Raw genomic sequence first — 41,629 nt, forward strand, 5'->3', positions numbered from 1 at the left:
GCGCTGACCGCCAGATCGGCGAGTTCTTGACTGGGAATCGCCGCCTCGGCCCGTGCACCCAGCTTGATATTGGTGATCCAGTTCGCGCCGTGTCGGATCATGGAGGCGACGACGCGCTCGCCGCAGACGAATAAGCGCCAGTCTTTGTGGTGCTCTTGGGCGGGCGGCACGAACTCCTGCAGGTAATAGACACCATCGACCGCCTCCGGCGGCGACAGCTCGCTCGCCGCCTCGACAAGGCGGACGCCTTTGCCTTGGGCGCCGAAAAGCGGTTTCTCGACGACTTTGTGGCCTTCCGAAGCGAGGCGTGACACGACGGCCTCCGCGGTGCTGTGATCGACGCCGGCAAAGGTGCGCGGAGTCGGCAATCCGGCCTTCTGCAGGAAGAATGTGGTCGTGGATTTATCGACGCAGCGCTCGATGCCGCGGGCATCGTTCCAGACCGTAACGCCGAGTTCCCGCAACGCATGCAGAAGACCGAGATAGAGTGTCACCTGCTCGAAGCTACCGCCGGGAATGAAGCGCACGAACGCCCCGTGCGGGCAGTGGTCCCCAAGGCCCGGGATAGCAAGGCCGGTAGCCGTCTCCGTAGAGAAACCGCAACTGGCCAGAGGCGCGACCACGGGTTTTATGCCCCGCCGCTCGAAGGCCCGCCTGAGGCTTCTGCCGTGCCAGTCGCGTCCATCGCCAAACAGTATGATGGACGGTGCTATGGCCGTTTCGCTGGTCATCGACCTAAAAGCGCCCCCTAGGAGAACGAGCGATTGAGAACGGCGTCGTCGATGGCGCCGCCTTCGAAGCTCTTGCCCGTGGAAAGGGAAGTCACCGTGACCTTCGCCGGGCTGAACAGCATCGGGTCGATCTGATAGAAATCGCCATTGACCGCAGCGAAGATTTCGGCGAACGGCTTGCCGTAGTCCTTCGAGTTTGCGCTCGGGAGTTCCTCGGCGAGTTTCCTCGCCGTGGCTTCGTCACCCTGCACATAGAGGTGGGCGCGACCGCCATAGATGATGGCGTCGTTGGTGCGGCCCATGGCTTCCACGAAGCCGGGGATCGGCGGCGGAATCGGCACCGTGGCCAGGCCGTCGACGATTTGCTCCAGCGGGAAGTCCAACTCATGCGCCTTGTGCAGCGCGACCTCCAGGCTCCGGCCGGCAACCTGTACGGTGCCTGCGAGGCTCCATGTCGGCGCGTAAAGAAAGACGAGTCCTTTTGGCGACAGGCCGCATGCCTTGGCGACCTCCTTGACCAGCACGGCGGGCGGGGCCTTGTCGGATTCGATCACGAGCGTGGCGCTCTCGGCCTTGTCGCGATAGTCCAGCTCTTTGAACAGCGGCTCCGACGAGCCCATGGCCCGTGCCGGGCCCGATCCCAAGAAGTAGAAGTCGTTGCCATCGCCGTCCTTGCCAGAGAGGCTCCAGCCCGCATATTGGGATCCGAGGCAGGCCAGAACCGGCTGGCTCGTATGCACCGTCACAAGGAACGGCCACTGATCGGTTGTGCTGGCGGTCTCGAAGGTCACGACGCCGAGTCCGCCCAGGCAGATTTCCGCGAGGCGGCGTCCCGCTTCAAGGCCACCTATGGCGTCGACACCGCAGTCAATCAGTGTTTCCCCCAAAGACCCTTTGGACACGCCAACGCGCAAGGCGTCGGCATTGTCGATAAGATCGTGCACCAGGGGTGCAACCTGTGCATTCAAGCTTGGTTTTGTCATCTGTTCCTTCGCATTCGCGCGGTGTTTTTCTTGGGCAACTCACTCGTGGGCGTGTGACTTAGCGGCATGCGCGGAATGCTCGAACATTTTCAACGCTGTCAGCATGTCTCCGACGCGTGTTTGCACGAGGCGCCGCGCATCGGCCGCTGATCCCGCCCGCGCCAGTAAAGTACATATCGGACGCTCTTTGTCGATCCGTTGTCCGATCGTCGGTAGATCGGCGGCCCACGAGGGCCACACCATCTCGGTTGGTATTGTGAGCGTCTCCGGGGCGAAGACGATCGCCGATGCCGTCGCGTCGTCATAGACGGGCACATGGGACGGCACAGCCCCGTGCCGCACGGCATCGAGATGGATCGCGAGAAGCGGCGTGGAAGTGCTCGCGAAGATATCGAGCGTTGCACCTGGCCGCGGATTGATCTCCAGCAGCAATGGATCGTCGCCTTGCAGCACGAAGTCGGCGGCGTTCAAACCCATCAGTTGGAAGTCGGCGGCGACGCGCGAAACGATCCCGGTAATCCGCTCGGTGGCTGCCCGCGAGATGTCCGCCGGCTGAGACGCGCCACCATAGCGCCAAGGCTTACCGGGGGCCGGAGCCGTCCATTGTTCGCTGAAGCCGAGTACGATCGTTTCGCCGCCGCTTGCGGCAAAGAGCGCAGAGATCGAACGCCCGGAAACCAGCTCTTGGTAGTAGAGATCGGCCCGGTCCGTCCACGTGACCGCCGGCCTGATATGGCTTCCGCCGGCGCCGCCTAGCCGCTTCGCGACCCAGCCGTCCGGTTTGGGCGGCGGCTCTCGCCGCGTTTTGGGGTGCGCGATGGCCAGTTGTTCCAGCGCGCGGAAGAAATGCACCGGGTCGTTGATCCGCGCCACGGTCGCGGCGTCGTTACCGAGTAGCCGCCAGCGTTCTGCTATCTGACCGAGGAGCTGGGGCCGGTCCTCGAACCCCGACCCGTAAATTAGGCCGAGAAGCGGGGAGGGCGCATTGGCGGCGAGCGTTTCCAGCGCGGCTTCAAGCGCCGCACGCTGAAAGCCGCGTGCGATGCCGCCTGGCACTTTGCAGACTCTATGGGCAATGGGTTCGGTATCCCGGTCGGCGAAGAAGTCCGCGACGAGGGGCGTGCAGCCGGCATCCGTTGCGGCGCGAGCCAGCGCCCGGCCAGAGACCGCGGCGATCAGGACCGAACCGCGCGGATGTCCCGCCAACTTAGGACGTGAGGTCTTGGGCGAGTTTGTAGGCGGCGCGGAAGTCGAGATAGACCGGCTCCTCGGCGTTGATCATCTGTTTGAACATGCCGATCTCAGTCTTGTACTTGATGTCGCCGATGGCCAGCGCGCCGATGCCGACAGCGCCACCAGCCCCTTCTACTGGGACGCCGTTGTCCTGAATGCCGACGCCCTCGATCCCAAGGGGCGGCACGGCGTTCACGTCGGCGACCACATTGAGGTTCTTGGCCGGCTTGTATTGGGCAAGGCTCAGGATTTGGCGCCCCGCGGGACCTGCGGAAAAGATCACGTCGGCGCCTTGGGCCAGCTCGACCTTCTGCTCCTCGGTCGTGCCGTCCGCATAGTTGAGATCGACGCCGAAACGGTCGTTGGCTTCCATGGTAAGGCGGCGCACGCGTTCGGGGCCGTCATAGCCCACCAGGAACGCCTTGGCCCCATCCATTGAGGCGATCACGGCGGAGGCGAATGCCACGACGCCCGTGCCCCCATAAACGATGACCCGCTTGTCCTTGAAATCTGTGTTGAACTGGGTCTTCAAGGCGGTCTTGGCGCAAGCCACCATCGCCGCGGCCGTGGTGAAGGAACCGGCGGGATCGGCGAACACCGACATCTCGAACGGCGGCACCATCGCTTTCCTGGCCTTGTCCATCATGTCGAGAGCCTCGATGGCGCGGTTGCCGCCAATAAACATGGCCTGACGTTTGATGCCGTCGGGGCTGCGGGAGAAGATGGCGTCCTGCACGAGACCGTAAATGTCCTCGATCGTCGCGTTCGTGTAGGGAATGGCGTGATCGTAGCCGGCGTCGATCCCCATATTGATGTCGAACGGGCTCATATATTTTAGCGGCGTCACCATGTGCAGAATACGCGGCGGGGCCATCGTGTGCTTCTCCCCAGAATTTGCGGCCTCGGCGCGTCAGCGCGCGGCTGGCCGTGGGTTGCTCTTATGGGCTCCGCTTTAGCACATTGGGCGCGGCTGCAAAGGATCTCAAACGCTCAAAGACTGTCAAATGCCAGACGAATCCAAGTTTTTCGCGTCCCGGCCACGCAAGCGTGTGATCTCCGCCCCTTCGTTGCGGCCCCCGGCCAAGACCAGCCGCAGCGACGCGCTCGTGTCCGCCTCGGACGCGATCTCGAAGAGCCTCTTTGCTTCGCTCTCCGACTCGGCAAATGCGAACCCCGTCGGACCCCAGGAACTCTGCCCGAGCCCTGTCACGCCCGCTGCGCGCAAGACCTCCAGGACCACGCCGACGCGCGGGCTGGTGAAAATGCCCCCCTGGCGCGCCGCGAAATAGTCGCCCATGCGCGCCTGGAGGTGACCCACCTCTTCGCAGAAGACGCCGAAATCTTGATCCTTGAGCGCCGGTAGCGCGCGCTTGACGATGAGCGCCTCCAGCGCGGCCCGGGCGTCTTCGGAATAGGCCGGCGGTGACTCGAAGGCCGCAATTTCGTCCGCGCCGTCGAGGCCCTTGGTCTCGGGATCGAAGATCAGCAGCGTCCGCCAGCTTCTCGGGAAAGGGACGCGCGCCACGAGCTGAGGCAGCGTGCCATAGCGCGGCCCGCTGTCCAGCACGGCGCCCCCGGTTTCGAACGTGGCGATGCCGATGCCGGACCGGGCGCCGCGTCCGAGCAGGGCGGCGATATCGGGTGGCGACAGGTCGAGACCTTCGAGCGCGGCAAAGGCGGCGCCGACAGCGAGGGCGAGCTGCGTGCCCGAGCCGAGCCCGGCATGGGATGGGATCGCCTCGGAGATATCGAGCCAATACGCGTTGTCGACCCCGCGTGCCTCGGCGATCGCCCGGAGATAGCGCGCGGCACGTCTCGCCTCGGGACCGCTGAAAGCTTCCTCGCGTGCGTGCCGCAAGGTGAGCCGGGTCCATGGCCGGTCGAGCGAGAGTCCGAAACTGCCAAAGGGACATGACGTCCGGCCGCTGGGGTCTAGGAAGCCGAAATGCAGACGCGCCGTCGTGGCGACGGTCACGGCTGGTTCGAGATCATCTGTGTGGGACTGGGACAAGTCAGTGAACGTTGTTTCCGTTGGCATCAGAACATGCCGTTCGAGTTCGCCGAACTCTCCGGTGCAACTTGCAGGACGTCCCAGTGCTCGACAACCTTTCCCGCGTCGTCCAGGCGAAAAATGTCGATCCCGATCCAATCCTCATCGCCTGGCCACTCCTGGAAACAATGCAGAACCACGAAATTACCCTCGGCCAAGATGCGCTTGAAGATCACACGCTTGCCGGGATAGCGGCGGTGCATCTCTTCGAAATACGCGATAAAGCCCTCCTTCCCGTCGTTCACGTGCGGATTATGCTGAATATAGGTGTCACCAGAATAGCGTGCGATCGCCTCGCGCGGCCGCGATTCATTGAAGGCCAGGTCGTAGAAGGCCACCGCAGTCTCCTTATTGCGCTCAAGGTCCGGCATTGACATTCCCCTCGAACGGGCTCCATTGATCGGTCCGAAGCGCGCCGATATGCTTCACGAAGCGATAGCGGAAAATGCGGCGCATGGTTCGAAGATGTTGCGGCGCACTGTTTCAAAAGAAGAGAGCAATGGCAACGAAAGAGCGCACCTATAGCGACGCGGAAGTCGAGGAGCGTCTGCAAAAAGAGCTCCCGCACTGGTATCTCGAAGACGGCTGGATTCGCCGCAAATTCAAGACGAATAGCTGGAAGGGGACGCTGATGGTGATCAACACCGTCGGCCATCTCTCCGAGGCTGCCTGGCACCATCCCGATATCACCGCCTCCTATGCCTGGGTCGAGGTGCGGCTGATGAACCATGCGGCAAAAGGAATCAGCGACAAGGACTTCGAGCTAGCAAAGAAGATCGAGGACGTCGTGCACTGGCAACCGGGCGCCGAGACGGGCGCGTTGGAAGGGACGCCTGAGGACGACATGCGGTTCTCATACATCAAGTACGACAAGCCCAAGGGTTAGCCGCCACAATGGCTATCCGCGACAAGGGTTAGCTACATCGAGGGCAGCCGCTCGGGCGCACGTGCTCAGTTGGTGAGCACGTTTGTCTCGGTCCGCTGATCCATCTCCGTTCCATGACGCATGTATACAATTTTGTCCGTGAACGCAGCGGGCCGCGCTTGCGCCCGCCAAGCCACCTGTTTATCTGTGTAGCGAGTTCAAGAAGAAGACGCCGGGGAGGACGACGAGTTTGGACAGAACGCTCCAACGTGCAGCGGATTTACTTGCGCAAGCACGTCTCCCAGTCATTGGCGGTCTCTTTACCGATGTGAATGGTGCCGCTGCGGCCTTGGCCTTGGCGCAGAAACTCGGCGGTGTGGTGGACCATGCCGCAAGCCGGGGCATGTCCCGCGCGGCACGCGTGATGCGGGAAACGGGATCGACCCCGGCAAGCTTTGGTGAGGTCCGCAATCGCGCCGACACGGTCGTCGTGATCGGCGATGGTCCACGCGACCGCGACCCCGAACTCTTGGACAGACTATTTCCGGCCAAGGGCCTGCCCCGTCCTGGCGACAACAAGCGCGAGCTCATCGTTGTCGGAACCGGGAAGGGTAAGACGCCCTCCGGCATTCGGACCAAGGTGATCAAGGGCAAGCACGCTTTGCCGGAGCTTGTCGCGTTGTTGGGAGCCGCCGTCCGCGAGACGCCGTTTGAGATTCACGATGAGGCGCTGGCCAAGAAAATCCTTTCGGCTGGGAAGCGGCTGCGGGAGTCGGCCTTTGCTGTATTCGTCTGCGACCCCGCCGAACTCGAAGAACCCGTGCTGCACACTGTGCTCGAAACGGTACGCCTTCTCGTGAAGACGACACGCGCCGCGACGCTGGCGCTGTCGGCGCCAGGAAATGGCGATGGCGTCAATCTTTGTTCGACATGGACCTGCGGACTGCCGGTGCGGACCAGCTTCGCGGGGGAGGTGCCGGAGAACAATATGTGGGCCTACGAGGCGGAACGCTTGCTGAAGAGCGGCGAAGCCGACACCCTTGTTTGGATAGACGCTCTGGATGGCGCCGATGCCACACCGCCGACGCGGGCGTTCCGTGGCATTCCATCGGTCGTGCTGTCGTCTAAGCCCGTGAAGGCGGGCCGCGACGATGTTGTGATCGAAGTGGGGGCCGCCATCGCCGACCATGACGCCGCCGTCTATCTGCCGCCTATCGCGGGGATCGGCGAGGTCAAGGCGACATCTGCCGATTCGAGCAAGCCGACCGTGGCTGAAGTGTTGAATAAGATCGGCACGCTGATCGATGCGAAGGGAGCCGCTTGATGCTCATCCAGCTAAAGGGCGGCCGGGTGATCGATCCCGCGAACAATCGCGATTTCGTGGGCGACGTTTATCTGGAGAACCGCCGCATCGTCGATGCGCCGGACGGCCGCGAGCCCGACGAGGTTCATGATGTTTCGGGCAAGATCGTTATGGCAGGCGCGATCGACGTGCACTCCCATATCGCCGGCACCAATGTGACCCTTGGCCGGCAATTGATGCCGGAGCTGCCACTCATCGCCTCGGCCGAAGGACAGCCTATTCTGCCGTCGCCCGCTGCTTGGGGTGCCTATGCCACCGGTATTCGTTATGCCGAGATGGGCTACACTACTGTCATAGAGCCCGCGATGATCCCGACCCATGCGATCCAGTCGCACAAGGAGATGGCCTCGATCCCGATCATCGACGTGGCCGGCCTCGTGATTCTCGGCAACGACGACTACACGCTCAACCTGCTCCGGACGGGCAACGTCAAGAGCGACGAATTGAAGGATTATGTCGCCTGGACCTTGTCGCATTCGAAGGCGCTGGGTTTGAAGGTCATCAACGCAGGCGGCTCCGAGGCCTTCAAGTTCAATGCGCGGACATTCGATCTCGACGAGCAGGTGCCAGAATACGGCGTGACCTCGCGGGGCATTGTCGAGGCGATGCAGCAAGCGATCGCCGACCTCGGCGTCCCGCATCCGCCCCATGTCCATACCAACAATCTCGGCATTGCCGGGAATGTGGACACGGCGGTGGCGACGCTGGAAGCTACCCAAGGCAACCCGATCCATTTGGCTCATATCCAGTTCTATGGCTACGGCAAGGAAGGCGACAAAGGCTTCTCGTCCGGTGCGCCGCGCCTCATGGAAGCGATCAACAAGCACAAGAACGCGACTGTAGACGTTGGTCAGGTCATGTTCGGTCAGACCATCACCATTTCCGGCGATGTGTTGCGCCAGTTCGACGGGCGCCGCGCTGCCAATCCGAAAAAGTGGATCATCAATCAGGCGGACGGCAATGGCACGGGCGTCGTGCCGTACAATTACAAGAAGAAGAGCTTCGTCAACGCGCTGCAATGGGCCATCGGCCTAGAGATCTTTCTGCTGGCGGAGGACCCGTGGCGAGTCCTGTTCTCGACCGACCACCCCAATGGCGCGCTCTTCACACGCTACCCGGAGATTTTTCATCTCTTGATGGACAAGGACGAACGCTCGCGCTGGCTGGACCAGTTACCCGAAGCCTCGCGGCAGGTGTCCGGTCTTGCCGGTATTTCGCGGGAGCTGACATTCTCCGAATTGGCCGTCATAACGCGCGCGGCCCCTGCGAAGGTGCTGGGCCTGACGGACCGGGGCCATTTGGCGCCGGGCGCTGTCGCTGACGTCGCCGTCTACACCGATCAGAGGAACAAGACGAAGATGTTCTCCGCCGCCGACCTGGTGTTCAAGTCCGGCAAGCTGGTCGTGCGTAAGGGCAATATCGTCGATGTCAGCTGGGGCCGCTGCTATCACGTGGAGCCCGGGTTCGACGTCCAGATCGAGAAGCGCGTGCGTTCCTTCTACGAGACCTATTATGGCGCCGACCCATCATGGTTCGGCGTGACTGAAACCGTTTCCGATGGTCCCGATCGGTTCGCGACCATTCCTTGTGCGAGCTGACATGCCAGAGCTGAAAGTCAAAGGCGTCACTATTGTTGAGACGTTCGCGGAAGCCTTCCCGATGGTGGGGACGCGCGTTATCATCACCGCGCCGACCGCCGAATGGGCAAAGATTTCAGCCCGCACCATGACCGGTTTCGCGACCTCTGTGATCGCCTGCGGCGCGGAAGGCGGGATCGAACGTACGCTTCCGAAATCCGAGACGCCCGACGGGCGCCCCGGCGTTTCCGTGCTCTTGTTCACCATGGACGCGAACATGCTTCAGACCCAGCTGCGCAACCGGGTGGGCCAATGCGTGCTGACCAGTCCGGGGTCTGCCTGCTACGCGGGCCTTGAGGGCGAGAAAACGCTTAAGCTCGGCGCGTCTTTGCGGTTCTTCGGCGATGGCTGGCAGATGTCGAAGGTGATCGGCGGGCGCCGCTACTGGCGCATTCCCGTCATGGGCGGCGAATTCGTCTGCGAAGACAAGACGGGCATGACGACCAAGGCCGTGGGCGGCGGCAATCTTCTCGTCGTCGGCAAGTCTCATAGCGCCGTGCTGGCAGCGTGCACGCGAGCGGTCAAGGCCATGGCCGACGTGCCGGACGTCATCACGCCGTTCCCGGGCGGCATCGTGCGCTCTGGCTCGAAAGTGGGTTCCAAATATGCAGGCCAGATCGCGTCGACCAACCATGCCTATGCGCCTGGCCTCAAATGGCATGCGGATTCGGAGCTGCCGCCAAACGCGGAGGCCGTGCTGGAGATCGTCATCGACGGACTGACCGCGGATGCGATCCACGAGGCGATGCATGAGGGCCTTCACGCGATCGCCAAGGGCGGGTCGCGGGAAGGCATTACGCACATCACGGCGGGAAACTACGGCGGCAACCTCGGGCCCCATCACTTCCACCTTAAGGAGATTGTCGGGTGAGCGCGCTTTGTTTCGAGCTCAAGGGACGGCCTGAGCAGCGGCTTGACCTGTCGTCGTTGGTGCCGGCGCGCCTTGACGGTCTGAACCGCAAACAGATCGAGGCGTTGTCGATCGCGACGACGCGCGAGGCGCTGAGCGTCGGCGATGCCTTCAAGGTGAAGGGCAAGGACGTCCAGAACCTGCACTTCATTGACACCGACGATCGCTGCGACAAGATCGGCGCCAAACTGACAGGCGGCGAGATCGTGGTCGAGGGCGATGCGGGCATTTTGCTCGGCGCGCAGATGAAGCGGGGCAAGATCGCTGTTCAGGGCAGCGCGGGCGTGTCCGTCGGCGCGACCATGACCGGCGGTGAAATCAGTGTACGGCGTGATGTCGGCGACCAGGCAGGCGGGGTCGCCTTCGGCGAGACGTTCGGCATGAAGGGCGGCTTCATTTCCATCGGCGGCGACGCCGGCGCGCTTGTGGGTGAGCGCTTGCGCCGCGGGCTCATCGTGGTTGGCGGCAAGGCGGGCGAGTACGCAGGCGGCCGCATGGTTGCAGGTACGATTGTGCTCCGAGGCAGCGCGGGCCGTTACGCGGGCTATGGCAATCGGCGCGGGAGTCTGATTTTTGCCGACAAGCCGCGGCATCTCCTGCCGACCTATGTCGACAGCGGCGTGATGGAGTTCGACTATATTCGCCTGCTTGAGACCTGGCTGCGCGGGCAAGGCATGCGGATTCGCCTCGGGGGCCGTGCGCGCCGGCTCATGGGCGATATGGCCGTTCTGGGCAAAGGGGAAATGCTGATCCTCGACTGACACGATTCGGCAGGTGCCCGCGAGCGGCACTTGACGCCGGATCGGCGCTTCTCCTTTATGCTTGAGGTTTCAAGCTCTTTCGTCCCGCGCTTTAGAATATGACGTCTTCACCTTTTGTCCTTCTCGACGACAGCCTCACATCCCGTGAGCGTAGCCTGCTGTTTGAGTCAGCCGAGGAGATCGTCTGCGTCGACCGGCCGGAGGACGTGGAGGCCGGGCTTCGACGCGTTTCCGACGGGCTCGCCCGCGGTTTGCATGTGGCGGGTTACTTTAGCTATGAGCTTGGCTACTGCCTTGAGCCGAAAGTGCGCGCGCTGCTCCCGGCGAGGCGCGCTGTGCCGTTATTCTGGGTCGGGCTCTACAGCCAGGCGCGGCGGATGGACGACCAGCATGTGCGGCAATGGCTCGACGAGCGTGGTGGGGCAGGGCAGGCGAAGGTCTCGGACCTGGCGCTTTCCTGGAGCCGCGAGAACTATGGATGCGCGTTCCGGGCGGTCCAGGATTACATCGCGGAGGGCGATGTCTACCAAATCAATCTCACGCAGAAATATCTGTTCGACTTCGAGGGCGATCCCGTCGCGCTTTACGCGAGCCTGAGGCGCAGGCAGCGGGTGGCCTATGGCGCGCTGATCGAAACGCCGGACCTCGCCGTGCTGTCGCTCTCGCCCGAGCTGTTCTTCCGGCGCGAGGAGCAGCAACTCACCACACGGCCCATGAAGGGCACCGCGCCGAGGGGCCGGACGCCCCGTGAAGACGCACGGCTCAAGACCTGGCTCGCCATGGACGAAAAACAGCGCGCGGAAAATCTGATGATCGTGGATCTCCTGCGCAACGATCTCGCCCGCGTCTCGCGAATCGGCTCGGTGGAGGTGACGGACCTGTTTACGGTCGAAACCTACCGCACAGTGCATCAGATGACCTCGGGCATCACCTCGGAGCTGCGCTCGGATATGGAGATCGCCGATATGCTTCGGGCCCTGTTTCCGTGCGGGTCCATCACCGGGGCACCGAAGGTCCGGTCCATGGAGATCATCCGAGAATTGGAGAAGGAGCCTCGGGGTATCTACACTGGCGCCATCGGCACCATTGCCCCGTCCGGTGAATGCCAATTCAACGTAGCCATCCGCACGGCCGTGCTGTCAGGCGGGCGTGGCGAGATGGGCATCGGGGGCGGCATCGTCGCCGACTCGAAGGAAGACTCCGAATACGCCGAATGCCTCCTAAAGGCCCAGTTCCTTACTGAGTCCGGCGGAGCTTTCGAGCTCATCGAGACGCTGCGATGGCAGAGCGAGCACGGCTACCATCTCCTGGAGCGGCATCTCTCGCGCCTTCAGGCCTCCGCCGCCCATTTCGGTTATCCGTATTCGCGCGAAGCCGTCCTCGCGGCGCTGGATGCCGAAGCCGCCGGTATCCAATCGCCCGTGGCCATGGTCCGCCTACTTCTGTTCGAGGATGGGACCGTCACGACCAGTTCGCGGGAAATCGAGCTGCCGACAAAGGACACGGTCTGGCGCTTCGTCATCTCGGATCTGCGCCTCGACGAGAAGGATCTGTTTTTCTATCACAAGACCACGCGGCGGCAGTTCTACGACCGGGAGATGGAACGGCAGAAGGACCTCACGGGCTGCGACGAGGTCGTGTTCTTCAATATGCGTGGAGAATTGACCGAAGGCACCAGGACCACCCTTTTCGTGGAACGGGACGGGCGCTTGTTCACGCCTGCGCTGCGCTGTGGACTTCTGCCGGGCACGTTGCGGGAGGAGCTTCTCGATCTGCCCCGGGCTTCCGCCAGTGAAGCTGTCTTGACGGAGGCCGACTTGAGGGACGCCGATCGCATCTATCTCGGCAACTCGGTCCGCGGCCTAGTTCAGGACAAGTTGTTAGAAGCGGCCGGTACCCCCAAGCCTTCTCGCGCGGACCAAGCGCATTAGGACGCCATAAGAACGAGAACACCACGAGAAAATGCCCAGATCCGAAGACCTGGGCACTTTCTAGGTGTGCGCTCTGTGAAAAAAACCTCGATGCGGAGACTTATGACGGCTGATTTTCAGTCGTTTCGGAACTCTCGTTCTCTGCCGTCTCCTTGGCCTTATCCGACTGCACCTTCTCGGCTGCCTTGCCGAACGAGGCGGCAATCTCCGACCAGGCCCGCAAGAAGCCTTGGCCTAGTTCCTGTGCGCCGTCGCGGAGCGGCTCGGCCCTTTCCCAAAGCTCGCGCGCCTTGTCCTTGGCCATCTCGGCGGATTTCTTGCCCGTCTCCGTCAGCGTGGATTGCGTCTGGCTGGCCTGGTCGAGGGCGAGCTTCTGCAAGTCCTCCATCTGGGCGGTGGTTGTATTGCGGTAGGCGTGGGCCCGGCTGAGCACATCCTGAAAGCGCAAGTCCATATTGCCCAGAACGGTTTCGCCGAGGACGCCGGCATGCGTTCGAAGGGACTTGACCTGCTCTCCGAGCGTGTCCAGATCACGCTGCAGATCTTCCCATTCCTTGTCGGCCTGTTCGGCCTTGGTCGTGTTGTCGGTCTTGGCTGTCTGGTCTGTCATTTGGGTCTGCTCAGTCTCTTTGAGATCATCGGTCATGGCGGGTCTCTTGAGGCTTGGACGAAGAATCAGCGTTCAGTTTGGTCGTAGCGCATTCAAGTGACGGTAGGACAATCCCCCGCAATTGCTTGTGGCGGGGCGCCGACTCGGCCTTTACAGCAAAAGGTGCCGTCGCGAAGCGGCGGACCGGATGCTAACATCGGGGCGTCGTTCGGAGCCTACGGGGTGCTTCGAATAAGGCTTACACATTTGGTCTGTTGGGGCGGACATCAAGAGGGGCTGCTCTTTTTGATTTGAGGCCGGCCTATCGTAGCCTGCGGGGGAGCGAAGCCGGTCGCGCGCCGTTCACAACCTGCCGGCTAAAATGCGCCGCTTGCTCAAGGCGGTCCCTCGGGACCGTGTCACGACTGCTGCAGGAAACCAATGATCGGACAAATTTTAAGCGCGCTGCTTCCGGCGATCATCACCATCATGCTCGGTTATTTCGCGGCGTGGCATCACGATTTCTCCCAAAGCGAGGTGCCGACCCTCAACCGCATGGTGATGACCTATGCCTTGCCGCTGGCCCTGTTCGTGGGCGTCTTCAGCGCGGGCCGTGAGGAGCTGCTAGCGGATATTCCACTCCTGGTGTTCCTGTTTCTTGCGATCGTGGGCACCTTCGTAGTGGTGCTCTTGGTCGCCGTTTTTGTGTTTCATCACCCTCCCGGCTTGAGCGCGCTTCGCGCGTTGATGGCGTCCGGTCCAAGCACGGCCTTCGTCGGCGTTCCCGTCTTGGGCTCGCTCTACGGTGCGACAGCCAATATTCCGATCGCGGCCGGCGGCATCATCATCGTGATCTTTGTTCTCCCGACGACCCTTGTTTTGCTGGGGATCGATGCCGCGCGAAACGATCAGGCGGCCGCAGGGGCGGGGAGCGCGACAGCAAGCACTCCGCCCATCGATGTGCCGGGCACGGTTCTGAAGTCTCTGAAGCAGCCCATCGTGTGGCTGCCGATCGCGGGGTTTGTTTTGGTCCTCTTGGACCTTGAGCTGCCAACGGTTGTGGAACAGTCCATGTCGCTCTTGGGGCATTCTTCATCCGGCGTCGCCCTGTTTGCGTCAGGGATCATTCTGGCCGGCTACAAGGTAACGCTGAGCGCGCCGGTGCTGGTTCTCGTTTTTATCAAGAACGTCGTGCAGCCCGCCATCGTCTGTTTCGGAATGCTGGCGCTCGATTATGGCCAACCCATTCTCGGTCAAACTGTCGTCACCACGGCATTGCCGGCGGTCGCGCTCGTGGTGATGCTGGCGGTGCAGTACCGTACGGCCATTCCGGAAGCCGCATCGGCGCTTCTGATCAGCACGTTTGGCTCGCTGCTCACCATCAGCCTCTTCATATGGCTGGTGAGCTAGGGAGTCGGCCCGGCTGAGAGCGTGGATACGCTCAGGCGCTGCGCGATGCGGCGGAAGCCTGGCCGGCAAGTTCTGGTTTGGCCTCGTCTTCAGCGTTGAGATGCAGGGCCTCGGCGATCCGGCGGCGGGCGCGATTGACGCGGCTCTTGATGGTACCGACGGCACATCCGGAAATCTCGGCAGCTTCTTCGTAGGAGAAGCCCGCCGCGCCGACGAGAACCAGCGCTTCACGCTGATCGTCGGGGAGCTCCGAAAGGGCTTCCTGAAAGTCCCTCATGTCCATATGGCCGTATTGCTCGGGACTGGATGAGAGTTTGGCCGCGTAGGCGCCGTCGACGTCTTCCACCTCGCGCTTCTTCTTGCGGCGTTCGGAGAAGTAGGTGTTCCGAAGGATCGTGAAGAGCCAGGCCTTGAGGTTCGTTCCCTCCTGGAAGGAATCCAGATTGTTCCAGGCCTTGTACAGCGTCTCCTGCACAAGATCGTCGGCACGCTCGCGGTCGCCGCACAACGAAACACCAAAGGCTCGCAGGTTGCCGATTTGAGCCACGAGAGCATCCCGCAGGCCCGGTGATACGGTGTCGGGCAAGTCAATTCTCTCCGCTGTCGTCGAGATCCTTGAGAAGTCTCAGCAGGTGCTCGGGAACCGGTTCTTCGGCAACAGAATCGAACACGGCTCGAACCTGCCGGCCTATATGGGCTTGGAGGGCGGGTGACATACTTGCATCCGGCTTGGCCGCAGGCTCGAGAACCCCGTCGTCTTGCCGCTCGGCGCTGTTACTCGCGTCGACAGCCATGCGCCTTTGAGCCTTATCCTTGTCGTCTTCGGTCACAACGGTTCCTTATCCAGTACGATCAGCATGCCGATTGTAACCGAAAACCGCTGCATCTCTGCACCGTAAAAACCCACAATCCTTCAATAGGTTCCAGGGCCAAGCCCGTTTTGCGAAAGTTTCGGCGCAGCTTTCCGCGCGATCCGGAACGCACGCATTGTTTCTTTCGCCCCTCTATGTGAGACAATGGGGCTGCCGACTGACCACTATCTTTTGCTCTTGGGGGAGCACCGTTCCATGCAGCTGTCTCAGACCGTCGCGCCGCATCTGCCCTTGCTGAGGCGTTTTGCGCGTGCCCTTGCGGGCTCTCAGAGCGCGGGGGACGCCTATGTCGCGGCGACATTGCAGGTCCTGGCCGAGGATCCGTCCCTGTTCGACGCCAGTCTTGACCCCCGGGTCGCGCTGTACCGCACCTTTGTCAGCATGTGGAACTCCGTCGGGTTGAACCTGAGGACGGAGTTTTTCGACCGGGGGGACACGCCGGTCGACCGGCAGCTGGAGCAAATTACCCCGCTGGCCCGTCAAGCCTTTGTCCTGTGCTCGGTGGAAGGGTTTTCGCTCGAGGAGACGGCCGAGATCCTCAATACGACGCCCAGCAACGTCCAGGCTCTGCTCGACGACGCAGGGCGTGAGATTGCCGCGCAGGTGGCGACCGAGGTGCTGATCATCGAGGACGAGCCGATGATCGCCATGGATCTGGAAGCCATTGTCGAAGGGCTGGGGCACCAGGTAGCGGGTGTCGCCAGGACCCATTCCGAGGCGGTCGATGCCACCAAAAGCAAGACGCCGGGGCTGGTCCTTGCCGACATTCAGCTCGCGGACGGCAGTTCGGGGCTCGATGCGGTCAATGAGATGCTGGGCTCGTTCGAAGTGCCTGTGATCTTCATCACGGCCTACCCGGACCGGCTGCTGACGGGCGAGCGGCCCGAGCCGGCCTTCCTGATTACGAAGCCGTATCAGCCGGACACGGTCAAGGCCATCGTCTCCCAGGCTCTATTCTTCCAACAGCACGCTAGGCGCAAGAGCTGATCGCCGTGCGGCAAGTCCGCGAGCGGCGGCCCTAGATTTTGCCGAAGAACATCAGCAGAAGCAGCATGAGGATGATCACGGCGACTAGCCCGGACGGGAAGGCACCCCAGGCGCGGCTATAGGGCCAGGCCGGCAGGACCGCGAGAAAAACCGCGACCAGGATGATGAGGAGAATTGTTGGGCCCATTGTGCGTCTCTGAGCGTGGTTCTACGCGATGATTGTCCAGATCGGGCAGACCATAGACTATTCTCTGCTACGCGCTAGGCTTCCACACGCCACGGTTCGACACAGGGCTGGCGAAACTGGTTGCCAGTCTCCACGTTTTAGTTGCGAATGTGCCAGTCTCGGCGCGGGAGGGATTCGACGTGATCAACCCACATCCGATTCTTGTCGTGGAGGACGAGTTTCTCATTGCGCTCGACATCGTGGCTGCGCTCGAGAACGCCGGCCTGGCTGTAGTGGGTCCTGCGAGCACGGTCAGCGACGCGCTGACGGCGATCCAAACGGGTCCGATACGCGGCGCCTTGCTCGATGCGCATCTGGGGGGCGAGTCCGCAAGCCGGATCGCCGACGTCTTGACGTCGCGAGAGCTGCCCTTTGCTTTCGTCAGCGGCTATGGGCGCGAGAGCCTGCCACCCGCGCACAGTGCGGCCCCCTTGGTCCGAAAACCGTTCACGGACCAAGAAATTTTGGCTGCGGTCGCCGGGTTTTGACCGCAGGGCCGTGCAACAATTTGCGCGAGACGGCGTTTGCCGCATGCGCTCACGGCTTTCGGCGCGTTCGAAGGACAGGTGAGGTCGTAAATGTTGCTAACATGGGCGATTATCTTTGCGGTCGTGGCGCTCGTCGCCGGCGTGTTTGGCTTTGGCGGCGTCGCGTCGGCCGCGGCTGGGGTCGCGCGGGTCTTGTTTTTCATTTTCCTGCTCGTGTTCCTGGTCACGCTGATCGCAGCGCTCGTCTAGGCAACGCGCGCGCGGTGTGGGGCTCGTCATGAGCAGCGCACTCTCTATGGGGAATCTGCAGGCCTTTATGAGCCCCGCCGTCGGAACCCTCGCGACAGCGCTCGGGATTCTTTCCATCTGCGGGCTCTTGATCTATCTCTACCGGGCCAATCGGAAAGAGCAGGGTCGAGAGGCGGCACGCCAGCGCCTCGAAGCGCATCTCGACCAGCGTACGAAGGAGTTGGCGGACGCGGAGCGCCAGTTCGATGCCGAGCGGCAGGCAAGCGAACAGCAGCTGCGGCTCATGCTCCGCGAGCTCACGCACCGGTCCAAGAACCTTCTCGCTGTGGTCCAGGCGATTGCGCGCCAAACGGCGCGGCAGACGGCAAGCGTCGATGAGTTCCTCGACAGGTTTGGCGCGCGGCTCCACGCGATCGGTATGTCACATGATCTTCTCGTAGCGGACGATTGGCACGGCGCGTCCTTGCGTATGCTGGTGGAGCAGCAATTGGAGCGGCACATGAACGGACATAGGGACGGTTCAGGCGCCCGGGTCATGATCGAGGGCGAGGATGTCGTACTGAAACCTGAAGCGGTGCACAATCTCGGCATGGCGTTGCACGAGCTGACCGCGAATGCGGAGAAGTACGGCTCGCTGTCCAAGCCGGAAGGCGCGGTCCATGTGAGCTGGAAGGTGTGCGAGGACGAGAAGGCGCTCAAGCTTACTTGGGAAGAGCGCGGCGGCCCGGTGGTGCAGGAGCCCTCCAGATCCGGCTTCGGGCGTACGATGATCGAGGACATCGTGGGAAAGGCGCTCGCGGGCGAGGTTGCGCTGTCGTTTCCGGCGCAGGGCGTGCGCTGCGAGATCGTCATCCCAACGTCCCACATCACCTCGCGCGGCTAGGCGGCCTGCCTGGCGCGGTCCCTTGGCGCCTCCGCCGATAAAGCGCTCGTGATCGTCTGTGCGCGGAAGTTGAATTGAAGCTTCGCCGACAATCCATAGATTCAAGTCACGGTCGTTAACGCATCATGAGAGCCGCCGATGAGCACGAGAAGCCCCAATGGGGAAGGAGAGCCACAATGGTAACGCGACGACAGATTCTTCTCGGCACCGCAGGCGTTGCTGCCGCCACAGCCGGTGGCGTGGCCTTGCTGCGCGAGCAGAGCACCAAGGCAACCGCCGCTTCCGAGGGTACGTTCGAGATCACCAAAACGCCCGAGGAGTGGCGCAAACTTCTGACCCCGCAGGAATACGCTGTACTGCGCGATGCCGACACCGAGGCGCGCTGGACCAGCCCGCTTAACAAGGAAAAGCGCAAGGGAACATTTGCCTGCGCTGGGTGCGAGCTGCCGCTGTTCAAGTCCGAGACGAAGTTTGAGTCCGGCACGGGCTGGCCGAGCTTCTACGAGCCGATCGACGGCAACATCGGCAAGGCCAAGGATTTCAGCTGGGGCATGTTTCGCGACGAAGTGCATTGCCGCCGCTGCGGCGGACATCTCGGCCACGTCTTCAACGACGGGCCGAAGCCGACCGGCTTGCGCTACTGCATCAACGGCGTCGCGCTCAAGTTTATACCGGCCTAATTTTCCCCGGCCCTGACGTTTCGAGGTCCTCCCTGACGAACTCCGGCGTGGCTTCTACCGAAGCTACGCTGTTTTTTTTGTTGATTGAGTCGTCAGGGACCGGAACCAAGCGCGCGCCGGGAAGTTCAAATACCGTGGCGGGGTCAGTAATGCGTGTCCCGCTCGCCTTACGGGTATACGGGGGTGAGGGAGACGGTAACGGCTCCCCTCGCTCGTCCCGAATATCCTGGCGTGCCCGGTTGACGCTTACGCATCCCGCCACGCCCTATCGTGAAACAATCCTGGAAACACTGTCGGCTCTAGCCATGCCTGCTGGTATAAATCGATTCATCAACCTAGAATAGCATGGCGTCTTGAGACTCTAAAGCGATTGTGGCGGATTTCGTAGTTCCTTCATCGACGCCGACGGCAGGCAGGCAGTGCCGGCGCGCCCAAAGATGGCGGTCACTTTGGCGCGTCGGTAACTTGGCCGAACCACCACAAGCCGGTAGGATTGGTTCATCCACCTCATGGATCTGGAAGGCCGAAATGGTAAGTCGATTTGATGGGCTGGTGCCCATCCAGTTGCCAGTATGGGTCGCGCTCTGCATTCCACTGTTCATGGCCGGTTGCGAGGACAGCAAGACCGCTACCAAAGAAGCGTCGAAGCAGAAGGTGACAGTCGCCGAGGCGGTTGCCGCCGATATTCCGCTCACCCAAGAGTTCGTGGGGCAGACTGCGGCAGTGAAACTTGTCGATGTCCGCGCGAAGGTTCAAGGCTATCTAATGGAGCGACCGTTCACAGAAGGCTCCGATGTCAAAAAGGGCGACACCCTCTTCGTGATCGACCAGCGGCCCTTTCGAGCTGCAGTGGATCAGAACAAGGCGGATCTTAAACAGAATCGGGGTCGTTTGGACTTCGCGCAGGAGCAGCTCAAGCGATACGAGAAATTGAAGGACGAGGGAACGGCATCAGTCCAAAAGTATGAATCCACTCGTGCCGAAGCCATCGAGGCTGCCGGCGAGCTGGCCGCCAGTCAAGCGGCGCTGCAGAACGCCGAACTCAACCTGGATTATGCCACCATCACCGCGCCAATCGATGGCCGCGTGGGCAACACCCTGGTCAATGTCGGTAATCTGGTGAGTGTCGAAGATACCTTGCTCACCACGCTCGTTCAGCTTGACCCCATCTATGTCTATTTTAGCCCGAGCGAGGCGGCGTACCAGAAGATGGTGCCGTTCGAGGCCAAAGGTCCGTTGAAGGTTGCGATGGTATTGTCGTCGGGCGAGACCTTCCCCCACCAAGGCGTCGTAGACTTCGTTGACAATCGGGTCGATCCAAACACCGGGACGCTCAAGATGCGGGCGGTCATCCCGAACCCAGACCAGACCCAACGGCCCGGTCAATTCGTTACGGCGAAAGTCACGCTTGCGGATAAACACGCGGTCGTGTTGATCCCAGCGAAGGCCGTGGCCCAAGACGAAGGCGGGCACTACGTCTATGTGGTCGAAAAGGACAATACGGTGCACCAACAAGGCGTGACGGTCGGGTCCGAATACAAGGCGAGCTACGTTATCGAAAAGGGCGTCAAGCCGGGCGATCGGGTCGTCGTTACGGGGCTCCAAAAGGTCCATGGGGGCGCCCAAGTCGAGGTCGTGAAGTCGTGGGACAAGACCTCAGTGGGCAGCAAGTCCTCCGAAAAGACGGATACGGACAAAACGGATGCCTGGAAGTCGGATGCCGGCAACAAGGACGTGGCGCCAAAGGACAACAAGACTAAAGCTTCGCAAGGCTAGGAGCCTTCTGGACTGAACGGACGGTTCAGGCCTCGGACGGCTGAGCGTGTCGGCTCCGGAAGCGTTCAATCAGCACGTAGAACACCGGGACGACGAACAGGCTCAATATGGTTGCGGCAAACATGCCGCCAAACACTGCTGTTCCGAGCGACTGCCGGGCGCTTGCGCCAGCGCCAGAGCTGAACACCAGAGGTGTCACGCCAAGAATAAAGGCGAATGCGGTCATGAGGATCGGCCGCAACCGGATGCGGGCCGCTTCGGTCGCGGCCTTTTCGACGGACAAGCCTTCCTTGCGGCGGCGGCGAGCAAATTCCACGATGAGAATGGCGTTCTTGCTCGCCAACCCGATGAGCATGACGAGGCCGATCTGGCAGTACAGGTCGTTGCTCAAACCACGCAAAGCCTGCGCTCCGAGCGCGCCGAGCATGGCGAGCGGCACCGCCAGAATCACGATGAACGGCATGGACCAGCTTTCGTATTGCGCCGCGAGACATAAGAACACCATGGCAAGCGCGAGAGCGAAGATATAAGGCAAGACGTTGCCGGCCTTGATCTCCTGGTAGGCGCTGCCCGTCCATTCGTATCCCATCGTGTTGGGCAGGACCTCCGCCGCAACCTCCTCCATGGCCTGGATGGCTTGATGGGAGCTATAGCCCGGCGCATGCGAACCATTGATCGGAGCCGACCTGAAGAGGTTGTAATGGCTGATATTGCGGGCGCTCACCTCGGCATGCAGGCTCACGAGGCCGGTCAACGGGATCATCTCGCCACGTATGTTTCTGACAAAGATTTTTGAAATGTCCGTGGTCAATGAGCGGGCGTCTTTATCCGCTTGCAGATAGACGCGATAGACGCGGCCGAATTTGTTGAAGTCGTTCACGTAGTAGCCGCCGAGATAGACTTGGAGCGCGGTAAAGACTTGATTGAGAGATGCGCCTTCGCTGAGGACCTTGTTTCGATCGACATCGATCCGGTAGCCTGGCGTTTGTGCGGAGAACGTGGTGAACAAGCCTTGGAGTTCCGGGCGCTTGGACGCTTCGGCAATAAAGCTGTTGGTGATGCGTTCAAGATCTGTCAGAGACTGGCCCGTATAATCCTGCAACTCGAACTGGAATCCGCCGGTGGCGCTGAGGCCGGGGATCGCCGGCGGGTTGACGGCGTCCGCCTCTGCTTCCGCGAACTTGGCGAACTTGGCGTTCAGGGTCGGAAGGATATGGGTCAAGAGTTGTTCGTCGGCGGCCTTGCGTTCTGACCACGGCTTGAGAATAGCAAACATCGAGGCTGCGTTCGGTGCCGAATTGGAGTTGAGAAGGCTGAACCCGCCAAAGGCGATGACATGCGCCACCCCGGGGGTCTCCATCAGTGTTTTCTCGATCTGGTCTACGACCGTTTGAGTGCGCTGAAGAGATGTGCCTTCAGGCGTCTGAAGCAGAACGATGAAGTAGCCCTGATCTTCGGGTGGGACGAAGCCTGTTGGCACCGTCTTGAAGAGATAGCCCGTGCCAAACAGCGCCACGATGAAGAAGCCGACGACCAACACCCAACGCCGTATGAGCACGCTCACGAGCCGCTCGTAGCCCTCATTGAGATGTGCGAAGCCCTTGTCGAACCACGCGAACAGCGGATGTTTTTTCTTGCCGCCGTCTTTCAGCAGAACGGCGCACAGGGCCGGGCTCAAGGTCAGCGAGTTGAAGGCTGAGATCGCAACGGCGAAGGCGATCGTGAGGGCAAACTGTTTGTAGAGTCCGCCTGTGATCCCGGGCGTAAACGCAACCGGGACAAAGACGGCCATGAGAACCAGGGAGGTTGCGACGATGGGCCCCGTGACTTGCTTCATGGCATCGTTGGCAGCCTGATGGACTTCGATCGCTTTGCTCTCAAGATTTCGCGCAACGTTCTCGACAACCACAATGGCGTCGTCGACGACTAGACCGACGGCAAGTACCATCCCGAACAGCGTCAACGTATTAATCGAGAAGCCAACAGCAAGTAGCGCCGCCAGCGTTCCCACGAGGCACACCGGGATCGTAATCACCGGGATGAGCGTCGAGCGGAAGCCGTGCAGGAACATGAAGATGACGAAGACGACCAACGCAATCGCGAAGCCAAGCGTGGTCAAGACCTCTTTGATCGACGCCCGTACGAAGCGCGTCGTGTCATAGATAACTTCGTATTCCAGGCCCTCGGGAAACCGCTCGGACAGCCGCGCCATTTCCGCTTTAACCTGATGTGCCAGTTCGATGGCGTTGGCATCGGGGAGCTGGAAAATGCCGAACGGCAGGGCAGGCTGCCCGTCGACATTGGCCGTCTCGTCATAGAGTTCGGCCCCGAGCTCCACACGGCCAATGTCTTTGATCCGCACGATCCTTCCGTCGGAGTCGGCACGGACGATGATGTTGCCAAACTCTTCAGCCGTCTGCAGGCGCCCCAGCGTGGACAAGGTGAATTGGAAAACCTGCCCCTTCGGCGCCGGCTGTTGTCCGAGCGAGCCGGCAGCGACGACTTGGTTCTGGTCCGATACGGCGGTCGTCACATCCTCAGCAGTCACGCCGAGGCTCGCCATTTTTTCGGGATCCAGCCAAATCCGCATCGCGAATGTGCGCTCCCCGAACATTTGCACTTCCCCAACTCCGGGAATACGCTTCATGACGTCGAGGATGTGGATCGTGATGTAGTTGCTGATGAACAGCGTGTCGTAGCGCCCATCAGGCGAATACAGATTGGGTGCAATCGTGATGTCGCTCGACTGCTTCGTCACGGTAACTCCGGCCTGAACCACTTCGTCAGGCAGCTGGGAAGAAGCGATTTCAACATTGTTTTGAACATCGACGGCGGCGATATCGAGATTGTACCCGGTCTCAAATGTGATGGTGATCGTCGAAGTTCCGTCATCGGCACTCACCGAAGACATGTAGACCATGCCTTCGACACCGTTAATCTGTTCTTCGAGAGGTGTCGTGACGCTGTCTTCGACGGCTTGGGCGTTGGCGCCGGTAAAGGTTGCCGAGACGACAACTGTTGGCGGGGCAATGGAGGGGTACTGACCGACCGGTAGGAACGGCATTGAAACCGCGCCGAGCAGCACGATCACGATCGCAAGGACGCTCGCGAATATCGGCCGTTCGATGAAAAAACCGCTAAACACTTTGCGCCCCCGGTTGCGCCTTTGAGCGCTGCCGACAGTCTCCGAACCCTCGGAATCATACCTTGAGTGAACACGGCCGTCTGATGAAAAGTGGGTCCGCCGAACACGATTGCGCCAGGATCACGTTGTGCGGCCTAAGCTCGTTGTAAGCCAACAAAGAGGCTGTTTCGGCGGCCTTCAATCACCGGTGTCACCCCGGCTTGTTTGCCGGATGATCTTCTGCTTTAGGGTCTGCGTGTCCGCTCGTGGTTTCGATCACATGAAGGCGCTTGACCATAAGCTCGTCAATTTCCACCTCCCCGAGGTAAAGCTTCTGCGCTTCCGCCCGTCGTACGCTTAAGCGGCCGATGGCAAGTGCGCCGATGGCAATTGCACCAACAGCAAAGGCACCAACAGCAAAGGCACCAACAGCAATTCCGCCTGAGTCAATGCCCGGCACATGTACGGGCGGCAACTCAAGATCACGTCGTTTGCCGATCAGCATCGTCATCGTTCACGACCTCCTAGGTGGTGACCCGGCCTGCGTACTTATGCAAACCGCGCCTCGGCGGTGCCCAAACAATACCCGGCAGGGACGTGATTCTCTCTAAGCGCGGCTCTGCCATTAGGCTCCTGCGGGCGTCGCAATGGCTTTGACGGGGATCAAGCCAGTTGCCGGTCACGCGCTATATCGTCGTCTGTCATGTGGAAGCCCCTCTGTGCTTCCCCCGCGCAGGGCTGAGAATAGCTTGCTGCATCGCATGTGAGTTAATCAATCCTCAATTCCAACACAGTGAAATGGTGGTAGTTGCGCCAAGTGAAGTGCAATTACCTAAGCCTTGGAGGTTCCGACGATGCACGCAAACGTTACGCCCGACCAGTTTGAGGTCCGAGATGGTGTGGTCGTACACAAACCGACCGAAGCAGAATTCATTCCGCATCCTGCGCGTGAAGATTCTGTCGTCGTGTGGACGGGGCAGATTGGCAAGAATCTGTCGAATGGAGCCGTCTATCAATATGCTGACGTATTGGCCGCTATGAAGACTTTTTGGCTGGAACGGTCGAAAAAGCCCGAAGGTTCACTCGCAGCATAGGCTGAGCATAGCCGCCCGAGAATTGCCACGCTTGCCGGTCTAAAGTGCGCACGAATCGAGCTACAGATTTGAGGGAACTAGCATTTGCTAGGGGGGAAAGCCTGGTCCGGGGGGACCGGGCTTTTTCTTTGCCTAAACTCTTCGGACAAGAAGAAGCCCCAGACGTGGGGGGCGAACCGGGGCTTCGGGGGTTCCTCTTGGGGGGAACCTTACTCATTGTCAGGTCTCGCAAGCCCCAAGAAAAGGTCGGTAGACAGGGCCACTCCACCCATTATGACAGTGTCACAGGGCTGATATAAATAGTGGGGTCTACCAATGCCCGTGTTAGATTTTGAGAAGCTGAAACTGGGAGGACAGCAATGTCTGAAGTGGTCGCCAAAACGCCTCTGCAATATCTCGACAAAGCAACCAATGCGATGCACAGCCTCGGCTTGATGCCAGAGAAAAGTGGCGAGGAACCGATCGCCGGACTGCTCGAAAAGATCACCGATCTCGATCCTGGACGGATTGCCGTCATCACGCGGACGCTCGATCAAATGAGCGTCTTTAACGAAATCGTCCGTGAGCAGCTCAGCCAAGTTAAGATCGGTGAACGCTACGACGACATTACACGAGGCTTTAACTCGATACGCGATGATACAAAGCGAATGGTTGACCAAATTTCGGACGACAAACTCGACGTCTTCGAGCGCGCGACGAACGTTTGGATGAAAATATCGCGCGGAGATATTGCAGCCCGCTTCGACAAGCTCAAAGAAATCTATCTTGAAGTATCGAGTGACACCAAGGATCAGATTCAGCGCGAGCAAGTGATAATGGAAGCTTATCGGGACTTTCGCGGTGCGTTAAAGCAGGCCGAAGTGTCAGCACTCGAAGTTCTCAAAAAGGCTGAAACCGAATTAGTTCAGGCCAAAGACAAGCTCAACGAGGCATCGAGGGCGGTCGAAAGCTATCAAGGGAAACATTCTGTCGAACGTGCCAAGCTAGAACTTGCCCGCGACGAGCTCTTACGCCGCATGCAGGATTCGGAAGGCCGCTACCAGATCGCCAAGGATCTCGCCGATAATCTTACCATCGGTTACAACACCTCCGAGGTCATTATGGCCCGCCTCATGCAGGCGACATCCGCCAAGGAGCGAGTGTACCAGCAATCGGTGTCTTTCTTCACCACCAACGACTCAGTCTTGACCGCGCTTAAAGCGTCATTCACAGGCATGTTTGGCCTGCATGAGGCCACCGAGACACTCAACGAAATGAAGGAAGGCGTATCGAAGTCGATTGAGGTCCTCTCTGAAATCGGCGGCAAGGTACAGGAAGAGGCGCTTAAAGCCGGCTATGGTCCGACTATCCGGGCCGACGCTGTAAAGAAGCTAGTGGATTCAGTAGTCAATTATCAGGAGAAATCAACCGAGATCATCGCCGAGATGCGAAAGCTTGCCACTCAGAATTCGGAGGAGATCCGAGAGGCCGTTGAAGACGGTAAGCGTCGTGTCGCAAGGCTGGCTGAAAAAGGCAATGCTTTGGTGATTGAGGAACAGCGCCAGGCAGAATCGGTCTCCGGCTAACATAGTCTTCTTGGCAGGCAACGAACAATGATGAGTGGAGAGCGTGTCGGCAAACCGGTGCCGGCACCCAAGCTTGATGACCTAATGCTGGCGATGGATGTGGTCGACACACTCCGTCATGAGCAGAATCTTGTCGAACGCGAACTCGACCAATCAAGTCGGGATAAGGTGCTAAAAAGACGGTTGCGTGAAATTTACCAAGGCCAGGGACTTGAAGTTAGTGACCGAATTCTTGATGAGGGTATCGAGGCGCTAAGAGAGAGCCGCTTCACCTACGAGCGCAAAGGCTCGACGTTCAAGCGTAGACTCGCGATGCTGTGGGTCAGACGAACATTTGTGGGGAGCATATTAGCCGCCTTCTTGCTCGTCGGCGGGCTGTTGTTGGGCAATTGGTGGTGGCAGTCGTCATCAGCAAGGCAAGATGCAGAGGCGACGCGCATCGAGCTAACGGAAACACTTCCAAAAGAGCTGGAGACCGCGGCGACGGAGGCACGCGCGGAAGCACGCACAGACGAAGCCAAGGAAGCAGTGGAGGCTCTTGAGGCGGAGGCTGCGAGCGCCATATCGCGTTTAGATGCTGCCCGTGCAAGACAGGCAATTGCCAACCTCAAAGTTATGCGGGAAGACCTCACGCTGACTTACAACTTGGTTATCGTCCAGCGCGGCCAATCAGCGGTGGAGACGACCCCGGACGTTAATCCAAACGCTCGGAACTACTACCTGATCGTCGAAGCGATTGCGCCTGACGGATCAAAATTGTCGCGAGCGATTACCAATGAAGAGACTGGCCAGAAGGAAACAGTCGATGTGTGGGCCGTTCGCGTACCCCAACAGACTTATTTAGACGTCCGCGACGACAAGCTCGATGACGGAATCATTCAGGAGCGTGTCATCGGTATGAAGCAGCGTGGCGCACTGAAGCCGGTGTACTCTATGCCAGTTTCGGGCGGATCAATAACCAACTGGTAGCGGGTTCAAATGATCTCGTCTCGCAACGCCCTATCGTCCCTCGAACAGGCCCTCCGCGGTATCCGCCGCGACGAGGACAACTTGGCAGGGGTTCTGCGCAATGCGTCCGAAGAGCTTGCTGCACTGAGGACCCGGCAAGCCGATGCATTCCGAGAGCTCGCACGCTTGCGCCTCGACGCACTGAAACAAGGTGAAATATTCGATCAGATTGACAATGTAGAAGCCAAGGCGCTCGAATTGATACAGCAATGGCAGAAGCGCGTAGATAAAGCGATGGCTGATCGAAAAGCGCTGGAGAGGCAGATTGCAAAAGCAGAAGATGAGCGTCTAGTGAAAGTCGATGAGGTTGATGCCGCCATCCAGGCAATTGAAGACCTCAAAGATGCTGCAGAAGCCGAAATTGAGGCGGATGATGATTGGCGCACACAGCGCGAGAATCTCGCAAAGGCGGCGGCTATCGCGAAGGCGGCTGACGCGAAGGCGGCCAATGCTGAAGCTGATCTCGATGACAAAGGCAAGCCCTACAAAGCCGATCCGCTCTTCATGTATTTGTGGAATGCCAGCTATGGGACGTCCCGCTATGAGGCCGGTGGCCTCACACGTTTCTTTGACGCCAAAATTGCACGGTTAATCGGCTTTGAACATGCTCGCCAGGACTATCGTATGCTTACAGAAATCACGAAGCGGCTTCGACAGCACGCCAAATATGTGGCGGAGAAAGCTGAAGCGGAAGATATCGCTTTGGAGAAGGTCGAACGCGGTTTATTGAATGCTCGCGGGATGGGCGAGCTTGAGAGTCGATTGGAAAAGCTGCATGAAGCTCTAATTGATGCAGAGGGCCGACTTGACGAACTTCGCGCGGCGTTTGAAGGGCGTGCCCAGGAAGACAAAATTCTCTTGGATCCTCGTCGAGACTCCACATATCGCGGTGCAGTAGAAATGCTCGCGAAGGCACTCGAGCGTGAGGACCTCAATCAATTGTGGCGCGAGGCAAAGCAGACCTCTACGGGTGAAGACGAAAGTCTTGTCAGCCAGCTGAATCAATACGTGAGCCGCATTCGAGATATTGAGAGTCAAATTGCCGAGGCGCGACAGGCGATAGTCAGACTTTCTGAAAGACGAGCCGAACTGGAAAATTCACGCGACCGATTTTACCGTTCGGGCTACGATAATCCGATTGGCGGTTTCAGCAACGGGGACGCGATCGGCGAAGTGATTGGGGGAATTCTCGCAGGCGCGTTGGAGAGCGGACAACTCGGTGATCTGTTCGACGTGGGCTATCGGCAACGGCGGCGTCCACACCGCGGCAACCTTGGTGGTGCCCTCCGCTTACCCTCCAGCGGGCCATGGACAGCAGGCGGCACGATCGGGAGTCGGCCACGCGGCCGGTCGAGACCGGGCGGCTTTCGCACAACCGGCGGATTTTAGCGGACCCCCTGAAATGTCCGCTTTTAGGCAGATGACGTTGGAGTCCTCGATGTGATCCGCGAGCGTCGGCCACCATTCAGCCCAGAGGCCGTGGTCGCTGACTTTGCGAACGTGCTGAAGGCGTATGGCATTATCAGGATCAATGGTGACCGCTATAGCGGTGAATGGGTCCGGGAAGCCTTCCGACGACATGGGGTTATTTACGATCCCGCCGATGCTCCAAAGTCGGACCTCTACCGTGATTTTTTACCGCTCGTGAACTCAGGGAAGGTCAAGCTGCTTGGCAACAAGCGTCTGATCACACAGTTGTTAAGCTTGGAACGCCGCACTTCACGCGGAGGCCGTGACAGCATCGACCACGCACCCGGCGGGTTCGACGATTTGGCTAACGCTGCGGCGGGGGCTTTGCTGTCGGCAATGGCCAAGAAGCCCCGGTAGCTTAGCAACATTCACGGCGATCCGCCGCGCCTCATCGAAGGTCAGAGCCTGCGCTATGTCAGCTTCTTGATTTGTCGGTCTTGCGTAGATGTAAGCTCACCGCCTGTCGTAGCAGCTAGCCATAAGCTCGGAGTTTGGAATTGGGCCATTGTTGCGAAGGCAGATGAACCGATATCCCGTGCTTTCCATGCACTCCCGCGTCTCCTCGAAGAAAAAGCTGTTCACCCTCTCCCTGTCCCAACCCGATTTTTTCCCTATGGAAGCTTGACGAAATGCTTTCTTCTTGCAGGTTTCGTAGGCATCAAAAAGTGCATCGGCTGATGCGGGCCCCGCAAAGGTTATTACGAGACACGTGATTGCAATACGCGTGTACACAGTCGTTCCCCCTAACGCACCTCTCGGCGACTTGCCATGGTGAAATGCCACCACAACAACCCCGGCAGCTTAGCAACATTCACAGCAATCCGACGCGCCTCATCGAAGGTGAAGATGTCAGCAATTTGGTGGGTTTCCAGGAGTCGGATCTTGTGTTGTGCCGTCGGCTGTGCAGCAACCCGGATGGGCAATTGGCGTAAGAAACTTGTTCTGGCGGAAATTCATTTTGTATTCCGGGTGAAAATCCATCGTTGGAGCCTGAATTTGCGTTACACAATTGGCAGACCAGTCCGGCACGTTACCCACCGCTGTGGCGTTCGTAATGACGCTGATCGTGTACTCACCTGGATCGAGAGCTATGTTGGCTATGTAAAAGCAGTCCGTTTGAAAAGAGTCACCGGCCTCAAATCCAGGTATTATGTCATTGGCAAACACAATATTTTTCGGACTACCTGCCTCGCTAGACTGCTAAGAGAACGATATGGCGTTCTTTATCTGGTCGCAGAGTTGTGCTTCCTCAGCAAAATCGATTTGGGGTTTCGTGAGGCCAGGAGAGAGGATAACTGGATTGATGCGGACGTGAAGAGTTACTTTGATCCCCTGCGGGTAACAGACGCTTCTTCCAAGTCATCCCACCCGTTCAGAAGGAACGGAATGAGAAAGAGAGAAGCAACACGCCCATTTTTTTTGGATGAAAGCTGCCACGGCTCTACTCTCCCATGTTTTCGGCTTTTCAAAGCCGCGGTAGTTTAGCAACATTCACAGCAATCCGCCGCGCCTCATCGAGTGTGAGAAACTGCGCTATGTCAGCGTCTGCATTTCGCTCGCATTCCTCAGCGCGTGTCCGCTCTTCTTACTAAGCAGCTCCTGATGACGGGCTCTGTTCACCTCTCGCCACAGAAATGGCCTGCGCAACATTTCGCCACTGGGCATCGTTAGTTAACATGGCCGAATTGCATCGGCGGTCGTGAAGTCCTTCAGTTCACAACTAAGGTCGATGATATGCCGAAGAGCCACATCTCGGTCGACGTCCTCTGAAATTTCCAGTGCTTCCCTCAAAGCATCACTGACAAGGCGTCGGTATTCATCAAGGGCCTCTTGTCGTGTCTCTGGGTGCGCAAATTTTGGAATGCAGTTTCGTGCGTCTAAGCACTTTAGCTTCACGTCAATCGAGCTAACGCCATCATCTTCATCGTTATCACCGTCGTAGTCCTCCAGCTCCCCAGTGAAGATACAGAACTTCTTTCCCTTCGGCGCAATCTCTCCCCACTTGTTGAAGCAGTCTCTGTCCTTTTCTCGAACCCGGGCCAGTTCGTGCTCTGCATCCTCACCGATCGCAGCGGCAAAGCCATTCTCGATAACGCGAGCGCGGGACCTCAATAGATCGCCATCCCGCCGATATTCCTCGCCTTTCTTCTCGTCATCTGTCTCGAACGAAAGAAAGAAATCGGTTGGCCAACGCTCCAAGGCGTTCAGATACTCCAGCCAGTCAATACGTAAACGCTTCAGCATGTCCTCGTCATAGCGATGCTTGGCGGTGAGCTTCTCGAACCAGGGTTTGGCTAGCTGCGAATATATGTAGAAGTCCTGCCCCTTGATCGCGTCCGGGACTCCATATTCAAAGGAATGCCTCGCCTGCCTCTCGAAGCCGGCTGTCGCTTTAAGGCTGTGCTCTTCACTAGCCCGTTCTTTCTCCCATTGGCTCGCGAACGGGTCTCTTCGGGCTTGCTGCTTCTTGTCAGCCCACGTGGCCCAAACGTAGAAGGCAACACCCGCCACAGCTATGATGACTGTGATGAAGTCCATGTGCTCAGTTCCCCGCCTCCCTCAGCGCCTCCACCAGCGCCGAATAGAAAGCCTTGATGTTGATCACCTTGTGATCCGGCCCGATGTAACCCTGGATTAGACCCTTCGCTATCTCGCGTGCCTTGTCGTCTGTCATTGGGAAGCCCCTCTGTGCTTCCCCCCGCGCAGGCTGAGTGTACCAGCGTCAGCCTACCGCGTTTAGGACCTGGGATCTGGCGGCCGGAAAAGAGTTGGGGCGGCGCTTCAACAGAAAAGGTCTCAGCGGTCTCAAACCTGCAGGATGTTGCCGAGATGTTGCCCGAAGCCAAGGGCGGCGGAAACTGAGATGATATAAGTTATTGGGAGATTTGGCTCCCCGGGCCGGACTCGAACCAGCGACCCAGCGGTTAACAGCCGCTTGCTCTACCAACTGAGCTACCGGGGAGCAGGGCAGGCCGGTCGAACCCGCGCCGTGCCGACGCGCTAGATAGCAAAACGATGACGTGCTTTCCAGCGCTTTACGCGTGCCGGGCCAACGGAAGTTGGCGATGGTTGCCTTGCGCGCCAGGAGGTCTTATCCCCGGCGTCGGGCCGGTTCAACCAGAATTGGCAAAATTCGCAAAGTCGCGGGCGCTCCGGCGCGCGCCTTTCAAGGAGCCGACGTTTCCGAGCATGGCCCAAAAAATCCGCATCTTCGACCGCCGCCTCCATCTGCCGAAATCCAAACCGGTCCGCATCGGATTGGGGACCATGCTTGTCGGCGGCGGGCTCTTGGGCTTCCTGCCCGTCCTCGGCTTCTGGATGATTCCCTTAGGCTTGCTAGTTCTCTCCGTCGATCTGCCGGCCGTACGCCACTGGCGGCGGCAGCTCACCCTGTGGTGGGATCGCCACAAGGACGAGAAGCAGACGGGGCAAAACGGAACAGACTAAAGACACTCGACGATGGCCGCCGCCTTGAGAATTGCTGAGAGGACATCATGCAGATACGCGATATGACAGCAAACGACGTGGAGGCGGTCGCGCGGTTGTGGTGGCTGAGCTAGCACGGCGCGCACGCTGACATCCTACCGGTCGAGGTTGTGCACCAGCCGATGCTCGAATGCTTCGCGGCGCGGGCCCGAGCCGCATGTCGGCTCAACCCGTGTCGCACTGTCCGCCGACGACGCCCAGGGCTTCTATACCGTACGAGGAAATCAGGTCTATCTGCTATTCATTGCCCTGGCATTCTGGAGACAGGGCCTAGGGAGCTATTTGCTGTGCGCTGCCGAAGCGGCGCTAGCAAGACGGTCGTACAGGGTGGCTTGGCTGGGTTGCGATAGGGGGAACAGCACCACCGCCAATTTCTATGAGGGCTTAGGATGGAGGCGGAGGCGAACGTTCCTCGAGGAGCATGCTCGCGACGAGGACCGCCGCTCGATCCTGTTGGAAGCCTGTAGATATTAGAAGCGCCTACACGCGGAAAACGTAGGCAGGTCAATCAGCTAAGTTGTTGGAGGCCACGCCCGGAATCGAACCGGGGTATACGGATTTGCAGTCCGCTGCGTCACCACTCCGCCACGTGGCCACCGAGTTGGACCTTGTAGCTCACATCTCGCTCGTGTCCAGCGTCTCGTTGGTTTTTGCATACACCCGCGCGCCTTGATCGTAGGTAAGCCTGCGACCGGCGCGGCGTTCGGTCGCGCCGCTTGGTTGTGGCTCCGGCGAGGGGGGCTCGGGGAAGCCGCACCGACTGACCGGGCCGATGGCAGGAACGTGGGGCAAAAAATGACAAGGTGAGCGGCCTAAGGCCAGTGTTGCGATGATCCCACAGTGCGTTGAGTTTTTTGCGGAAATACCGGGGGAGTGACCCTTCCCGGCTATCTTTTGACGTTTCGCTTGCTTTATTGTGAGACGTGGCAACGGTCGGGGCTCCGTTGACCGTTGGGAGATTGAAAAGAGTGCTTGGTTTGCAGGGCAAGTGCCAGTCGTTGCGCTGTGCGGAGCGTTCGTCGTTCCTACGCATGCTTGCGCTCGGGTTCGGGGTCCTGATTGGCGCGGCATCGGGTCTTGAGCCGACATCCGCCTCAGCCGAGACACTGGAGCAGGCGCTCGCCGACGCTTACCTCCTCAATCCGCGCCTCAATGCCGAACGGGCGCGTCTGCGCGCCATCGACGAGCAGGTCGCTCTGGCCAAGTCGGGACTGAGGCCAAGCATAATTGGCTCTGGCAGCGCCGCTTATCGGAATCAGAACAGCAATTTTCGGGGAGCCGGCGCGGCGTTCAGCAGGGGAATTGGGTCCACCGGCGTGACGCATCCTCACGGCTATGGCGTCACCCTGTCGCAGTTGCTGTTCGGGGGGTTTCAGAACCTAAATGCCGTGCGTGAGGCAAAGTCCTTGGTGCAGGCGCAGCGCGAGACGCTCCGTCAGGTGGAGCAGGTCGTGCTCCTCGACGCGGCCACCGGGTATGTGAACGTGGTGCGCGACCAGGCCGTGGTTCGCCTGCGTGAGAATGATGTGCGCGTGCTGAGCGAGCAATTAAAGGCCACACAGGATCGGTTCGATGTGGGCGAGGTGACCCGGACCGATGTGGCCCAAGCCGAAGCGCGGCGGTCCGAAGCGCTCGCGACCCTGGCTGGCGCCCAGGCCAACCTAAAGACCAGCCGGGCGACCTACGAGCAGATTGTCGGCCATCCCCCAGGGAACCTGCAGGCGCCGCCGTCCATCCTTCATCTTCTGCCGAAATCTTTGGATGTGGCAATGACGCTAGGGGACGGCGAAAATCCCGCTATTCTTACCGCTGTCTATAACGAGGAGTCCTCACTCTTCGCGGTTGAGCGGATCATGGGCGAATTGCTTCCCACAGTTTCGCTTGAGGCCCAGTACGACAAGGCCTTCGATCAAAGCCAGTCGATCAGGGATACCGAGACCACCTCGGTCACTGGCCGTGTCAGCGTCCCGCTCTACCAGGGCGGCAGTGTCTCTGCGCGGGTGCGTCAAGCCAAGGAGACCAACAACCAGCTGAAGCGCGAGGTCGAGGACGCCCGCCTCCGGGTCCACGCGGACGTCATTGCCAACTGGGGAATCTTGCAATCTTCGGGCCCGGCCATCCGGTCCGCGGAGTCCGCGGTCTCGGCCAATAAGATCGCTCTGACAGGTGTCCGGGAAGAAGAAAAGGTGGGGCAGCGTACCACGCTGGATGTCCTGGATGCGCAGCGGGAGCTTCTGAACTCCCAGATTGGGCTCGTTTCGGCCCTGCGCGACAGGGTTGTCGCTGAGTATTCGCTCTACTCGGCAATCGGTCGTATGGATGCCCAAACGCTTGGCTTGTCAGTGCCTTATTATGATCCGTTTGAGCATTATGAGATCATCAAGAACAAGCTTTTTGGCCTAAATCCACCAGAACCGTCCCTTGCGGGCAACTGAACCATTCCTACGCCTTCACGTTAACCATAGACGCCAAACATCAAGCCAATCGAAGACTTGGCCATTAGCATTGTGTTAAGTTATTGGTTGGGATTAGCTCCGGCAGATTTGGCTGGGCAATGTCAGTTTGAGAGGCGGCAAGGGATTTAGTTATGAGCAGCACCGAGCGCGCTCCCGAACCGACGATGGAAGATATTCTGGCTTCCATCCGTCGGATCATTACAGACGATGAAACAGGCAAGGCCCCAGGCGACAAATCGGCCGCCACGGCGCAAACCGAACACGAGGGTCTTGAGGGCGAAGCCGATAATCAGATTATCGACGACATCGCCCGCGTCCTGAGTTCCAGCGGCGACGCGCCGGCCAACGAAGACGAGGAGATCATGGATCTCACCGGCGAGCTTGGCGGGCTGGAGCTGGTTGAGGACGATCAGCCCCAAGAACTTCTGGCGACTGCTGAGGTCGTGGACACCAACCCCGAATTCGTCGACGAGACCAAAGAGGTCGGCGACCTGCTGGAGCTGGACGATATACAGCCCGACGATCTCCAGCCGGATATCGAAGTCGTCGAGACCGAGGGACTCGTCGAAACGGTCGAAGTCGTGGAGTTTGCGGAGCCGACCGAGGCAGCCCCTCAAGCTGAGGAATTTGTCGCGCCGGAAATGCCGCCTGTGCCCGAGATGCCGCCAGTGCCGGCACCGGAGGGCTTTGCGCAAGTTGAGCCGGAGGCGCCCAAGCTGTCTGCCAGCGAGGAGGCGGCAAGCGCGCTTGAGCGTGCTATCGCCGCGCTGAAGGCCGGTCAGTCGCCGTCAGCGGCTCCTGCACCAGCCCCGAGTTTCGAGACACCAGTCCCGAGCTTCGAGGCTGCCGCCGATATGGGCCCCGAGCCGCTTGAGGCAGAGTTTGCCGAGACGCCGACCGGGGTTATTCCGCTGCCTAGCGACATGCCGATGGCGGTCCCCATGGACTCGCCGGCACCGGAATCCGAAACGCATCTGGATCCAGAAGCCGACGCCACTTTGGAATTGGAGCCGACCTCGGATGCCGCGTTCACCCCTGAGAGCCTTGATTTCGAAGCGGAGGGCGAGGCCGAGCTGGTTTTGTCGGAGACGGAAACCGAGGATACGATCGTTCTCGAAGAGGCGGCGCCCGAGAGCGCGCCGTTTTGGCCGCCGCAGGACTTTGGCGTGCCGCCAGCCGAGCCGGAACCGGCACCAGTCTTCACGCCGCCCGTACCAGAGATTGCGTCCGAGGTGCTCGTCAGCGAGACCAATGGCGTAGCTTCGCACGAGACACCCGGGTCTAAGACGCTTGAGGACAGTATCAGGGAGATGCTTCGTCCGATGCTGCGCGAATGGCTGAATGAAAACATGCCGCGCATGATCCGCGAGGAACTCGACTCGGACTCGGTGCAACGCAGCCAAGACTGAACTTCGCGGGCAAGATTGGATCGCGGGCAGCATTGTGCAGCGATTGAAACTGAGCGGACGGCCGTGTCTGCACAGACGATCATTGACAGCATGGAAGTTGCGGTCGTAGGACGCGCAGGCGCAGTGTTTCGCCCAGCACCACCATGCTGGGCGGTTCTTTACAAGCCCACGTATCCAGGCGTTCACGACCGTCCATGCTCGACAAGACATACCAACCAAAGAATTTCGAAGGCCCCATTTATAGTGCCTGGGAGGGCGCGCGCGCGTTCGCCGCAGGCCGCGGCGACCGCGAGGGTGCAAAGCCATTTGCGGTTGTCATCCCGCCGCCGAACGTCACCGGGTCGCTCCATATGGGGCACGCGCTCAACAACACGCTGCAAGATGTCCTGGTGCGCTTCGAGCGCATGCGGGGCCGCGACGTGTTGTGGCAGCCGGGCACCGACCATGCGGGCATCGCCACGCAGATAGTCGTCGAGCGCCAGCTTATGGAGCGGCAGGAGCCCAATCGGCGGACCATGGGCCGCGAGAAGTTTATCGAACGGATCTGGCAGTGGAAGGAAGAGTCCGGCAACACGATCATCGGCCAGCTCAAACGCCTCGGCTGCTCGTGCGATTGGTCGCGCCAGCGCTTCACCATGGACGATGGCTTGTCCAAGGCTGTTCGTAAGGTCTTCGTGGAGCTCCATCGCGCCGGATTGATTTACAAAGACAAGCGGCTGGTGAACTGGGACCCGCAATTGCTCACCGCGATCTCCGATCTCGAAGTCGAGCAGATTGAGAGCAAGGGCCATCTATGGCATCTGCGCTATCCGATCGAAGGCGTCACCTTCGATCCGGAAGATCCCTCAACCTTCATCGTGGTCGCGACCACGCGGCCGGAGACCATGCTGGGCGATACCGCCGTCGCGGTTCATCCGGACGATGAGCGTTACAAGCATCTGGTCGGCAAGAACGTGATTTTGCCGATCATCGGCCGGCGCATTCCGATCGTCGCGGACGAGTATTCGGACCCCGAAAAGGGCTCCGGAGCGGTGAAGATCACGCCCGCGCACGACTTCAATGACTTCGAGGTGGGCAAGCGTCACGGCCTGCCCATGATCAGCGTGCTCAGCAAGGACGCGCGGCTCGATATCGGGCCGGAGACCGATTTCATGCAAGGCGTTGAGATGACGCCCCAGCTGCAAGGCAAGGTCCTCGAATGGAACGGCGTGTTCCGGTTCGCGGCGCGGACCATGATCGTCGAGTGCATGGAAAACCACGACTATCTCGAGACGATCGAGGCCCATGTTCATGCGGTGCCGCATGGCGACCGCTCGGGCGCGGTGATCGAGCCGTTCCTGACCGACCAGTGGTACGTGGATGCGGCGACGCTCGCCAAGCCCGCCATCGAGGCGGTGAGAAGCGGCCGAACCACCTTCGCGCCGAAGAGCTGGGAGAGCACCTACTTCCACTGGATGGAAAACATCCAGCCCTGGTGCATCTCGCGCCAGCTCTGGTGGGGGCACCAGATCCCGGCCTGGTATGGGCCGGACGGCGAGATCTTCGTTGCCGAAAACGAGTCCGATGCCAAAGCCGTGGCAAAGGCGCATTACGGCAAGGATGAGCCGCTCGCGCGCGACGAGGACGTGCTCGACACGTGGTTCTCCTCCGGGCTGTGGCCGTTCTCGACGCTGGGCTGGCCCGACGAGACGCCGGAGCTTGCGCGCTATTACCCGACCGACGTGCTCGTCACCGGGTTCGACATCATCTTCTTCTGGATCGCCCGGATGATGATGATGGGGCTGCACTTCATGGACGAAGTGCCGTTCCGCAACATCTACATTCATGCGCTGGTCCGCGACGAGAAGGGCCAGAAGATGTCGAAGTCGAAGGGGAACGTCATCGATCCCCTGGAGCTGATCGACGCCTATGGCGCCGACGCCTTGCGCTTCACGCTCGCGGCCATGGCCGCGCAGGGGCGTGACATCAAACTGTCCGGCGCGCGGGTCGAGGGCTATCGTAATTTCGCGACCAAGCTTTGGAACGCTTCGCGTTTTGCCATGATGAACGACTGCATTCCCGTCGCCGATTTCGATCCCAAGAGCGCGCAGACCACGCAGAACCGCTGGATCGCCGGTGAACTGGAGCGGTCTGTCTCAGCCGTCACCGAGGCGCTCGAAGGCTTTCGTTTCAACGACGCTGCCGGTGCCATCTACCATTTCATCTGGCACATCTACTGCGACTGGTATCTCGAACTCAGCAAGCCGGTTTTCGCCGGCGAGGATGAGGCGGCGAAGGCCGAGACGCGGGCCATGGCGGCTTACGTGCTCGATAAGGCGCTCCAGCTCCTACATCCGTTCATGCCCTTCGTCACCGAAGAGCTTTGGGAGAAGCGTGCCCCGGAGGGCACGCGCCGCGATAGCCTCTTGATGCTCACCGACTGGCCCACCCATCAGGGGCTCCAGGACGCAAGCGCTGATGCGGAGATCGAGTGGGTGATCCGTCTCGTCAGCAATGTACGCTCGGTCCGGGCGGAAATGAACGTGCCGGCCGGCGCCAAGGTGCCGCTGGTGATCTCGGGCGCCGAGGACAAGACCAAAAAGCATGTCGCCGCCCATCTGGAGACGCTGTCGCGGCTGGCTCGGATCGAGACCATCGATTTTGCCGAGACACCGCCGGCGGGTTCGGTCCAGATCGTTCTGGACGAGGCCACGATCGCGCTGCCGCTCCAGGGGGTCATCGACATGGATGCGGAGGCGAGCCGTTTGAAGCGCGAGATCGACAAGGTCGGCGCCGAGATCACGCAGATCGATGCCAAGCTCGCCAACGATAAGTTTGTATCCCGCGCGCCACAGCATGTGGTCGAAGAGCAACGGGAGCGCAAAGCCGATGCCGAGACGACCGCGACCAAGCTGGAACAGGCACTGAAACGGCTTGAAGCGGCGCTATAGGGACTCGGAAAAGGCTCTGCCAACCTGCGGCAGGCGCGCGGTGAACGATCGACGGACGGGCGCCGAGAGGCCCCGCGCTCTGTCGTTATGGAACGCCGAAAAGTGCGAATAACCGCGACTGTAACTGATTTACAACAAACCAAAGACTTTGCGCCTCGTTTGCGCCATAAAACTTTGTGAAATCAAAACTAGTGTAGTGGGTCATCGGTCTTGTGAGACACTCGCCAAGATTAAGGCGAGGGGGGGCAGGCCAGGGAGCGACTGGCTGATAGGCTTGGCTGAGAGGGATGACCGTCAGCGCGGCTACTGTTGGCCAGCATTAGGTAAATGGACGCAAAGACGTTCGATAAGTCCCGTTTGCCGAGCAGGCACGTAACGGAAGGGCCGTCTCGGGCTCCACATCGCTCGTATTACTACGCGATGGGGCTGACCCGCGGCCAGATTCACCAGCCCTTCGTCGGCGTTGCCACGTGCTGGAACGAGGCCGCGCCGTGCAACATCGCCCTGATGCGCCAAGCGCAGGCGGTGAAGCAAGGCGTTGCGTCTAAGCAAGGCACGCCACGCGAATTCTGCACCATCACGGTGACGGACGGCATCGCCATGGGTCATCAGGGCATGAAGTCCTCGCTGCCCTCGCGCGAAGTTATCGCCGACAGTGTCGAGCTGACCATGCGCGGCCATTGCTACGACGCGCTTGTGGGTCTTGCGGGCTGCGACAAGTCTCTGCCCGGCATGATGATGTCGATGTGCAGGCTCAACGTCCCGTCGATCTTCATCTATGGCGGCTCGATACTGCCCGGCACGTTCCGGGGACGCCCCGTCACGGTTCAGGACCTATTTGAGGCGGTCGGCCAGTACTCAGTCGGCAACATCTCGGTCGAAGATTTGGACGAGCTGGAACAGGTCGCGTGCCCGTCCGCGGGCGCTTGTGGTGCGCAGTTCACCGCCAATACCATGGCCACCGTGTCCGAGGCTATCGGTTTGGCCTTGCCTTATTCAGCCGGGGCGCCCGCGCCGTACGAGATCCGGGACCGGTTCTGCATGGCCGCGGGCGAGAAGATCATGGACCTGCTCGCGCTCAATATCCGTCCGCGCGACATCGTCACGCGCCGCGCTCTCGAGAACGCAGCGGCTGTTGTCGCGGCGTCGGGTGGCTCGACCAACGCGGCGCTGCACTTGCCGGCGATCGCCCATGAGTGCGGCATCCAGTTCGATCTCTTCGATGTCGCCGACATTTTCAAGAAGACGCCCTATATCGCGGACTTGAAGCCCGGTGGCCGCTATGTGGCCAAGGATCTCTTCGAGGCGGGCGGCGTGCCGCTTCTGATGAAGACGCTTTTGGACCACGGCTATCTGCACGGGGACTGCATCACCGTCACGGGACGGACGATCGCCGAAAATCTTTCGAAGGTTCAATGGAACCCAGACCAGGATGTTGTGCGTTCTGCTGATACCCCAATTACACCGACAGGCGGCGTGGTGGGGCTCAAGGGATCGCTGGCGCCCGATGGCGCCATCGTCAAGATCGCAGGTCTAGCCAGTTTGAAGTTCCGTGGACCTGCACGTTGCTTCAATAGCGAGGAAGAAGCGTTCGCTGCCGTGAGTGCAAAACAATACAATGAGGGTGATGTCCTCATCATCCGTTATGAGGGGCCAAAAGGCGGCCCCGGCATGCGGGAGATGTTGTCGACGACCGCTGCGCTTTACGGCCAGGGGATGGGCGACAAGGTTGCGCTCATCACCGATGGCCGCTTCTCCGGCGCGACGCGCGGTTTCTGCGTCGGCCATGTGGGCCCCGAGGCGGCGGTTTGCGGTCCGATCGCTCTTGTGCGCGATGGCGACATGATCACGCTGGATGCGGTCGACGGCCGGATTGACCTTGAGGTCGACGAAGACGATCTGGCGGTGCGCGCGGCGAAGTGGAAACATCCCGATCCTACGTTCCACAGCGGCTACATCTGGAAATATGCGCAGCAAGTCGGTGCGGCGCGCGAAGGCGCGGTAACCCATCCCGGCGGTGCGGCGGAAGGGAAGTGCTATGCCGATATTTAGCGCATCTCAGATCGGCGGCGCGCTTGCGGCCTTTATCGTGTTGACGCCCGCAGGCGTGAGCAGCACGGATGCACCGCCGCCTTATACGTCGGCCACCGATGCCTATCGCCAAGGCGTGAACGCCATGAAGGCCGGTCAGCCGGACTCGGCGCTTCCCGCGCTGGAATACGCGGCGGACCATGGCGTCCTCGGTGCACAGCTCAAGCTCGCGCGGCTCTATGCCAAGGGCGAAGCGGTACCAAAGGACGAAACCAAGGCCTTCCGTTACTATCAGCACATTGCCGATCAGTATGCGGACGTTCCGGCCTCGAGCCCAATCGCCCGTTATGTGGGCGAGGCGTTTTGTGCCCTTGGACGGTTCTATGTCGATGGGATTGCCGGCATGCCGCTGCCGCCCGATCCGGCCTACGC

At 60.2% G+C, this 41,629-nt stretch carries 38 protein-coding genes, 2 tRNA genes and 1 pseudogene; 25 read left to right on the forward strand and 16 right to left on the reverse strand.

Annotated features, from left to right (window positions below; all coding sequences use genetic code 11):
• The 6 genes from WBQ77_RS03630 to WBQ77_RS03655 all read right to left on the reverse strand — a co-directional run.
• Window positions 1–731 (reverse strand): ATP-grasp domain-containing protein (locus WBQ77_RS03630; RefSeq protein ID WP_424058966.1); only part of this gene is annotated, 731 nt, incomplete at its 3' end.
• Window positions 732–748: 17 nt separating this feature from the next.
• The gene (gene mch / locus WBQ77_RS03635) at window positions 749–1,714 is read right to left on the reverse strand and encodes a methenyltetrahydromethanopterin cyclohydrolase (protein ID WP_424043707.1); all 966 of its coding nucleotides are present in this window, start codon (window positions 1,712–1,714) and stop codon (window positions 749–751) included.
• A gap of 39 nt (window positions 1,715–1,753) precedes the next feature.
• Window positions 1,754–2,920 carry an ATP-grasp domain-containing protein gene (locus tag WBQ77_RS03640; RefSeq protein WP_424043709.1) on the reverse strand — a complete coding sequence of 389 codons (1,167 nt, stop codon included), beginning with the start codon at window positions 2,918–2,920 and terminating at the stop codon, window positions 1,754–1,756.
• Window position 2,921: 1 nt separating this feature from the next.
• The gene (locus tag WBQ77_RS03645; RefSeq protein ID WP_424058968.1) at window positions 2,922–3,821 is read right to left on the reverse strand and encodes an NAD(P)-dependent methylenetetrahydromethanopterin dehydrogenase; all 900 of its coding nucleotides are present in this window, start codon (window positions 3,819–3,821) and stop codon (window positions 2,922–2,924) included.
• A 126-nt stretch (window positions 3,822–3,947) separates the two neighbouring features.
• Window positions 3,948–4,985 carry a GHMP kinase gene (locus WBQ77_RS03650; RefSeq protein ID WP_424058969.1) on the reverse strand — a complete coding sequence of 346 codons (1,038 nt, stop codon included), beginning with the start codon at window positions 4,983–4,985 and terminating at the stop codon, window positions 3,948–3,950.
• Window positions 4,985–5,368 carry a nuclear transport factor 2 family protein gene (locus tag WBQ77_RS03655; protein WP_424043714.1) on the reverse strand — a complete coding sequence of 128 codons (384 nt, stop codon included), beginning with the start codon at window positions 5,366–5,368 and terminating at the stop codon, window positions 4,985–4,987. The genes WBQ77_RS03650 and WBQ77_RS03655 overlap by 1 nt, the downstream gene beginning before the upstream one ends.
• A gap of 128 nt (window positions 5,369–5,496) precedes the next feature.
• Here WBQ77_RS03655 and WBQ77_RS03660 point away from each other — a divergent pair, with 128 nt between their 5' ends.
• The 6 genes from WBQ77_RS03660 to pabB all read left to right on the forward strand — a co-directional run bounded on the left by WBQ77_RS03660 (window position 5,497) and on the right by pabB (window position 12,464).
• The gene (locus WBQ77_RS03660) at window positions 5,497–5,883 is read left to right on the forward strand and encodes a 4a-hydroxytetrahydrobiopterin dehydratase (RefSeq protein ID WP_424043715.1); all 387 of its coding nucleotides are present in this window, start codon (window positions 5,497–5,499) and stop codon (window positions 5,881–5,883) included.
• 229 nt (window positions 5,884–6,112) lie between these two features.
• On the forward strand, window positions 6,113–7,186 hold the full coding sequence (locus WBQ77_RS03665; protein ID WP_424043716.1) for a hypothetical protein: 1,074 nt from the start codon (window positions 6,113–6,115) through the stop codon (window positions 7,184–7,186).
• Entirely contained in the window at window positions 7,186–8,823 is a 1,638-nt protein-coding gene (locus WBQ77_RS03670) for a formylmethanofuran dehydrogenase subunit A (RefSeq protein WP_424058971.1), read from the forward strand. Before WBQ77_RS03665 ends, WBQ77_RS03670 begins: the two co-directional genes overlap by 1 nt.
• 1 nt (window position 8,824) lies before the next feature.
• Complete coding sequence (gene fhcD / locus WBQ77_RS03675; protein WP_424058972.1) at window positions 8,825–9,733, forward strand: formylmethanofuran--tetrahydromethanopterin N-formyltransferase; 909 nt, start codon at window positions 8,825–8,827, stop codon at window positions 9,731–9,733.
• Complete coding sequence (locus tag WBQ77_RS03680) at window positions 9,730–10,533, forward strand: formylmethanofuran dehydrogenase subunit C (RefSeq protein ID WP_424041295.1); 804 nt, start codon at window positions 9,730–9,732, stop codon at window positions 10,531–10,533. The genes fhcD and WBQ77_RS03680 overlap by 4 nt, the downstream gene beginning before the upstream one ends.
• 98 nt (window positions 10,534–10,631) lie before the next feature.
• Window positions 10,632–12,464: an aminodeoxychorismate synthase component I gene (gene pabB, locus WBQ77_RS03685; RefSeq protein ID WP_424058974.1), complete on the forward strand. Its 1,833-nt coding sequence runs from the start codon at window positions 10,632–10,634 to the stop codon at window positions 12,462–12,464.
• Between the two features lie 100 nt (window positions 12,465–12,564).
• Here the strand turns inward: pabB and WBQ77_RS03690 are convergent, their stop codons facing one another.
• Window positions 12,565–13,110 carry a hypothetical protein gene (locus tag WBQ77_RS03690; RefSeq protein ID WP_424058976.1) on the reverse strand — a complete coding sequence of 182 codons (546 nt, stop codon included), beginning with the start codon at window positions 13,108–13,110 and terminating at the stop codon, window positions 12,565–12,567.
• A 384-nt stretch (window positions 13,111–13,494) separates the two neighbouring features.
• Between WBQ77_RS03690 and WBQ77_RS03695 the strand changes: the two genes are divergently transcribed.
• Complete coding sequence (locus tag WBQ77_RS03695; RefSeq protein WP_424041301.1) at window positions 13,495–14,463, forward strand: AEC family transporter; 969 nt, start codon at window positions 13,495–13,497, stop codon at window positions 14,461–14,463.
• A 31-nt stretch (window positions 14,464–14,494) separates the two neighbouring features.
• Here the strand turns inward: WBQ77_RS03695 and WBQ77_RS03700 are convergent, their stop codons facing one another.
• The gene (locus WBQ77_RS03700) at window positions 14,495–15,049 is read right to left on the reverse strand and encodes a sigma-70 family RNA polymerase sigma factor (RefSeq protein WP_424041303.1); all 555 of its coding nucleotides are present in this window, start codon (window positions 15,047–15,049) and stop codon (window positions 14,495–14,497) included.
• Window position 15,050: 1 nt separating this feature from the next.
• Complete coding sequence (locus WBQ77_RS03705; protein WP_424058977.1) at window positions 15,051–15,293, reverse strand: NepR family anti-sigma factor; 243 nt, start codon at window positions 15,291–15,293, stop codon at window positions 15,051–15,053.
• Window positions 15,294–15,530: 237 nt separating this feature from the next.
• Here WBQ77_RS03705 and WBQ77_RS03710 point away from each other — a divergent pair, with 237 nt between their 5' ends.
• Window positions 15,531–16,322, forward strand: a complete 792-nt coding sequence (locus tag WBQ77_RS03710; protein WP_424041306.1) for a response regulator — start codon at window positions 15,531–15,533, stop codon at window positions 16,320–16,322.
• A 31-nt stretch (window positions 16,323–16,353) separates the two neighbouring features.
• Here WBQ77_RS03710 and WBQ77_RS03715 read toward each other — a convergent pair whose 3' ends face one another.
• Complete coding sequence (locus WBQ77_RS03715; protein ID WP_424041308.1) at window positions 16,354–16,509, reverse strand: DUF3309 family protein; 156 nt, start codon at window positions 16,507–16,509, stop codon at window positions 16,354–16,356.
• 179 nt (window positions 16,510–16,688) lie between these two features.
• Here WBQ77_RS03715 and WBQ77_RS03720 point away from each other — a divergent pair, with 179 nt between their 5' ends.
• The 5 genes from WBQ77_RS03720 to WBQ77_RS03740 all read left to right on the forward strand — a co-directional run bounded on the left by WBQ77_RS03720 (window position 16,689) and on the right by WBQ77_RS03740 (window position 20,624).
• On the forward strand, window positions 16,689–17,036 hold the full coding sequence (locus WBQ77_RS03720; RefSeq protein ID WP_424041309.1) for a response regulator: 348 nt from the start codon (window positions 16,689–16,691) through the stop codon (window positions 17,034–17,036).
• A gap of 90 nt (window positions 17,037–17,126) precedes the next feature.
• Complete coding sequence (locus WBQ77_RS03725) at window positions 17,127–17,285, forward strand: DUF1328 family protein (RefSeq protein ID WP_424041310.1); 159 nt, start codon at window positions 17,127–17,129, stop codon at window positions 17,283–17,285.
• A gap of 28 nt (window positions 17,286–17,313) precedes the next feature.
• The gene (locus tag WBQ77_RS03730) at window positions 17,314–18,168 is read left to right on the forward strand and encodes a sensor histidine kinase (RefSeq protein ID WP_424041312.1); all 855 of its coding nucleotides are present in this window, start codon (window positions 17,314–17,316) and stop codon (window positions 18,166–18,168) included.
• 176 nt (window positions 18,169–18,344) lie between these two features.
• The gene (gene msrB / locus WBQ77_RS03735) at window positions 18,345–18,848 is read left to right on the forward strand and encodes a peptide-methionine (R)-S-oxide reductase MsrB (RefSeq protein ID WP_424041313.1); all 504 of its coding nucleotides are present in this window, start codon (window positions 18,345–18,347) and stop codon (window positions 18,846–18,848) included.
• Window positions 18,849–19,376: 528 nt separating this feature from the next.
• Window positions 19,377–20,624, forward strand: coding sequence for an efflux RND transporter periplasmic adaptor subunit (locus WBQ77_RS03740; protein ID WP_424058979.1), 1,248 nt, complete (start codon window positions 19,377–19,379; stop codon window positions 20,622–20,624).
• A gap of 25 nt (window positions 20,625–20,649) precedes the next feature.
• On the opposite strand, the gene WBQ77_RS03745 is transcribed toward WBQ77_RS03740, so the two are convergent.
• Together WBQ77_RS03745 and WBQ77_RS03750 are read right to left on the reverse strand one after the other, a co-directional pair.
• Window positions 20,650–23,769 (reverse strand): efflux RND transporter permease subunit, encoded by a 3,120-nt coding sequence (locus WBQ77_RS03745; protein WP_424041316.1) that lies wholly within the window; start codon window positions 23,767–23,769, stop codon window positions 20,650–20,652.
• 190 nt (window positions 23,770–23,959) lie between these two features.
• Window positions 23,960–24,259 carry a hypothetical protein gene (locus tag WBQ77_RS03750; protein WP_424041318.1) on the reverse strand — a complete coding sequence of 100 codons (300 nt, stop codon included), beginning with the start codon at window positions 24,257–24,259 and terminating at the stop codon, window positions 23,960–23,962.
• Window positions 24,260–24,602: 343 nt separating this feature from the next.
• Here WBQ77_RS03750 and WBQ77_RS03755 point away from each other — a divergent pair, with 343 nt between their 5' ends.
• The 5 genes from WBQ77_RS03755 (at window position 24,603) to WBQ77_RS03775 (ending at window position 29,242) form a co-directional block, all read left to right on the forward strand.
• Entirely contained in the window at window positions 24,603–24,842 is a 240-nt protein-coding gene (locus tag WBQ77_RS03755; protein WP_424041319.1) for a hypothetical protein, read from the forward strand.
• A gap of 359 nt (window positions 24,843–25,201) precedes the next feature.
• Window positions 25,202–26,407: a cell surface protein gene (locus tag WBQ77_RS03760; protein ID WP_424041519.1), complete on the forward strand. Its 1,206-nt coding sequence runs from the start codon at window positions 25,202–25,204 to the stop codon at window positions 26,405–26,407.
• Window positions 26,408–26,434: 27 nt separating this feature from the next.
• On the forward strand, window positions 26,435–27,376 hold the full coding sequence (locus WBQ77_RS03765; RefSeq protein ID WP_424041517.1) for a DUF6384 family protein: 942 nt from the start codon (window positions 26,435–26,437) through the stop codon (window positions 27,374–27,376).
• A gap of 9 nt (window positions 27,377–27,385) precedes the next feature.
• On the forward strand, window positions 27,386–28,804 hold the full coding sequence (locus WBQ77_RS03770) for a hypothetical protein (RefSeq protein WP_424041515.1): 1,419 nt from the start codon (window positions 27,386–27,388) through the stop codon (window positions 28,802–28,804).
• 51 nt (window positions 28,805–28,855) lie between these two features.
• A complete protein-coding gene (locus WBQ77_RS03775) occupies window positions 28,856–29,242 on the forward strand; it encodes a hypothetical protein (protein ID WP_424041513.1) in 387 nt (128 codons plus the stop codon).
• 1,314 nt (window positions 29,243–30,556) lie between these two features.
• Here the strand turns inward: WBQ77_RS03775 and WBQ77_RS03780 are convergent.
• From WBQ77_RS03780 to WBQ77_RS03790, 3 genes are all read right to left on the reverse strand, one after another.
• Window positions 30,557–31,423 (reverse strand): hypothetical protein, encoded by an 867-nt coding sequence (locus WBQ77_RS03780; RefSeq protein WP_424041511.1) that lies wholly within the window; start codon window positions 31,421–31,423, stop codon window positions 30,557–30,559.
• A gap of 4 nt (window positions 31,424–31,427) precedes the next feature.
• Window positions 31,428–31,559: a hypothetical protein gene (locus WBQ77_RS03785; protein WP_424041509.1), complete on the reverse strand. Its 132-nt coding sequence runs from the start codon at window positions 31,557–31,559 to the stop codon at window positions 31,428–31,430.
• A 212-nt stretch (window positions 31,560–31,771) separates the two neighbouring features.
• A tRNA-Asn gene (locus WBQ77_RS03790) sits at window positions 31,772–31,847 on the reverse strand.
• Window positions 31,848–32,074: 227 nt separating this feature from the next.
• Between WBQ77_RS03790 and WBQ77_RS03795 the strand changes: the two genes are divergently transcribed.
• Both WBQ77_RS03795 and WBQ77_RS03800 read left to right on the forward strand, forming a co-directional pair.
• Window positions 32,075–32,332 (forward strand): hypothetical protein, encoded by a 258-nt coding sequence (locus WBQ77_RS03795; RefSeq protein WP_424041508.1) that lies wholly within the window; start codon window positions 32,075–32,077, stop codon window positions 32,330–32,332.
• Window positions 32,333–32,479: 147 nt separating this feature from the next.
• Complete coding sequence (locus tag WBQ77_RS03800) at window positions 32,480–32,845, forward strand: GNAT family N-acetyltransferase (RefSeq protein ID WP_424041506.1); 366 nt, start codon at window positions 32,480–32,482, stop codon at window positions 32,843–32,845.
• A 47-nt stretch (window positions 32,846–32,892) separates the two neighbouring features.
• On the opposite strand, the gene WBQ77_RS03805 is transcribed toward WBQ77_RS03800, so the two are convergent.
• Window positions 32,893–32,966: transfer RNA gene (locus tag WBQ77_RS03805), tRNA-Cys, on the reverse strand.
• A 373-nt stretch (window positions 32,967–33,339) separates the two neighbouring features.
• On the opposite strand from WBQ77_RS03805, the gene WBQ77_RS03810 reads away from it, so the two are divergent.
• The 5 genes and pseudogenes from WBQ77_RS03810 to WBQ77_RS03830 form a co-directional block, all read left to right on the forward strand.
• Window positions 33,340–34,806 (forward strand): TolC family outer membrane protein, encoded by a 1,467-nt coding sequence (locus tag WBQ77_RS03810; RefSeq protein ID WP_424044731.1) that lies wholly within the window; start codon window positions 33,340–33,342, stop codon window positions 34,804–34,806.
• A gap of 152 nt (window positions 34,807–34,958) precedes the next feature.
• Complete coding sequence (locus WBQ77_RS03815) at window positions 34,959–36,236, forward strand: DUF2497 domain-containing protein (RefSeq protein ID WP_424044733.1); 1,278 nt, start codon at window positions 34,959–34,961, stop codon at window positions 36,234–36,236.
• A gap of 194 nt (window positions 36,237–36,430) precedes the next feature.
• Entirely contained in the window at window positions 36,431–39,166 is a 2,736-nt protein-coding gene (locus WBQ77_RS03820) for a valine--tRNA ligase (protein WP_424058981.1), read from the forward strand.
• A 327-nt stretch (window positions 39,167–39,493) separates the two neighbouring features.
• Window positions 39,494–41,218: a dihydroxy-acid dehydratase gene (ilvD, locus tag WBQ77_RS03825; RefSeq protein WP_424041462.1), complete on the forward strand. Its 1,725-nt coding sequence runs from the start codon at window positions 39,494–39,496 to the stop codon at window positions 41,216–41,218.
• Window positions 41,205–41,629, forward strand: a pseudogene (locus WBQ77_RS03830) (sel1 repeat family protein); the annotation flags it as partial. The gene ilvD and the pseudogene WBQ77_RS03830, both read left to right, overlap by 14 nt.

It is taken from the genome of Methyloceanibacter sp. (genome assembly GCF_049590335.1).
Taxonomy (GTDB): Bacteria; Pseudomonadota; Alphaproteobacteria; order Rhizobiales; family Methyloligellaceae; genus Methyloceanibacter.

Bases quoted from the DNA above. Each gene is read 5' to 3' on its own strand.
- mch (WP_424043707.1), bottom strand. From the start codon at position 1,714: ATGACAAAACCAAGCTTGAATGCACAGGTTGCACCCCTGGTGCACGAT.
- WBQ77_RS03645 (WP_424058968.1), bottom strand. From the start codon at position 3,821: ATGGCCCCGCCGCGTATTCTGCACATGGTGACGCCGCTAAAATATATG.
- WBQ77_RS03650 (WP_424058969.1), bottom strand. From the start codon at position 4,985: ATGCCAACGGAAACAACGTTCACTGACTTGTCCCAGTCCCACACAGAT.
- WBQ77_RS03655 (WP_424043714.1), bottom strand. From the start codon at position 5,368: ATGCCGGACCTTGAGCGCAATAAGGAGACTGCGGTGGCCTTCTACGAC.
- WBQ77_RS03660 (WP_424043715.1), top strand. From the start codon at position 5,497: ATGGCAACGAAAGAGCGCACCTATAGCGACGCGGAAGTCGAGGAGCGT.
- WBQ77_RS03670 (WP_424058971.1), top strand. From the start codon at position 7,186: ATGCTCATCCAGCTAAAGGGCGGCCGGGTGATCGATCCCGCGAACAAT.
- fhcD (WP_424058972.1), top strand. From the start codon at position 8,825: ATGCCAGAGCTGAAAGTCAAAGGCGTCACTATTGTTGAGACGTTCGCG.
- pabB (WP_424058974.1), top strand. From the start codon at position 10,632: ATGACGTCTTCACCTTTTGTCCTTCTCGACGACAGCCTCACATCCCGT.
- WBQ77_RS03690 (WP_424058976.1), bottom strand. From the start codon at position 13,110: ATGACCGATGATCTCAAAGAGACTGAGCAGACCCAAATGACAGACCAG.
- WBQ77_RS03695 (WP_424041301.1), top strand. From the start codon at position 13,495: ATGATCGGACAAATTTTAAGCGCGCTGCTTCCGGCGATCATCACCATC.
- WBQ77_RS03710 (WP_424041306.1), top strand. From the start codon at position 15,531: ATGCAGCTGTCTCAGACCGTCGCGCCGCATCTGCCCTTGCTGAGGCGT.
- WBQ77_RS03715 (WP_424041308.1), bottom strand. From the start codon at position 16,509: ATGGGCCCAACAATTCTCCTCATCATCCTGGTCGCGGTTTTTCTCGCG.
- WBQ77_RS03725 (WP_424041310.1), top strand. From the start codon at position 17,127: ATGTTGCTAACATGGGCGATTATCTTTGCGGTCGTGGCGCTCGTCGCC.
- WBQ77_RS03730 (WP_424041312.1), top strand. From the start codon at position 17,314: ATGAGCAGCGCACTCTCTATGGGGAATCTGCAGGCCTTTATGAGCCCC.
- msrB (WP_424041313.1), top strand. From the start codon at position 18,345: ATGGTAACGCGACGACAGATTCTTCTCGGCACCGCAGGCGTTGCTGCC.
- WBQ77_RS03740 (WP_424058979.1), top strand. From the start codon at position 19,377: ATGGTAAGTCGATTTGATGGGCTGGTGCCCATCCAGTTGCCAGTATGG.
- WBQ77_RS03750 (WP_424041318.1), bottom strand. From the start codon at position 24,259: ATGACGATGCTGATCGGCAAACGACGTGATCTTGAGTTGCCGCCCGTA.
- WBQ77_RS03755 (WP_424041319.1), top strand. From the start codon at position 24,603: ATGCACGCAAACGTTACGCCCGACCAGTTTGAGGTCCGAGATGGTGTG.
- WBQ77_RS03760 (WP_424041519.1), top strand. From the start codon at position 25,202: ATGTCTGAAGTGGTCGCCAAAACGCCTCTGCAATATCTCGACAAAGCA.
- WBQ77_RS03765 (WP_424041517.1), top strand. From the start codon at position 26,435: ATGATGAGTGGAGAGCGTGTCGGCAAACCGGTGCCGGCACCCAAGCTT.
- WBQ77_RS03770 (WP_424041515.1), top strand. From the start codon at position 27,386: ATGATCTCGTCTCGCAACGCCCTATCGTCCCTCGAACAGGCCCTCCGC.
- WBQ77_RS03780 (WP_424041511.1), bottom strand. From the start codon at position 31,423: ATGGACTTCATCACAGTCATCATAGCTGTGGCGGGTGTTGCCTTCTAC.
- WBQ77_RS03785 (WP_424041509.1), bottom strand. From the start codon at position 31,559: ATGACAGACGACAAGGCACGCGAGATAGCGAAGGGTCTAATCCAGGGT.
- WBQ77_RS03795 (WP_424041508.1), top strand. From the start codon at position 32,075: ATGGCCCAAAAAATCCGCATCTTCGACCGCCGCCTCCATCTGCCGAAA.
- WBQ77_RS03815 (WP_424044733.1), top strand. From the start codon at position 34,959: ATGAGCAGCACCGAGCGCGCTCCCGAACCGACGATGGAAGATATTCTG.
- WBQ77_RS03820 (WP_424058981.1), top strand. From the start codon at position 36,431: ATGCTCGACAAGACATACCAACCAAAGAATTTCGAAGGCCCCATTTAT.
- ilvD (WP_424041462.1), top strand. From the start codon at position 39,494: ATGGACGCAAAGACGTTCGATAAGTCCCGTTTGCCGAGCAGGCACGTA.